Genomic DNA, 57,671 nt, shown 5'->3' on the forward strand with positions numbered 1-57,671 from the left:
TGCGCTGGCGCGGTTCACCTGCACCGACGTGGGTGCAATGGCGTTCGGCGGCAATGATTGGTTTTCTGCTGTTGGCGTGTGGCAATGGCGGCGTGACCCTGGCCGAGCATTCGGGCGTTGCCTCGGGGGTCGCGGCACTGGCCGTGGCCACGGTGCCGCTATTTACCTTGTTGTTCGGTTACTTCTGGGGCGCGCGTAACACGCGTCTGGAATGGGCGGGCATCCTGCTCGGCTTGATCGGCATCGGCATGCTCAACCTTGGCTCCAATCTGCAAGCCAGCCCAGTGGGCGCGGCGATGATCCTGTTTGCGGCGGCGGCCTGGGCTTTTGGTTCGGTGTGGAGCCGACACCTGCCGTTGCCAGCAGGGCCGATGGCCAGTGCGGCCGAAATGCTCACCGCCGGGGTCGTGCTGTTGGCCGGTAGCCTGTTGAGCGGTGAGCGCATGACGCACATGCCCACCGCCGCGGGTTGGGGCGCCTTACTCTATCTGGTGTTCTTTGGCTCGATCATCGCCTTCAGCGCCTACATGTACTTGCTCAAAAACGTACGTCCGGCAGCGGCCACCAGTTATGCCTACGTCAACCCGGCCGTGGCGGTGATGCTGGGCATCGCGTTTGCGGGTGAGACCATTGGCGTGGAGGAGTGCCTGGCGATGGCGGTCATTATCAGTGCCGTGGTGTTGATCGGTTTGCCGCAGTGGCGTAAGCAGAAACCCGTCTGAATTAGGGTAAACTGCGCGCCATTGCAACCTATGCACCCACGCGCTGACCTTTTTCGACGGTATCCCCATGACATTCGCCACCCTTGGCCTGATCGAACCCTTGCTGCGCGCCCTAGAGACGCTCGGTTACCAGACGCCCACCCCGGTTCAGGCCCAAGCGATCCCCGCAGTGCTGGCGGGCCGCGACCTGATGGCCGCCGCCCAGACCGGCACCGGCAAAACCGGTGGCTTTGCTCTGCCGCTCCTGCAATTGCTGACCATGGAAGGCCCGAAAGTGGCCAGCAACTCTGTGCGCGCCCTGGTGCTGGTGCCCACCCGTGAGCTGGCTGAACAGGTTCACGAAAGCATTCGCCAGTACGCCGAACACCTGCCTTTGAGCACCTACGCGGTGTACGGCGGTGTGAGCATCAACCCGCAGATGATGAAAATGCGCAAAGGCGTCGATGTACTGGTCGCCACGCCGGGTCGTCTGCTCGACCTGTATCGTCAAAAGGCGATCAAGTTCAACCAACTGCAAACCCTGATTCTCGATGAAGCCGATCGCATGCTCGATCTGGGTTTCAGCGAAGAGCTGCGTGACATCTATCGCGCGCTGCCTAAAAAGCGTCAAACCTTGCTGTTCTCGGCCACCTTCTCGGATGCCATTCGCGCGCTGGGCGAGCAAATGCTCGACAACCCGCTGAGCATTGAAGTCAGCCCACGCAACGTCGCGGCCAGCAGCGTTAAACAGTGGGTCATCCCGGTCGACAAAAAGCGCAAACCCGAGCTGTTTCTGCACTTGCTGCGTACCCAGCACTGGAAGCAGGTGCTGGTGTTCGCCAAAACCCGTAATGGCGTCGACGAGCTGGTGGGCAAACTACAGGGCTTGGGCATCAACGCTGACGGCATTCATGGCGACAAGCCACAAGCCACGCGTCAACGTGCGTTGGACCGTTTCAAGGCCAGCGAGGTGCAGATTCTGGTAGCCACTGACGTCGCGGCCCGTGGTCTGGACATCGAAGACTTACCGTTAGTGGTTAACTTTGACCTGCCGATCGTGGCTGAAGACTACATCCACCGTATTGGCCGTACCGGCCGTGCCGGGCAAAAGGGTGAAGCGATTTCGCTGGTATGTGCCGATGAAGTGAACATGCTCTCGGCCATCGAGATGTTGACCCGCCAAACGTTGCCACGCCACGAAGAGCAAGACTTCGAGCCAGAGCACCGTGTGCCTGAAACCGACGCCTCGGGCCAAGTGATCAAAAAACCGAAGAAGCCGAAAAAGCCGAAAACCTCGGGCGGTGGCGGCAAACGCAACTTGGGTAAGTGGGTTGACAGCGGCGAAGCGGCCCCGGCCGAGCCTTCGGTGAAACCTGTGCGTAAAGTGCCCGTTTTCAACACTGGCCCGCGTAAGCGCAAACCTTAAGGGTTGAGCGAATTTAGTAGCAATTTACGAAGGCTGCGTGCGGCGACGCAGCCTTCGTAAAGCCAGAACGCGCGGTCTGCCACCCAGACCCTGCGTTCAGGCATTACGGGGTTAAGGTTTGACTTTCAACCAGCGTAAAACCCCCCACCCGGCGGCACGGCCACTGGCAAAGCAGCCCGTGAGCAAGTAGCCGCCGGTGGGGGCTTCCCAATCCAGCATTTCCCCCGCGCAGAACACGCCGGGCAATTGCTTGAGCATCAAGTGTTCGTCCAGCGCTTCAAACGCCACGCCACCGGCACTGCTGATGGCTTCGTCCAACGGGCGAGCCTTGACCAGTTTCAGCGCTAACGCCTTGATCGCCTCGGCCAATCGCGCCGGGTCATTGAACGCGTCAGCGGGTGCCAACTCGCGTAACAGCGCCGCTTTGACGCCATCCAGACCCAACTGGCTGTGCAAATGTTTGCTCATCGAGCGTGAACCGCGCGGCTTGGCCAGGGCGGTTGCCACTTTATCCACAGGCTTGCCCGGCAACAGGTCAATGACCAGTGTGGCAACCCCGTGTTGGTTGATCGCTTCGCGGATGGGCGCGGACCACGCGTAAATCAAGCTGCCTTCAATCCCGGTGGCCGTGATCACGCATTCGCCCAAGCGCGGGCTGTGATGCTCCAGGGCAATGGCAATGTTCTTGAGTGGGGCGCCAGCAAATTTGCTGCGCAGCACCTCGCTCCAATCCGCTACATCGAAGCCGCAGTTGCTGGCTTGTAACGGCGCCAGCGCCACGCCGCGCTCGGCCAGCCACGGCATCCACGCCCCATCCGAGCCCAGGCGGGCCCAGCTGCCGCCGCCCAAGGCCAGTAATACGGCATCAGGCCTGAGCTGTTTTTCACCTTCCGGGCTGCCGATACGCAATGTGCCATCTGCCTGCCAACCCAGCCAGCGATGGCGGGTGTGGATAACCACACCGCACTCGCGCAAACGCTTGAGCCAGGCGCGCAGCAGGGGGGCTGCTTTCATGTCGGTGGGGAACACTCGGCCTGAGCTGCCGACAAAGGTCTCGATGCCCAGATCATGGATCCATTGACGCAAGGCTTGGGCATCAAATGCCTGTAATAGGGGTGCCATCTGCGGCGAACGCTCAGCGTAGCGCGATAAAAGCGCGGGCCAGGCTTCGGAGTGAGTGATGTTCATGCCGCCCACTCCGGCGAGCAGAAACTTGCGGCCTACAGAGGGCATCGCGTCGTACACATCCACCCGCACGCCAGCCTGACTCAGCACTTCAGCGGCCATCAGCCCGGCCGGGCCACCGCCAATGATGGCGACATGAAAGGGAAGGGGCGTGTTGGCGTCAGTCATGGCGAGCTGCAAATCGGCGAAATAAGCGCTGCATTCTACCTGACCATGCTTCATATCTCCCCTAGCCGCTGGCGCAGGCGGCTACGCCGTGTCAGGTATGAGCTGTACGAAAAACATACAGTGCTCTACACGCCTTGTTTCATATGGCCTGCAACGGCTTTCGCTCAGGTTATCCACAGGCAGTTCCACAGGCATTGTGGGTAACAATCACAGATTAATGACAACCGGATGACTCCCAGACGTGTTGTGCGCTGTGATGCAAAATCCCGTGCCGTCGCGCCAACGCCTTGCGGTCTTTGCTGTAACCGCCGCCAATCACCCCGACCACCGGTATATCGCGGCCCAGACAATGGCGCATCACCGCCACATCGCGCGCGGCGACGCCAGCGTCGGTCAGCTTCAAATAACCCAGCGCGTCATCTTGATGCACGTCGACCCCCGCGTCGTACAGCACCAGGTCTGGTTGATACAGCGGCAACAGATAATTGAGCGCTTCGTCGACCACTTGTAAGTACGCCGCATCACCCATGCCCATCGGCAACCCAATGTCCCAATCACTTTGCGCCTTGCGCGCCGGAAAATTCTTTTCGCAGTGCAGGGAAACGGTAATCGCCTCAGGCGTATGTTCAAGAATTCGGGCGGTGCCATCACCTTGATGCACATCGCAGTCAAAAATCAGTACCCGATTGACGCGCCCGCTTTCCAGCAGGTAACGGCTGATGACCGCTAAATCGTTAAAGATGCAAAAGCCCGCGGGGTGATCGTAATGCGCATGATGAGTACCGCCGGCCAAATGGCAGGCCAACCCATGCTCCAGTGCCTGCTCGGCGGCGAGCAGGGAGCCGCCCACGGCGCGAATCGTCCTGCGCGCCAGGGCTTCGCTCCACGGCAAGCCCAGGCGCCGCTGGTCTTCGTGGGCCAGTTCGCCAGCCATGTAACGCGCGATATACGCCGGATCATGGGCCAGCGCGAGGATATCCACAGGGCATAACGAGGGGCGTAGCAGGTCTGCATCACAGGTCAGCCCGGTTGCAACCAGGTGATCACGTAGCAAGCGGAATTTATCCATCGGGAAGCGATGCTCAGCCGGGAACGGCGGGCTGTAATCATCGTGATAAATCAGCGGTAAAGGCATAGTGATTTCATGTAGGAGCGAGCGCCGGATCTTATCAGCGCGGTACACTGCCCGACAGATGAAAACCCGCGTAACCCATCGGAGGAGCCAGATGGAGCAAATTCAGGAACTCGAAAGCGCTCGTCTGCGTCTGCGTCCCTGGCGTGACACCGATTTGGCGGAGTTCGCTGCCATGTGCGCCGATCCGCAGGTCATGCGCTATTTTCCAAAGTCTCTGAGCCGTCTTGAAAGCGCCTCGGTGATTGGTCGTTTTCGTGGTCATTTTGCCGAACACGGCTATGGGTTTTGGGCGGTGGAACGCAAAGACACGGGTGCGTTTATTGGCTTCACGGGCCTGTCGCAGATCGGTTTCAAAGCGCATTTCGCCCCGGCTGTCGAGATCGGCTGGCGCCTGGACCCCAAACATTGGGGGGTGGGTTACGCCAGTGAGGCGGCGTGGGCGGTATTGCGTTGTGCGTTTGACCGGCTGGCGCTGGATCAAGTGGTTTCATTTACCACTGAGGCCAACGTGCCATCACAGAAAGTGATGCAAGCCATCGGCATGCAGCGTGATATGGCCGGTGATTTTGAACATCCGGGGTTGGAACCGGGTCATCCGTTAAGCAAGCATGTGCTCTATCGGATCAGCCGCGCTCAATGGCTGGAAACACTGCACGGATAAGCAGGCAAATGACTTTCAAGTTGTAGGTTAAGTGGCAAGTGCCAAATTTTTGTTGGCCGTCGCAACGTAGAGTGCGCCGGCATTGCTCTGTGTGAGGAAAATCTGAATGAGCCAAGTGTTGGATGATCTGGTCAACCTGCTGACCCTGGAACCGATTGAAGAGAACCTCTTTCGCGGCCGCAGTCAGGATTTGGGCTTTCGCCAGCTGTTCGGCGGTCAGGTGCTGGGCCAATCGCTGTCCGCCATGAGCCAGACGGTTGAAGACGCGCGGCACGTGCACTCGATGCACGGTTACTTCTTGCGCCCCGGTGATGCGGGACTGGCGGTGGTGTATCAGGTTGACCGTGTGCGCGATGGCGGCAGTTTCAGCACGCGTCGAGTGACGGCGATCCAGAAGGGCCAGCCGATTTTCACCTGTAGCGCCTCGTTTCAGTACGACGAAGGCGGCTTTGAGCACCAAACCACCATGCCCGATGTGGTCGGCCCGGAGAACTTGCCTTCCGAGCTTGAGATCACGTGTCAGCGCGCGCATTTGATCCCCGAAGCCATGCGCGAAAAACTGCTGTGTGCCAAGCCCATCGAGTTTCGTCCGGTGGTCGGTGAAGACCCGTTCAACCCCAAGGTCAGCGATCCGGTCAAATACGTGTGGTTTCGCGCCGATGGCGCATTGGCCGACACGCCAGCGCTGCACAAATACCTGCTGGCCTACGCCTCGGACTTCGGTTTACTGACCACCTCGCTGCTGCCGCACGGCAAAGGCGTATGGCAAAAAGACATGCAAGTGGCCAGCCTCGACCACGCGCTGTGGTTCCATGCGGACCTGCGTGCCGATGACTGGTTGCTCTACGCAATGGACAGCCCGTGGGCGGGCAACTCGCGCGGGTTCTCCCGTGGCAGCGTGTATAACCGGGCTGGCCAGCTGGTTGCGTCAGTGACACAAGAAGGTTTGATTCGCCATCGCAAGGACTGGGCATGACGCTTAAGAACATAAAACACTGGGTATTCGACATGGACGGCACGCTGACGGTGGCTGTGCATGACTTCAAGCTGATTCACCGTGAGCTGTGCATTGCGGACGACGAAGACATCCTCACCCACCTTGCGGGCTTACCGCCTGCTGAGTCGGCCGAGAAGCATGCCTGGCTGCTCGAACACGAGCGTGAACTGGCGCTTGCCTCGACGCCTGCGCCGGGCGCGGTGGAGCTGGTTCTTGATTTGCATGAGCGTGGTGTGCGCTTAGGGGTGTTGACCCGCAATGCCCAAGAGCTGGCGCGCATCACCCTTAAGGCGATTGGCCTGGAGCAATGCTTTGCGGCGCAAGACGTTTTGGGGCGCGACAACGCTGCGCACAAGCCCGATCCGGACGGCTTGCTGCAACTGGCCAACGCGTGGGGCGTAACGCCTGCACAGATGGTGATGGTGGGGGATTTTCGCTTCGATCTTGAGTGTGGTCGTGCAGCGGGAGCCCGGACAGTGCTGGTCAACGTGCCGCAAAACCCGTGGCCCGAACTGACTGACTGGCACGCCAAAGACTGCTTTGAGCTACGGCGCTTATTGGCCTGACAGACTGGGAGCTTTTGATCCTGAAAGCTCACAGCCTGCGGGACTGTCCTACTGCCCAAACAATGCTTTTTGCCCCTCGGGCGAGGTGAACATCTGATCGCCGTTGTGCCCAACCCCCGGCACTTCAACCAAACGCTGGTTCAGCCCCTGCGGATGGCGCTGGGTTAAAGACGCGAAATAATTCTTGCCGCGGACCAGCCTGAAAGCCCCTTGAGCCTCTGCCTCGCAGCTTTTATCCAGCGCAGGGTGATTGGGGTCGATGTCGTTGGCACCCAATAGATAGGTGACGTCCCGCTCAACGTACGACGCTTCCAGCTGATGGTGTTTTTGCCCTTCGGCATAGGCAGGCAAGTCGTTGAGCCCGTACTTCCAGGTATTGAACCCAGGGCAGGTGGCAGCATCGAACGTCGCAACGGGCCGCTGTTTGGTGAGCCAGGCGTAACTTGACGGGTTGGCGATTACGTAGCGCACCTTGATCCCGTCGGCCTGCAACGCCTTGTCCGCCCGGGTGGTCAGCGCATAACGCTGCACCACTTGCGCACCGCCGGAATGCCCCGCAATCACCACCTCGCGCAAGGCCGGGAAACGCGTGCGGTCATTGAGCTGGTTGAGGATCTGATCCAGCGCAGCATACGAACTGATGGGCGCAGGGCTGATGGCGGGCTGCCCGCCCATCCAGTCGTTCCCTTGCCAGCGCAACACCGCGTCCGGCAAGCGATGCCGCGTGTTATCGCGCTCATTTAAAAACTGTGGGGCGATGATCAGCGTGGTGGACAGCACCCCGGCTTGCGCCGCCGCTTGCTGCGCACTGTGCAAATACGTCTGGGCGTTGCGTAAACGTCCGTGAATCACAATCACTGCCCGTTGCACCTCAGGCAGAGGGTGCTGCCAGTCTTGACTTATGCCAATGCTCAACTCGCCGGGGTTGAGCGCAAGGCGCTCAGGGCTAAGCGCTTTCACCCCGTGTTCAGCGGCCTGCGCCGTGGTGCAGGCGGCCAGTAACACGATCCATGACACCAAACCCCGTGCACCCATTTACAACCTCGCTGCCGAAAAGGTGTCGCATTGGTTGATGTTGCCCTGCGCAAAGCCGGTCTTGAACCATTTAACCCGTTGCGCCGAGGTGCCGTGGGTGAACGAGTCCGGCACCACACGGCCTTGCCCTTGTTGCTGCAAGCGATCATCGCCGATGGCGTTGGCCGCATTCAAGGCTGACTCGATATCCCCCGGTTCCAGCCAGTTCAAACGCTTTTGCGCCAAATTGGCCCACACCCCTGCCAGGCAGTCGGCTTGCAGCTCCTGACGTACCAGCAGGCCGCCGTCACCTTCCATGCGTTTACCTTGCTGACGGGCCATCTGCATCTTGGATGACACGCCCAGCAGCGTTTGCACGTGATGGCCCACTTCATGCGCGATCACATACGCCTGCGCGAACTCGCCGGCGGCTTGAAAGCGTTGAGCCATTTCCTGGAAGAAACTCATGTCCAGATAGACCTTTTGGTCGGCCGGGCAATAAAACGGACCGCTGGCCGATGAAGCGAAGCCGCACGCGGAGTTGATCTGGCCGCGAAACAGCACCAGCGTCGGGTCTTTGTAGGTTCGACCGGCCTGTTGAAACACCTGGCGCCAGGTGTCTTCGGTGTCGCCCAGCACGGCGCGCACAAACTCGGCTTGTTGGTCGTTGGCGGGGGGCGCATGCCCGGCTTGCTGAGTGACTTGCGGGGAGGATTGCTCGCCCAGTTGCCCGCTCAGTTGCCCGAGGATTTGCATCGGGTCCTGTCCGGTCAGCAGACCGAAGCCCACGATCACGACGACGGCGATCAAACTCAAGCCCTTGCCACCACCGATGCGCATCCCGCCGCCTCCGGTGCTTTGATCGCGCACGTCTTCCACGTTGTCGCTACGTCGGCCTTTTTTCCAAAGCATGGAGGTTTCCTCTGTAAATCTTGTTGGTAAGTGTTGTTGCTGAGTAGGAGCTGCGCCAGCCCGGTCGTCAGACGTTCTTCCAGTGACCGCAAAGTATGGCACTTAGTGCGCAGCCGTCGCAGAACTGAGTGGGCCTGCCTGCGCACGGGACGCTAATTTCAATTGAAAATCATTCTCGACAAAAAGTAAGATGGCGCCCCCTTCCTTCATGCGTCAGGGAGTCAGTTTGTCGGATATGGACCTCAAGGGTTTGTTCATCAAGCATGCCAGCACCCTGCGCGGGTATTTGGCGCGCAAGGTACGAGACCCGCAACTGGCTGCCGATCTGGTTCAGGAAAGTTTCCTGCGCATGGCCGAGCATGGGCGCAAACACACCATCGACAACTCCCCCGGCTACCTCTACCGCACGGCGCGCAACCTGCTGGTGGATCACATTCGTCAGGAAACCCGACGCAAAACAGACTCAGTGACCCATGAGGCATTGGCTCAAATCGAGGACGAACTGGCAGGGCTGGAGGCCCAGGCGATGGCTGAACAACAGCGCATGGCGTTAAAACAGGCATTGGCGCAGTTGCCTGAACGCACCCGGGAGATATTTAGGCTCAACCGGATCGAAGGCATGACCCACGCGGAAGTGGCGCGCCACCTTGAAATTTCTGACAGCTCAGTGCAAAAGCATCTGTCGAAAGCATTGGCTTATGTCATGCAGCGTTTGCAGTCGCCGGAGTCATAACTTTCCTACATGTCGACGAATGGTTTACTGAGAATCTTCAGGCAAGACGTCACTGCTTATACATAACGAGAAATTGAGATTCACACGTGAATAGCCAAGGCCCCGAACAGCAAACCATTACTGAGGCGGCCGCCGAGTGGGCGGTGCGCTTGCACGCGGGTGCGTTGAGTGAAGAGGCGCAGCTGCACCTGAGCCGCTGGCTGGCGGCCGATGAGCGCCACGCGCCAGCCTTGCACTTCGCACAACAGACGTGGGCCGCATTGGGCGAGTTGGCGCTAGAGCCTGACGGGGAGCAGACCGTGGCTCATCGTTTGCGTCCTGAATCGCCCCGCACGGTGCCTGCCTCAGTGGCTCGACGGCGTCGACCGTTGCGCAAGGTGGGGCGCGCTGTCGCGCTGTCCGTCGTCATCGCTGTAGCGTGGGTCAGTGGCCCGGGCTTGCTGGTGCACATGCAGGCGGACTATCAAACCGGCACCGGCGAGTTGCGCACGGTGCAACTGGATGACGGCAGCTCGGTTGAGCTGGATGCCTCCAGTGCAATCCGCATCGACTATGACACGCAGCAGCGGCGTATCAGCCTGTTGGCGGGGTCCGCCGTGTTTGATGTGGCGCCCATGGGCGAGGCCGAAAACCGGCCCTTTGTCGTGCAAAGCGCAGGAGGTCAAACCCAAGCCCTGGGCACACAGTTTGTAGTGGGGCGCGAGAGCGGCAATCAGGCTTGGGTTGGTGTGTTGCAACACAGTGTGGCAGTCAGCCTGCAAACACCTCCCGCCAACGGAGCAGCGAAATACGTGCTCAAAGAGGGGCAAAGCGCCCGTTACAGCCAAGCCAACGGTGTACAGCCGTTGCCGGAGTTCGACCTGAGTGCTGCTACCGGTTGGCGACGTGGCGTGTTGGTTTTTGACCGCCAGCCGTTGGCGCAAGTGATTGAGCAACTCAACCGCTATCGCCCCGGCCAGATCGTATTGGCCAATCCCTCCTTGGCCAATCGGCAGGTTAGCGGCGTCTTCCGCCTTGAAATGCTCGACAGCGCGCTGCATACGCTCACCCGTGAACTGCACGTAAAACGCGTCGAAGTGGCGGGCCTCAGCCTGATTTATTGATCACCGTGCAGGCTGCGATTTTGTGGTTCTTAAAGGCCGCGGCCTGCCTGTTTCGCCCATTTGAAAATTAATCGCAAAAACCGTTACTGACTTTTCCCCCGTTGTTCGTCTTGCTATTGAGATTCATTCGCAAAGCAAATCGTGCACGCTTGGGGATAACAATAATGGTGTTCAATCAGCGCAAAGGTATCGGGGCCGTAAGCCGGTTAGCCTTTGCAGTTCATGTCGGTGTATTCGCATTGTTAGCCGTGCAAGCGCCGCTACAGGCCGCGCAAACAGTCAGCAGTGCGGTCCGGCAAGCGTTTATAGCCTTCCATATCCCGGCGCAGCCGCTGGACAAAGCGGTACTGCAATTCGCCGAACAGGCGGGTTTGCAGGTGCTGTTCGACACCCAGATGTTGCAAGGCCTGCACGCTCAAGCGCTCAAAGGCGACTTCGGGGTTCAGGAAGGTCTGGCGCGACTGGTGGGCAATAACCCGATTGAATACCGTTTTACCGGTGAGCGCCAAGTCACCCTAACCCGTGTGAGCGGCGACCTAAAAGGCGCGCTGGCACTGGGCACCACGTCAATTTCTGCCAGTGAGGCCGAAGGCAATAGCGCGGATTGGGTGTACCAGACCCCCGAAGCGGTGTCGGTGATTACCAGCGAGCAAATCAACAAGCGCGCGCCACGCCACACGGCTGACATGCTGGAAGAAACCCCGGGCGTGTACACCGCCGTGGACCAGCGTGACCCTGGGCTGTCAGTCAATATTCGCGGATTGCAGGACTATGGCCGGGTCAACATGAACGTGGATGGCATGCGCCAGAACTTCAACGTTAACGGCCACCAGCATCGCAATGGCGTGATGCTGATCGACCCGGAAATGATCTCCAGCATCGAAATCGAAAAGGGCTCTCAGTCCGGGATGGGCGGTGCGGCGGTACTGGGCGGGATCGCCACCTTCAACACCCTCCAAGCCAGCGAGTTCCTCAAAGACGGCAAAGAGTTTGGTGGCCGTATTCGTGCGGGCAGCGGCATTGGTGAAATGGGCAACGGCACCTACTTCAACGGCGGTGGAGTCTTTGCCTTCGGTAACGACATCGGTGACGCCCTGTTTGCCTACAGTGAGCGTCACTTCGGTAACTACCGCAGCGGTCGGCAGAACGCCGATAACCTGGGGCGTGAAATCAGGGTCAAGCAATCACGTCGTGAAGCCTGGAATGACTGGCTGAAAAGTGAAGTGGGGGATGCCGGCAGTGTGACGCGCTCGCAGATGGCCAAGTTCGGGCTCAACCTGGCGAACGATCAGCGCGTGCAATTCACTTACTTGAACACCGACAGCGACAGCAATGACTCGTGGACCTACGCCACCTCTGACCAGAAGGGTTACGACTATGTGCGCCACAGCAAAAACAATTTGGGCACCGTCAACTACGCCGTTGACTACAGCTTTAACCCGGACAACGAGCTGATTGATTTCAAGAGCAAGCTGTATTTCGTCAGCACGGAGCTTGTTCGTGCCAACGCCCGGCATAACGCCACGCCCGATAACGCCTTTGGTGCTTACAAGGATCGGTTTCGTACCGACACCTGGGGCCTGCAAGCCCAGAACACGTCGCTGTTCAACTTCGACACCTTCGGCCAGTTGAACTGGACCTATGGCCTGGAAATGTATCAGGACACCTTCAAGCCCAAGACCGGCAAAGTCGCCGCTAAAAATGAAGTCACCCTGCCTTATATCGAGGGTGCTGACCCTGCGGGCAAGCGGGGCATGGCCAGCCTGTTCAGCAACCTGCAATACGACTATGACGGTTGGCTGACCGTCAGCGGTGGTCTGCGTTATGACCGTTACCGGCTTGAAGGCGAAACGGGCATGACCCAGTACCGCAAAAAAGTCATCCGCCACCAAAACGGCGTAGAAGTGATCGGCAGTGGTCCGGCCGTGCGGACTGAAAACGTCTATGACATAGATCGTACTCAAGGCCAGTTTTCCCCCACCTTCGGCCTGGCAATCAAGCCGGGCGTGGACTGGTTGCAGCTCTACACTCACTGGGGCAAGGGCTGGCGCCCACCCGCCGTGACGGAAGTGTTCATGACCGGTCGCCCCCATGGCGGTAATGCGCCTGAGCGGGTATTCCCCAACCCGTTTCTTAAGCCTGAAGAGTCCCGCGACTGGGAAGTTGGTTTTAATATTTTTAAAGAGTCTTTGTTTTTCAATAATGACCGGTTAGGCATGAAAGTCTCGTACTTCGATAGCCGCGTCAAAAACTTTTCGTTTATGCAATACGGCATCATGCTGCCCGAAGAAACGGCATCGGGTAATTTTGGGGACCTGGCCTACGTTAATAGTTTGAGTGACACAAACTTTCGAGGGGTTGAGTATCAACTCAACTATGACATGGGGCGTGTGTACACCAATCTCAGTTATACGCACATGATCGGGAGTAATGACTTTTGTTCTAAAAACTACTTCATGGGCGGCGCCAAGAAGTTTGGGAAAAGGCTAAAGAGTAGCTATGAACGTTTCCAGTTACCTAATGGACGGTGGAGTTTACGTTCGGTGCATGAAACTGAATGGCTGGATGATGATGACCGCAACAATAAGGTCAGTTGCGGCGGTGTGATGGGGGCTGCTGCCTACATGCCGGCAGACCGTGGTTCATTGACCGTGGGTGCGCGGTTCCTTGAGCGACGTCTGGATACGGGAGTTCGTTTGCGTTACAGCCCCGGTAATGGATCGGATATTAATACCCATAACTATGCCAACCTTGAGCAAGCGACGTGGCCCAAGTACAGCGTGTATGACCTGTATGCCAGCTACTGGGCAACCGATGCCTTGAACCTCACGCTGGTGTTGGAAAACGCCACGGACGAGGCCTATTTCGTGGCCATGGGCGATGCCAATAACTTGAGTTTGGCGCGTGGCCGCACCCTGAGTGGCATGCTGGAATATAAGTTCTAACGTCGCAGACGCTATTTAAAAAGTTTTTGTTCATGTCGAGCAAAAGGCGCACTCGAATGCGCGGTATTACTAACTCTCCAAGGAAAAGGTTTAGGTATGACTATTTCAATTACTTACAATTCTGCATTTGGTGCATTCTCTGTTCAGGATGCTTTGAGTGCATGGTCGACCGGGTTTAATACTGCCGGTCATGGCACGGGTAATACGGGGGGCTTTAATACCGGAGGGCGTGCAATGAGCGGCGAACAATATGCCACCCACGGTGCCAATAGCTCGGACTATGCATTTATTGCCGGCAGCGACACCGATAACGGCCTGAATTATGTATTCAATCCGAAAATCTCCCCTGGCGATAACATGAACCATTATCTGTGGGGTGAGTTGGATACCGTGACTTTGGGCTCGGGTCTAAATGGAGGCAATGGCGCCCATTTTGGTCTGGATGACTTCACGGCTTCCTTCAACGGCCTCGACCTCTCCGCCGCCAGCGACGCAGGCCGTGCAGGCAACGCCGTACAGGACGTGATCTACGGCTTGATGAAAGGCAACGTTGCGGGTCTGGAAGGTGCACTCAACAACCTGCTGAGTGGGTTTGGCCTGTCTACCGAATCCACCTTCGACGATTTGGCAGCGGCTGGCCTGGCTCACGCCGATGCACCGCTGGCGGCCGACATCGGTCTGGTGGGTGTGCAAGACGTGGCCCAAGACTGGGCGTTGGCGGCGTAACACCCGCCTGGTTCTTGTCGTTGCTGCCCAACGCTGAAGGCGCCATACGCTGGAGCGACCTTCGCGCCTGACGCAGCCACTGCAAGAGCACCGTTATGCCGCGCACGCTCCCCCCGGTGTGCGCGGTTTTGTTGGTTCTTCGCTCACGGAATACCTTCATGACCCGGCCCAAAGCCCACGTCGCCAATGAGATGCTGGCTGCCTTGACGGCCTACAAACGTGCATTTTTCAACATCGGGCTGTTTTCGGCCGTGATCAACTTACTGATGCTGGCACCGGCGCTGTACATGTTGCAGGTGTACGACCGGGTGCTGGCGTCGGGCAATCAAATGACCCTGTTGATGCTGACGCTGATGATCCTCGGCCTGTTTGGCCTGATGGGCGCGTTGGAATGGGTGCGTAGCCAGGTGGTGATCCGCCTCGGCACGCAAATGGACATGCGCCTGAATCAACGGGTGTACGACGCGGCCTTTGAAGCGCAGTTACGCACCGGTAGCCCGGCCGCCGGGCAGGCACTGAACGACCTGACGAGCTTGCGCCAGTTTGCCACCGGTCATGCGTTGTTCGCCTTTTTCGATGCGCCGTGGTTCCCGGTGTATCTGTTCGTGATTTTCATGTTTAGCCCCTGGCTCGGGTTATTGGCGCTGGGTGGCGCCGTGGTGCTGATGGCGCTGGCGTGGATCAATCAGCGGGTGTCGCGAGGTCCGTTGAAAGCCGCCAGTGAACTCTCGGTCGAGGCGACGCAGCAGGCCAGCGCGCACCTGCGCAACGCCGAAGCGATAGAGGCGATGGGCATGCTCGACACGTTGCGCGGGCGTTGGCTGGCGCAGCACACCGCGTTTTTGGCGCAGCAGAACCTGGCCAGCGAAAAGACTGCGACCGTCACGGCCTGGTCCAAAGGTGTGCGTTTGGCCCTGCAATCGCTGGTGCTCGGGCTGGGTGCATGGCTGGCGGTGCAAGGGCAAATCACGGCGGGGATGATGATTGCGGGTTCCATCCTCATGGGCCGGGTGCTTGGCCCTATCGACCAATTGATTGGCGTCTGGAAGCAATGGACCTCAGCTCGTCTGGCCTATCAACGCCTCGAAGCCCTGCTGCATGCCCATCCCCCGCGCGCCGCGCGCATGGCGTTGCCTGCGCCACGCGGTGAATTGTCTGTCGAGCACTTGGGGGCCAGTGCGCCGGGTACGCGCCGCGCCACGCTGGCCAACCTGAGCTTTAACCTGCCGGCCGGGCACGTGCTGGGGATCATTGGGCCTTCGGGCTGCGGTAAATCCACGCTGGCGCGGTTGCTGGTGGGTGTCTGGCAACCGCTGAGCGGCAAAGTACGACTGGATGGCGCCGATCTAGCGCAATGGGACAAGCACCAACTCGGGCCGTATCTGGGCTATTTACCCCAGGACATCCAGCTGTTTGCCGGGACCATCGCGCAAAACATCGCCCGCTTCGCAGAGGTGGATGCCGACAAGGTGTTGGCCGCGGCGCAAATGGCCGGGGTGCATGCGCTGATTCTGCAACTGCCCGAAGGGTACGAAACCCGCCTTGGCGAGGGGGGAGCCGGGTTATCGGGGGGGCAGAAACAACGTATCGGTCTGGCACGGGCCCTGTATGGCTTGCCCGCGGTAATCGTGCTCGATGAGCCTAATTCCAACCTGGATGAAGCGGGAGAACAGGCGTTGTTGCAGGCCATTACCCACCTCAAATCCCTTAAGCGAACGTTGATTTTGATTACTCACAAACCCAATGTGCTGACCCTCACGGACCAACTGTTGATCCTGCGCGACGGGCAACTGCAAGCTTTTGGTCCAACAGCCAAGGTGCTCGGTACACCCGCACCGGTCAAAGCCTCGGCGCCGAAACCGGCGATGAATGTGAGTTACCACCTTGGCACGGCGCAGGCGGGTAAAGCATGAGCCGTTCAAACGTAAAACCGGTGGACAGCAACGTATTGCAACTGGACGACACCCGTTATTCGCGCCTGGGCTGGCTGCTGATGCTCGGGGGATTTGTCGGGTTTTTAGGGTGGGCGGCCTTCGCCCCTTTGGACAAAGGCGTCGCCGTGTCAGGCAAAGTCATGGTGTCGGGCCACCGCAAAGTGGTGCAACACCCCACGGGCGGGATCGTTGAACGAATTGATGTGCGCGATGGCGACAAGGTCAAGGCCGGGCAGGTACTGATCCGCCTTAAGGAGACGCCGCTGCTGGGTCAGGCGCAATCGTTGCGCAGCCAGTTTTATGGCGCGCTGGCCAGTGAGGCACGACTCAATGCCGAGGGCGATGGTGCTGCGAATGTGACCTTTCAACCTCAGTTGCTGACGCTCAAGAACGACCCTGAAATTGCGTCAAACCTGGCGTTGCAACGGCAGTTGTTCAGCAGTCGGCGTCAGGCGTTACTGCTCGATCAGCAGGGCATAGGTGAAAGCATTGCGGGTGCCGAGGCGCAATTGCGTGGGGTGCGAGACTCACAGGCCAATAAAGTGCTGCAACGCAGCGCCCTCACCGAGCAATTGGCGGGCCTGCGCGAACTGGCCCGTGATGGCTACATCCCGCGCAACCGCCTGCTAGACAGTGAGCGCGTGTATGCGCAAGTGCTGGGTTCGATCAGCGAAGACTACGGCCGTATCGGGCAATTACAGCGTCAAGTTCAGGAAATGCGTCTTAAAATTCGTCAACTGGCCGAGGAGTACCAGAAAGAGGTGCGCACGCAATTGGCTGAGACCCGTGTACGCACCCAAGACCTGCGTAACCGGCTGGCCTCGGCAGAGTTTGAACTGGCCAACAGCCAACTGCGCGCCCCGGCATCCGGCATCGTTGTGGGGCTGGACGTGTTTACCGAAGGCGGCGTGATCAAACCTGGCCAGGCATTAATGGAAATCGTGCCCCAAGGCGAGCCTTTGCTGGTCGAAGCACGAGTGCCGGTTGAGCTGGCAGACAAGGTTCACGCAGGGTTGCCGGTTGAGCTGATGTTCTCTGCTTTCAGCCAAAGCACCACACCGCGGGTGGCGGGCGAAGTCACGCTGGTGTCGGCGGACCGTCAAGTGGATGAACGCACCGACGAGCCGTATTACACCTTGCGTGCCCAAGTCAGTGAAGCCGGTATGGCGCAACTGGCCGGGTTGCAGATTCGCCCCGGCATGCCGGTAGAAGCCTTTGTCCGTACAGGCGAGCGCTCGATGCTCAATTACTTGTTCAAGCCGTTGCTCGACCGTACGCACATGGCGATGGTGGAGGAATGAGCGCGCGTCGATTGAGTGCTGCCTTGTTGATCGTCTGCGTGATCTCGACGGGATCGGCTCACGCGTTGGGTTTACTGCAAGCGTACGACTTGGCTGTGCATAACGATCCGACCTTTCAGGCCGCGATCCAAGAACGGGCGGCAGGGGAGGAGAACCGCGCTCTCGGTCGTTCCGCGTTGTTGCCTACGTTGACGTGGAACTACACCAACTCGCGTAACGACTCTGAAGTGACCCAGGCCAGCACCCGTACAGACCGCGATTACCGCAGCTACGCTTCGACTCTGACCTTGCAACAACCGCTACTGGACTACGAAGCGTATGCCCGCTTGCGACAAGGTGCGGCGCAGGCATTGTTTGCCGATGAGCGTTTTCGCAGTAAAAGCCAATACCTGTTGGTGCGGGTATTGAGTGCCTACAGCCAGGCGTTGTTGGCGCAGGAGCGCATTGAACTGAGCCGGGCGCAGAAGCGGGCCTTTGCCGAGCGCTTGCAACTCAATCAGCGCTTGCTCAAAGGTGGCGAAGGCACGCGCACCGATGTGCTGGAAACCCAGGCACGCCTGAGCATGGCCGTGGCACAAGAGATCGAGGCGCAAGACGACCAGGACGTTGCCTTGCGTGAGTTGGAGGCGATGCTCGGTGAGCCGTTGCAAGTGGATCAACTTGATCCGTTGGTGGCGCATTTCAATATTCAGCCGCTGGAGCCTCAGCGGTTTGAAAACTGGCGCGAGTTGGCACTGGCCAATAACCCTGAACTGGCGTCGCAGCATCACGCACTGAATTCGGCTGAGTACGAAGTGGAGCGTAAGCGTGCCGGGCATTTTCCTAAACTCAGCCTGTACGCGAGCAGTCGACAGACCAGCTCGGATTCTGAAAGCACCTACAACCAGAAGTACGACACCAACAGCGTGGGCATTCAACTGAGCGTGCCGTTATTTGCGGGCGGCTCGGTATCAGCATCGACGCGTCAGGCGGCGCGGCAATTGTCCCAGGCGCAGTACGAACTGGACGCGCAGACGGCGACAACATTGGTAGACCTGCGCAAGCAGTTCAATCTCAGCAGCAGTGCGGCGGCCAAAGTCCGGGCTTATGAAATGGCAGTGGAGTCAGCCAGTGCGCTCGTGCAAGCAACGTACAAAAGCGTACGCGGTGGTGAGCGGGTCAACCTGGATGTGCTGGATGCCGAGCAGCAGTTGTTCAGTGCCAAACGCGACTTGGCCGAGGCGCGGTACGCCTACTTGCTGGCGCGTGTGCAACTCAGGTACTACGCGGGGTTATTGAACGAAGGAGATTTGCAGCAAATGGCGGGCTATTTTCAACGATCTTGAAGGGTGCAGAGCGCTTGCGTGAAGCAAGCGCGCACCTACAGGATCTGCGTAAAACCCTGCGAGCACGATGTGTCAGATATGCCGCAGTGGTCAGATGAACGACCGCTACGCGCATCGCAGCCTCGTGCCTCGCCAGCGTCTACAAAGCACGCAGCCCCGTCACGTTTGGAAGACAGAAAATGTAGCCGCTGACGAGGCACGAGGCTGCGATCGGGCGCGTAGTGGCCGTAAAGCCATTCTCGATCTGGTGTAACAGGTACACCGCGCTTATCAGCCTCGCGAAGCGTTTACCGGCGAACCAACAACACACCCGATTCCATGTGGTGCGTCCACGGGAATTGGTCAAACACGGCACAACGCTCAATGCGGTGAGTGTCATGCAGTTGAGCGATGTTTTCGGCCAGGGTCAGCGGGTTGCATGAGATGTACAGGATATTGTCGAAGCGACGGGTCAGCTCGCAGGTGTCCGGGTCCATGCCTGCGCGCGGCGGGTCAACAAAGACGCTCCCGAAGTCGTAGCTTTTCAGGTCAATGCCTTGCAAGCGGCGGAACGGACGCACTTCATTCAGGGCTTCGGTCAACTCTTCGGCCGACAAGCGCACCAGGGTGACGTTATCCACAGCGTTGTCGCTAAGGTTGTTCAGTGCGGCATATACCGAGGTCTTGCTGATTTCGGTGGCCAGCACTTTGCGCACGCGGGTGGCCAACGGCAAGGTGAAGTTGCCGTTGCCGCAATACAACTCCAGCAGGTCATCCGCCCGTTCGCCCAAAGCGTCGTACGCCCAATTGAGCATCTTCTGGTTGACCGTGCCATTAGGCTGAGTGAAGGCGCCTTCCGGTTGTTGATAACTGAAGACACGGCCAGCGACTTCGAGCTTTTCTACGACGTGATCGCGACCAATGACGATACGCTTGCCCTTCGAGCGGCCAATGACACTGATGTCGAGGTCTTTGGCCAGTTGCTCGGCGGCCGTTTGCCAGTGCTCGTCCAGCGGGCGGTGATAGCACAAGGTGACCATCGCATCGCCCGCCAGCGTGGTTTGGAACTCGACCTGAAACAGCTTGTGGCTCAGGGCCGAGCTGGCTTTCCAGGCGGCCTTGAGCTGTGGCATCAGTTGATTGATGCGCAGGCTGGCAATCGGGAAGTCTTCGATCAGGATTGGCGTACGTTTATCTTCTGGGGCAAACATCGCGTAGTGACGCTCGCCACCTTCGCGCCACAAGCGGAACTCGGCGCGCAGGCGGAAGTTTTTCAATGGCGAATCGAACACTTGAGGTTCTGGCGCATCGAACGGCGCCAGCAACTCGCGCAGGCGGTTGGCCTTGGCCTCCAGTTCTACGGCGTAAGTAGCAGAATCAAACGGCAAGGCACTCATGCGTTAAACCAACCCAACTTGACCACGAACAGAACCGACAGAATGATCAGCGGCGCGTTCAGCTCGCGTGCGCGGCCCGACAGCAACTTGATCACGGTCCAGGAAATAAAGCCGAAGGCGATGCCGTTGGCAATGGAGTAGGTAAACGGCATTGCCAGTGCGGTGATGACCACCGGCGCGGCGACGGTCACGTCATCCCATTCGATTTCAGCCAGGCCACTCATCATCAATACGGCCACGAACATCAGGGCAGGCGCGGTGGCGAATGCCGGTACGCTGGCTGCCAGTGGCGAGAAGAACAGGGCCAGCAAGAACATGATGCCGACCACGATGGCAGTTAAACCGGTACGGCCACCGGCGCTCACGCCCGCTGCCGACTCGATGTAGCTGGTGGTGGTCGAGGTGCCGAGCAGTGAACCGGCCATGGCCGCCGTGCTGTCAGCGATCAGGGCACGGCCCATTTTCGGCATGTGGCCGTCTTTGCCCATCAGGCCCGCGCGCTTGGCAACCCCGATCAGGGTGCCGGAGTTGTCGAACAGGTCGACGAACAGGAAGGCGAAAATTACGCTGACCAGCCCGATGTCCAGCGCACCCTTGATGTCCAGTTGCAGGAAGGTGGGGGCCAGCGAGGGCGGCATCGACATCACGCCACCGAACTCGGTCACGCCCATGACGATGGAGGCCACGGTCACGCCCAGAATGCCGATCAGCACGGCGCCGCGTACCTTCATGGCTTCAAGTGCCACGATCAGGGCAAAGCCCAGCGAGGCGAGAATGACTTTGGGTTGGGTCAGATCGCCCATGCCGACCAGCGTGGCCTTGTTGGCCACCACGATGCCGGCGTTACCCAGTGCGATCAGCGCCAGGAACAAGCCGATACCGGCTGCAATCGCCGAGCGCAGGGGCAGCGGAATGCTGTTAATGATCCATTCGCGGATGCGGAAGATCGACAACAGAAAGAACAGCACAGCAGAAATGAAGACCGCACCCAGCGCCACTTGCCAGGTGTGGCCCATATGCAGCACCACGGTATAAGTGAAGAAGGCGTTCAGGCCCATGCCCGGTGCCAATGCAATCGGGTAGTTGGCGATGATGCCCATGATTGCTGAGCCGATGGCGGCCGCCAGACAGGTCGCGACAAACACCGCGCCTTTATCCATGCCGGTTTCGCCCAGAATGCTCGGGTTGACGAACAGGATGTAGGCCATTGCCAGAAACGTGGTGATACCCGCAAGAATCTCGGTCCGCACGTTGGTGTTGTGTGCCTTGAGTTGAAACAGCCTTTCCAGCATGCCAGTCCCCGTGGCGCCCCAGGCGCCGTAATTAAATCGTGTTCAACAGCAAAGCACAGACTTTGAACGCCTGAAGATTTTCTGTCTGTCGGAAAAAGCCGCGCATCATACCAGCAGCTTCGACGTATGGCTGCTTTGGTTTTGGTGTGGGCCGATGTTTTGTAACGTGCAGGTGACAGGCATACTGTGTGCCAGTTTTTCGGGGGACATATGACGCGCACATTTAAATTCGTTTTAGCTTGTTTCAGCCTGTTTATGAGTGTGGGTTTAAGCGCTGCGCCAGCGACCCGGCTGGACAGCATTGAAATCCTGCGGGTGACGTCTGTTACGGGCGCTGACGAGGAGGTAGGCAGCAATACGCGTACTGTGCGCGAGCACCACGGTTCAAACGTGCGCGTCTATGTACTGGAGCGCGGCTATGGCAACCCTCAGCCCAATGTGACGTTCAACGGCCAAAGGTTGAGAGGCGAAAGCGCCCCGGTATGCAACCAGGCCGAAGGTTTGGTGGTGTGCAATGGTGCAGGAAGCACCGTTGGTTACCTTCACACCTTCACGTTCAGTAACACCGATGGCGGCAGGTTTGAGTTCAGTAACGTTTCGTTGGTGCCGCCGCATGACCGGCTCAGCGCCAGCCTCGATATACGGTAGTCGCTGCCGCAGGCTGCGAAGCACCGCTTTTTTCCAACACGGCGCGATCTCTTAAAGTCCCCTCAATCCGTCATTAACCCATTGGCAGCCCGCGCATAAGGGGATTACGGATTTTTGTCTTCGACCATCCGGTCGCGATTAGCCAGCCCGGGGAACAGTTTTATCCACAGCCCGGTCACCACCAATGTGCCGATGCCGCCCAGCACCACGGCCGGCACGGTGCCCAACCAGTGGGCGGTGGCCCCTGACTCAAACTCACCGAGCTGATTCGAGGCGCCGATAAACAGGCCATTGACTGCGCTCACGCGGCCACGCATTTCATCCGGGGTTTCGAGCTGCACAAACGAGGCGCGGATCACCATGCTGATCATGTCCGCTGCACCCAGCACTACCAGCACCGCCATTGAAAACCAGAATGAGGTCGACAACCCGAACGCGATGGTTGCGACCCCAAATACACCGACAGCCGTGAACATGATGCGCCCGACCTTGCGCTCCACGGGGAACCGCGCAAGCCACAACGACATTAACAGCGCACCCACGGCAGGGGCTGAGCGCAACATGCCCAGGCCCCAAGGCCCAGTGAGCAGAATGTCTTTGGCAAATACCGGCAACAGCGCCGTTGCCCCGCCCAGTAGCACGGCAAACAAGTCCAGAGAGATGGCGCCGAGCACATCAGGGCGACTGCGGATGAAACGAATCCCACCCAGTAGTGAGTCCAGCGTGGCTTTGCCTTTATTAAGCGCGGCCTGACGGGCTGGCAGGTTGCTCATCAGCAATGGGGCAATCAGGTACAGCGCCACCGAAGGGCCATATACCCACACACTGCCAAAGGCGTACAGCAACCCGCCAAACGCCGGGGCAATAATGGTTGCCGATTGTTGTGCTGCCTGCGCGGCAGCGACCGCCCGTGGAAACAGGCTCACCGGTACGATGGAAGGCAAGAGTGCTTGTGTGCTCGGCATCTCGAATGAACGTGCACTGCCCAGCAAAAACGCCAGGATGAAGATCATTTCCCGCGTGACATGGCCCGTAGCGCTGCTGATGGCCAGCGTCAGCGCAATCATGCCTTGCAGGGTTTGGCATAACGCCGCCACCTTGCGCCGGTCATAGCGATCCGCCACATGCCCGGTGTGCAGCATAAACATGACGCGCGGTGCGAACTCGATCAGCCCGACCCAGCCAAGGTCCATCACATTGCCGGTGAGTTGATAGAGGTTCCAGCCGATGGCCACAGTCAGCATCTGAAATGCACTGGCGGTGAAAATACGCGCAAACCAAAAGGCGATGAACGGTCGGTGATGGCGAAGCAACAAGGGCGGGGAGGTCATCTAAAAGCCGTGAGTGCTGGCAAGGAAGATCGCGAGATTATCATTAATCTGTAACAAGGAATGACGCGGAGAAGGTGTCTGAAAGCTGACAGACGGTACGGCGCAAAGGGCGGGTTATCGATTACCTATCGTTCCTGCAAAGGTCTATTCCGGGGCCTGGGACAACCTGTCACGCGACAACAAACCACATTAGCCGCCTGCCCGGAATGGACTACTCTTTCAGCAATGCTTGATCCAGATCAAAACGTCTCGTGTTTTATCTGGAATGGCCAGCCGGCCAGATCCCCTTTGCGCTGTGGTTAAAAGAGCGAACGCTGATTCGCTGTGGCCAGAGCCTGCGGGACAGTTGGATACAGGCGCCGTGCCCGTGTCCTGAACGACCTGATACCTGATAGAGGAAGGCTTATGTTCGGTTTGGAGGCTTTAGATCTCGCCCGAATTCAGTTCGCGTTTACCGTTTCGTTTCACATCATTTTTCCCGCCATTACCATCGGTCTCGCCAGTTATCTCATGGTGCTCGAAGGGATGTGGCTGAAAACCCGTGACGACACGTACCGCGATCTGTATCACTTTTGGTCGAAAATTTTCGCTGTCAATTTTGGTATGGGCGTGGTTTCCGGTCTGGTCATGGCTTATCAGTTCGGTACCAACTGGTCACAATTTTCCGACTTCGCAGGGGCGGTGACCGGGCCACTGCTGACGTATGAAGTGCTCACGGCCTTCTTCCTTGAAGCCGGTTTTCTGGGCGTCATGCTCTTTGGCTGGAACCGCGTGGGCCGAGGGATGCACTTCTTCTCGACCGCGATGGTGGCCTTGGGCACATTGGTCTCCACGTTCTGGATTCTGGCGTCCAACAGCTGGATGCAGACCCCGCAAGGTTTTGAAATCATCGATGGCCGTGTGATCCCGGTGGATTGGCTGGCGGTGATCTTCAACCCTTCGTTCCCGTACCGTTTGGCGCACATGGCGACCGCTGCGTTTGTTGCGACCGCGTTCTTTGTCGGTGCATCCGGTGCCTGGCACTTGCTGCGAGGTCGTAACACGCCCGCCATTCGTCGTATGTTTTCCATGGCGATGTGGATGGCCCTGGTGGTTGCGCCGGTTCAGGCGTTTATCGGTGATGCTCACGGTCTGAATACTCTTGAGTATCAGCCGGTGAAAATCGCGGCTATTGAAGGCCACTGGGAAAACAAGCCCGGCGAGCCTACGCCGCTGATCCTGTTTGGCATCCCGAACATGAAAACCGAAACCACCGATTACAAGGTTGAAATTCCTTACCTCGGCAGCTTGATCCTGACCCACAGCCTGGACAAACAAATCCCGGCGATGAAGGACTACCCGGCCGCCGACCGTCCCAACTCGACCATCGTGTTCTTTACCTTCCGCATCATGGTTGCGCTGGGCATGATCATGATCTTCATCGGACTGTGGAGTGTGTGGCTGCGCAAGCGTGGCACGTTGTACGAGAACCGTTGGTTCTTGCGCCTGGTGTTGTGGATGGGGCCGTCGGGGCTGATCGCGATTCTGGCGGGCTGGTTCACCACTGAGGTGGGTCGCCAACCGTGGGTGGTGTACGGCTTGATGCGCACCGCAGATGCCTCGTCTAACCACAGCGTGACGCAGATGAGCATCACCTTGATCATGTTTGTGGTGGTGTACTTCTCACTGTTTGGTGTGGGGCTGGGTTACATGATGCGCCTGGTGCGCAAAGGCCCGATCACCCATGAAGGTGATGCACACCCCTCCGGTGGTCCAGGCCAGCAACGCACGCCTGCCCGTCCTTTGTCTGCTGCCCACGAGGGTACAGAAGAAGGCCACAGCGACAGCCTGAATAAGGGGAATTGAGTCATGGGTATTGATCTGCCACTTATCTGGGCAATCATCATCATCTTCGGGATCATGATGTACGTGGTGATGGATGGTTTCGATCTCGGGATCGGCATCCTCTTTCCGTTCATCAAGGGCGAGCAAGATCGCGACGTGATGATGAATACCGTTGCCCCCGTTTGGGACGGTAACGAAACCTGGCTGGTATTGGGGGGCGCGGCGTTGTTTGGCGCCTTCCCACTGGCCTATTCGGTAGTGTTGTCAGCGTTGTATCTGCCATTGATGTTGATGCTGATTGGCTTGATTTTCCGCGGCGTGGCTTTTGAGTTTCGCTTCAAGGCCCGTGCCGAGAAGCGTCATATCTGGGACAAGGCGTTCATCGGCGGCTCGGTGGCGGCGACCTTTTTCCAAGGGGTGGCGCTGGGTGCCTTCATTGACGGCATCCCGGTGGTCAACCGCCAGTATGCCGGCGGTGGACTGGACTGGCTGTCGCCCTTCACTGTGTTTTGCGGGATTGCGCTGATCGTGGCGTACGCTTTGCTGGGCTGCACGTGGCTGATCATGAAAACCGAGGGCCACCTGCAAGCGCGCATGCACAAACTGGGTCGCCCGCTGGCACTGGCTGTGCTGGTATTGATGGGCGTTGTCAGCCTGTGGACACCGTTGGCGCATTCAGACATCGCCGCGCGCTGGTTTACCTTGCCTAACCTGTTCTGGTTCTTGCCGGTGCCGATTCTGGTGTTGGTGACGATGTATGGCCTGCTTAAAGCGATTGCCCGCAATGCCCATTACACGCCGTTTCTGTTGACCCTGGTGTTGATCTTCTTGGGTTACAGCGGTTTGGGCATCAGCTTGTGGCCGAACATCATCCCACCCTCGATTTCAATCTGGGACGCGGCCGCGCCGCCGCAAAGCCAGGGTTTCATGCTGGTGGGGACCTTGTTCATCATCCCGTTCATTCTGGGTTACACCTTCTGGAGCTACTACGTGTTCCGCGGCAAGGTGACCCACGAAGACGGCTACCACTAGACGTGCCTGCTGCGGCCTGAGGGCCGCAGCCATTTCCTTCAGAGGAGTGCCTGAACATGGCTGGAAAAGATTATCTAAACGACGTGCAAGAGTGCGAGAAAAAGCCGCTGTGGCAACGCATTGGCTGGTTGCTGGTGATCTGGACCGCCAGCGTGGCGAGCCTGGCGGTGTTTGCCATGCTGGTCCGTTTGTTCATGTCGGCGGCGGGTATGAAAACCCACTGATCAGGCAGCCACCGACTTCCCATCCCGTTGCCTTGCAGCACGGATTTATAACCCGCTTCGGCGGGTTTTTTTTACCTCGGCTGCCGGCAACGCCGTAGTCGCTGCGCGGGGCAAAGGCTGCGATGGGTCACAACCTTACTTCGCAGCCTTCGTGCGTGGGTTGCCACTAAAGGCATCAGCGTTTATTTGCGCGCTTTCAGAATCACGAACTTGGGCGTGGCGGCCACTTGTTCTACGCCGCGAAACAGCTTGGCCAGCTTGCTGTGGTAGCCCAAATGGCGGTTGCCGACGATATACAGCGCGCCTCCAACCACCAACGCCTCGCGGGCTTGGTGGAACATGCGCCACGCCAGAAAGTCGCCCACCACTTGCTGCTGATGAAACGGCGGGTTGCACAGCACCACGTCCAGAGACTGGGGTTCCTGGCCTGCCAAACCGTCATCAGCCCGCACGATCACGTCGCGATCGCCCAATGCCGCCTGCCAGTTTTCACGGGCCGATTGCACTGCCATAAACGACTCATCGACCAGTGTGTAATGAGCATCCGGGTTGTTCAGTGCGCTGGCGATGGCCAATACGCCATTGCCACAGCCCAAATCGGCCACCCGCGCTGCACCCAGGTTTTTTGGCAGATGCGGGAGGAAGGCGCGAGTGCCGATGTCCAGGCCTTCCCGGCAGAACACGTTGGCATGGTTGAGCAGTTCAATGGCTGGCTCATCCAGGTGATAACGCGTCGGATAAGGCGATATGAAAAGGGGCTTGGCTTGCACCTGCGCGCTCAGCAAGCGCGCTTTTTTTACCGCCAGAGATGCCTGAACCGGACCGATGTAACGCTCCAGAAGATCCCCCGCAGCACGTGGCAAGTGTTTGACCATGGCACCAGCGATCACCGGGGTGCCGGGCACCAATTGACCTTGTAAACGAATCAGTTGCTCTTCAAGCAGTGCGAGTGTCTTGGGGACTTTAATCAACACGCAGTCGAAAGGCCCCACCAGAGGTTCGCTGGCGGGCGTGACCTTGACCGCATCAAATGCGAGGTGATTACGCGTCAGATTTTTTTCCAGGGCTTGAATGGCGAGGCATGAGTCGCTGCTGCTGGTAACGTCCATCGTGCTAACCAGGCTGATAGCCAGTGCACCAAAACTGTCATTGAGCACCAGAACGCGGCTGCCAGAAGGCAGCCCCTGTTCGGCAAGGTGGTTAAGCAAATATTCATCCGCCGCATCAAAAGCCTGTAAAGGCTCATTCTGTTGTTCTGGCTGGCGGATCAACTGGAGTTGGGCGAAAGGGGTTTCGAGCACAGGCATTTGGACAAACTCTGAGGAATCGCAGCGGCGTGTGTGCCGTGGGGCAGGTAGCAACGCTGGAGTCCGTGGGTTTTACAGGTGTGCGCGATTTTACTTTTTTTCGCAGGAGATTACCTGATGCGTTTATCAGGTGAATGCTGGGGAGCGGCAATACGGCCCGTTTATAACAGGCCGGACTTGGTCGCGATGACGACGGCGGAGGTCTTATTGTTCGCCCCCATTTTTCGGATGGCACTGCTGATATGGAAACTCACCGTACGGGTGGTCAGGCTAAGAATCATGCCAATGTCGAAAGCCGTTTTTCCTTCAGCGGTCCATTTCAGTACTTCTGACTCTCGCGCTGAAAGTCGGTGGGGTTGGGCCTGTTCCACGTGGCGTGGCAAGTACCGGGTTGTCATGCAGGTGTGTAATTGGTTGCACAACCACAACACACCGGCTGCCTTGTCTTCAAACTCATCTTCAGTGAGTGGGGTGCAAGACCTGGCCAGGCTCAAAATACTGACCACCCCCCTTTGTGTCATGTACCGACTGCGACCACCCGTAATTCAAACCGTGCGCTTGATTGCCTGCCCAAATTTCGGGTGTGTCACGAAACAGCTCTTCATCCCAAATAATGGGTGAGATAGAGAGTTGGCAGTGAATAACAATAGGGTTTTTCTGCACGTAATGGTTTTTCTCATACAATTCCATAAATCCATTCGGATAGTTTGTAATTATTTTGCTATGCGTTGAGATGTTCCCAAAACGCGGGATTAACCTGAACAAAAAGAAGTTAAAGCCATAGGCTTCTATCTTTTTGAGTGTGTACTCTGCGAGCTGAGCCTCGGATTTTTGAGTAATGCATTGATTTTCATAGAAGATACTGTGAGTTTTCATGAGGAGATCCCTTGCCCCTAATAATGTGATCCAATTTGCATGACGATCTTCATAGTAGTTTAGTTTTGTAGGACATTTCAAAATCATTCAATGTATTTTGAACTTGGTCATGTGCAAAAAAATTGGTGTAATTGCACTAGTATCGATATTCGATAACGGCCAAGTACATGATGGGTGTCATGAAAATAAGGTCAAGGGGGTGCATTTTTTTGACGCCAATGTTACGTGCTTGTAGGCCGGGGTAATAGGTGTAATACCACTTGAAGAGTGGGGTTATATAGGCTCTATCAATAGACTATTGAGCTATTGGAAGGCGCTATTGACTGCGCCGCGCTGTGAACACAATGCCATCACAAACCGTCGGTGTTCCTCACCGCTGCTTTGCGCGACACTAGGCGCACTAGCCAATGGAGTGCACCATGACTGCCAGTGCAGAAAAATTCACCCGTCAAACCCTCCTTGAAGTCACACCGTTGACCCCCAGCCTCTTCACCCTGCGCACTACGCGTGATCAGGGGTTCCGGTTTACGGCCGGTCAATTTGCCCGACTGGGCGTGACCAAGGCCGATGGCAGCACGGTCTGGCGCGCCTACTCAATGGTGTCTTCACCCTATGATGAGTTTCTAAAGTTTTTCTCGATTGTGGTGCCCGGAGGAGAATTTACCAGTGAACTCAGTCGTTTGCAGGTAGGTGATAGCGTGCTGGTTGAGCGTCAGGCCTTCGGTTATTTGACGCTTGACCGATTTGTGGATGGTCGTGATCTGTGGTTGCTATCGACGGGCACGGGTGTCGCGCCGTTTCTGTCGATTCTGCAAGACTTTGAGGTGTGGGAAAAATTTGAGCGCATTATTCTGGTGTACAGCGCCAGGGAACAAAAAGAGTTGGCGTATCAGGATTTGATCCATCAGTTAACGACGCGTGAGTATCTCGCCCAGCATGCGCACAAGTTTACCTATGTGCCGATTGTTACTCGGGAAGTAATACCGGGTGAACTGCATGGCCGAATAACCACGCTTATTGAGAGTGGTGAACTTGAGGCGAGGGTGGGCGCTCAGTTAACTGCAGAACATTCGCGGGTCATGTTGTGTGGTAACCCTCAGATGATTGACGATACGCGTAAGTTGCTGAAAGAACGGGATATGCAACTAAGTTTGACGCGTCGACCCGGGCAAGTCGCAGTTGAGAACTACTGGTAGTTGTTTGTTTATAAAAATAATGAATAAAAAACGGCGCCTGCAGGCGCCGTTTTTTTCATTGATCATTCAGGTCGATTGTTCTGAACTTTAAGCAGATCACGAATCTCGCCCAGCAACTCTTCTTCCTTTGAAGGAAGGGCGGGGGCACTCGGAGCAACGGCTTCTTCGCGTTTTAGACGGTTGATCGCCTTGACACCCATAAAGATAGCAAAGGCAACGATGATGAAATCAATCACGCTCTGGATGAATTTACCGTAAGCCAGCACCACGGCCGGCGCATCGCCTACGGCAGCTTTAAGGGTAATGGCCAGGTCACTGAAATCCACGCCGCCGATCAGCAATCCCAGGGGGGGCATGATGACATCGCCGACGAAGGACGACACGATCTTGCCAAACGCCGCGCCGATGATGATACCCACGGCCATATCGACCACGTTTCCTTTGACCGCGAAGGCCTTGAACTCACTTATCACGCCCATAGGTTATTCCTTGTTACAGATGAGATTGGTAAACGCAGTGTAAATCAGCATTGGGGATATTGCCCGACCGGTTGACTGCCTGTATGCGCAAGTCATCGACCTGCTCAAGCGTCATAAGTTTTCACCCGCTTGCCAAGGGGGCGCTAAATACTCGATTAAATTGCCCTATGCCAGCTTTTTTTCTTAATGGCTGACTTAAGACCTTTCTATTTAGAATTCGCGGCGCGGACCTCTAGCCTTCGCTCAGTGCACGTTGATGCGCACCCAATAATTAGAGGATCTACACATGGCCACCCCCCTTGGCTTCGGAATGCTTTCACAGCGTCGCCTGCTGTGTATTTTGAGCGCAAGCTTGCTGTCGGCGTCTGTTCACGCCGCCACATTGACGCGCGACAACGGCGCGGCTGTTGGTGATAACCAAAACTCTCAAACGGCTGGAGCCAACGGTCCAGTGCTGCTGCAAGACGTGCAATTGTTGCAAAAATTGCAACGTTTTGACCGCGAGCGTATTCCTGAGCGCGTTGTACATGCTCGCGGTACGGGCGCTCACGGCACGTTCACCGTGACCCATGGTTTGAGCGATCTGACCAAAGCCAAGGTATTTGCAGCGGGTGAAGTCACGCCGGTATTTGTGCGTTTCTCGGCCGTGGTACATGGCAACCATTCGCCTGAAACCCTGCGTGACCCGCGTGGTTTTGCTACCAAGTTCTATACCGCAGAGGGTAACTGGGACCTGGTAGGTAACAACTTCCCCACTTTCTTTATTCGTGACGCGATCAAGTTCCCGGACATGGTTCACGCCTTCAAGCCCGATCCGCGCACCAATCTGGACGATGACTCACGCCGCTTCGACTTTTTCTCCCACGTTCCAGAAGCGACCCGCACGCTGACCGAGCTGTACTCCAACGCGGGGACGCCCGCCAGCTACCGTGAAATGGACGGCAACGGTGTGCACGCCTACAAATTGGTTAACGCCAAGGGCGACGTGCGCTACGTCAAGTTTCACTGGAAAAGCCTGCAAGGCCTGAAGAACCTTGATCCGAAACAAGTGACTGAGGTTCAAGGCAAAGACTACAGCCACATGAGCAACGATCTGGTCACTCACATCAAAAACGGCGACTTCCCCAAGTGGGACTTGTACGTGCAGGTGCTCAAGCCTGAAGACCTGAAGACTTTTGATTTTGACCCGTTGGACGCGACCAAAATCTGGCCGAATGTGCCTGAGCGTAAAGTCGGCCAGATGGTGCTTAACCGCAACCCGGCGAATGTATTCCAGGAGACCGAGCAGGTCGCGATGGCTCCGGCCAACCTGGTACCGGGTATCGAACCGTCGGAAGACCGTTTGCTGCAAGGGCGTGTCTTCTCGTACGCCGACACCCAGATGTACCGTTTGGGCGCTAACGCAATGCAGCTGCCGATCAACGCGCCACGGGTTTCGGTGAACAATGGCAATCAGGACGGCGCGATGAACCTGGGTCACACCAGCAGTGGTGTGAACTATCAGCCTAGCCGTCTGGAGCCGCGCGCAGAACCACAGTCCGCGCGTTACAGCGAAATGACGCTGTCGGGTACGACCCAGCAAGCGAAGATCACGCGTGAGCAAAACTTCAAACAGGCCGGTGATTTGTACCGCTCATTCAACAAGAAAGAGCGTAACGATCTGATTGAAAGCTTCGGCGGGTCGCTGGCCACAACAGATGATGAAAGCAAGCACATCATCTTGTCGTTCCTCTACAAAGCTGATCCTGAGTACGGCACAGGTGTGACAAAAGTGGCCAAAGGTGACTTGGCACGGGTCAAGGCTCTGGCAGCCAAACTGGTGGATTAACCGCTAGACCTCACCCCACCCTTCTCTCCCTGTGAGAGGGTGGGGTGAGGGGCTTTTGATTCAAACGCGTCATTGCAGGTTACTCACTATGCGAATTTTTATTTCCCTGGCCTTGCTGCTTGTCAGCGGCATTTGCGCCGCCGCAGAACCCGATGTGCGCGTTCAGCTTCAGGACTATTACTTTGATGCCGCACGCCGCGGTGATGTGGCGATGCTCGACACCTTCATCGAGTCTGGTTATTCGCTCGACACGCAAGACAGCAAAGGCTACAGCGCGTTGATTCTGGCCGCGTATCACGGCCAGTCCGAAGCCGTGGAGCACTTGCTCGCCGCGGGCGCCAATGCGTGTGTGCAAGACAAACGCGGTAACACAGCCCTGATGGGCGCGATTTTCAAAGGCGAACTCAAGATCGCTCGCAGGCTTTTGGCCACCGACTGCAATCCTGACCAGCGCAACGGCGCAGGCCAGACCGCCGCGATGTACGCGGGCCTGTTCAAACGGGTTGAACTGCTCAACGACTTATCGGGTAAAGGGGCCGATCTGAACGCCGAAGACCCCTTGGGCAACAGTGCCGCTCGGCTGGCCAACGGTGAAATCCGCATGCCGGTGTCGCACTGATCCGGGCCGGGTGGGCTATCATCGCGGTTTTTCCGTGGAGTTCAGATGGCTAAGCCCAAGCGCATTTTCGGCTGCACCGAGTGTGGTGCAACCTTTCCCAAGTGGTCAGGGCAGTGCGCCGAGTGCGGTGTGTGGAACACCTTGGTCGAAACCATCGTTGAAAGTGGCGCAGCGGCTCCGCCCAGCGGTCGCAGCGGCTGGACGGGTCAACAAGCTCAGCTCAAAACCCTGGCCGAAGTCAGCATCGAAGAAATCCCGCGTTTCTCTACGGCTTCCGGTGAGTTGGACCGGGTGCTTGGCGGCGGTCTGGTAGATGGCTCCGTGGTGTTGATCGGTGGCGACCCCGGCATCGGCAAGTCCACCATCCTGCTGCAAACCTTGTGTCACATGGCGACGCGCATGCCCGCGCTGTATGTGACCGGCGAAGAGTCCCAGCAGCAAGTGGCCATGCGCGCACGTCGGCTGGGCTTGCCGCAGGATCAACTGAAGGTGATGACCGAGACCTGTATCGAAAACATCATCGCCACTGCCAAGCTCGAAAAACCCAAGGTGATGGTGATCGACTCGATCCAGACCATCTTCACTGAGCAGTTGCAGTCGGCGCCAGGCGGAGTGTCGCAGGTGCGCGAGAGTGCTGCGTTGTTGGTGCGCTATGCAAAATCCAGCGGCACGGCGATCTTCCTCGTTGGCCACGTGACCAAAGAGGGCGCGTTGGCAGGCCCGCGTGTGCTGGAACACATGGTCGACACCGTGTTGTATTTCGAGGGTGAGTCCGACGGGCGTCTGCGGTTACTGCGTGCAGTAAAAAACCGTTTCGGTGCGGTCAACGAACTGGGTGTATTCGGCATGACCGACAAGGGCTTGAAAGAAGTCTCCAACCCTTCGGCGATTTTCCTGACGCGAGCACAAGAAGAAGTCCCCGGTAGCGTGGTCATGGCGACATGGGAGGGCACGCGGCCGATGCTGGTCGAAGTGCAAGCGCTGGTGGATGACAGCCATATGTCCAACCCGCGCCGTGTAACGCTGGGGCTGGATCAAAACCGACTGGCGATGCTGCTCGCGGTGTTGCACCGTCATGGCGGCATTCCAACCCACGATCAGGACGTATTTCTCAACGTGGTGGGTGGGGTCAAAGTGCTGGAGACCGCATCCGACCTCGCATTGATGGCGGCCGTGATGTCCAGCCTGCGTAATCGTCCGCTGCCCCACGATCTGCTGGTGTTTGGCGAAGTTGGTTTATCAGGTGAAGTACGACCAGTGCCCAGTGGTCAGGAGCGGCTGAAAGAGGCCGCCAAACATGGTTTCAAACGCGCCATCGTGCCCAAGGGCAATGCCCCTAAAGAATCGCCACCGGGATTGCAGATTATCGGCGTGACCCGTCTGGAGCAGGCGCTGGATGCTTTATTCGAGGAATAAGTTACTGCGTGCTGATCAGCGCCCCTAACTCTCGCTCCAGTAATTGCTCATCGCCCATATTCAATTCGACCAGCCGCCGCAGGTGGCTGATCGAGTCCAGGCCGATGTGTGTGCACTCAAAACCCAAGTGTTGCGCATCCTCATGGGCTAAACGTACCTCCATGATGACGTGGGTCTCATCGCTGAGATGGATATTGGCGGTAAATGTCTGCCCTGGAGCGAGGCACCCACTCTGCGGTTTTTCGACCAGCAACCCTTTAAGTGACACATCCAGCAGTTTGACCGACCAATGACGTGGCCCCTGACTGATTTTTGTTTGGGCATCGAAGGGGATACGGGTAAAACGCCGACGTTCTGCGGGGTGCTGGTGCATGTTCAAACCCTCTGGTTATGCCTGAACTATAGACGCACAACGGCAAACGCCAGTCGTGCAAAAAAACTTGAAAGAAGGCTCTAGGCCAACGTCAGGGGCTGGTCTTTAGTGCTGGGGACGCTAAACTCCGGGGGCAGTCCTTCTTGTCCAACTGGCCGGAATATAAAAATGAATAATAAAAATAGCCTGCTACGCCACATTCCGTGGTTAGTGCTGGCGATTGTAGGAGCCTGCGCCTTGGGCGTAGTGGCCTTGCGCCGAGGCGAGGCGATCAACGCCTTGTGGATCGTAGTGGCAGCCGTTGCCATCTATCTGGTCGCTTATCGTTATTACAGTTTGTTTATCGCCACCAAGGTGATGCAGCTGGACCCATTGCGCGCCACGCCCGCAGTGGTCAACAACGATGGTCTGGACTATGTGCCGACCAACAAACACATTCTTTTCGGTCACCACTTTGCTGCCATTGCCGGTGCCGGACCTTTGGTCGGCCCGGTACTGGCTGCGCAGATGGGTTACCTGCCGGGCACGCTTTGGCTGATTGCCGGTGTGGTGCTGGCCGGTGCGGTGCAGGACTTCATGGTCCTGTTCATGTCAACCCGCCGCAACGGTCGCTCCCTGGGCGACATGGTGCGCGAGGAGATGGGCAAAATACCGGGCACCATCGCGCTGTTTGGCTGCTTCCTGATCATGATCATCATCCTCGCGGTGCTGGCGCTGATCGTGGTCAAAGCCTTGGCCGAGAGCCCGTGGGGCATGTTTACGGTGATGGCCACCATCCCGATTGCGATGTTCATGGGCATTTACATGCGCTACATCCGCCCGGGACGCATCGGTGAAATCTCCGTGATGGGTGTGCTGTTGTTGCTGGGTTCCATTTGGCTGGGGGGCCAGATTGCGGCAAGCCCTGAGTGGGCGCCGGTGTTCACCTTCACCGGTACGCAAATCACCTGGATGCTGATCGGTTACGGCTTTGTCGCGGCGGTCTTGCCAGTGTGGCTGGTACTGGCACCGCGTGATTACCTGTCGACGTTCCTTAAAATCGGCACCATCGTCGCGCTGGCCATCGGGATTCTGGTCACCATGCCCGAGCTGAAAATGCCGGCGGTCACTCAGTTCATCGACGGTAACGGTCCGGTCTGGAAGGGCGGCCTGTTCCCATTCTTGTTCATCACCATTGCGTGCGGCGCGGTATCGGGTTTCCACGCACTGATTGCCTCGGGTACTACCCCCAAACTGCTGGATAACGAAAGCAACGCCCGTTACATCGGCTACGGCGGCATGTTGATGGAGTCGTTCGTCGCCATCATGGCAATGGTTGCCGCTTCGGTGATCGAGCCTGGTGTGTACTTTGCCATGAACAGCCCGGCAGCGATTGTGGGCGGCGATGTGGTGAGCGTGGCGCAAACCGTAAGCAGTTGGGGCTTTGCAATTACCCCTGACGCCCTGACAGCGCTGGCCCATGACATCGGGGAAACCACCGTTCTGGCCCGTGCTGGCGGCGCGCCTACGCTGGCGGTCGGTATCGCACAGATCCTGCACAACGTGTTGCCGGGCGAAAACACTATGGCGTTCTGGTATCACTTTGCCATTTTGTTTGAAGCCTTGTTCATTTTGACCGCGGTAGATGCCGGTACCCGTGCTGGCCGCTTCATGCTGCAAGACTTGCTTGGCAGCTTCGTACCCGCGCTCAAACGCACCGAGTCGTGGGGTGCCAACTTGCTGGCCACTGGCCTGTGTGTGGCGATGTGGGGCTACCTGCTGTACCAGGGCGTGATCGACCCGCTGGGCGGGATCAACACCTTGTGGCCGCTGTTCGGTATCTCTAACCAGATGCTGGCGGGTATCGCGCTGATGCTGGCCACCGTCGTACTGATCAAAATGAAACGTCAGCGTTACATTTGGGTGACCATGCTTCCAGCCGTGTGGTTGCTGATTTGCACCACCACTGCGGGCTTCATCAAGTTGTTCGATGCCAACCCGGCTGTCGGTTTCCTGGCCCTGGCCAACAAATACAGCACGGCGCTGGACGCGGGCCAAGTGATTGCACCGGCCAAAAACATCGATCAGATGCAGCACGTAATTATCAACGCCTACACCAATGCCGGTTTGACCGTGCTGTTCCTGTTCGTGGTGTTCAGCATCCTGTTCTTTGCGATCAAAGTGGGCATCGCGGCTTGGGGTTCTAAAGAACGTACGGATAAAGAGTCGCCGTACCACTCCGTTCCTGACGCCTGATAGAGGGTTGCACGCATGTTCAATGACCTGAGTCGCCTCGGTAAATACCTCGGTCAGGCCGCGCGCCTGATGGTCGGCATGCCCGACTACGACAACTACGTCGAGCATATGCAAACCAAGCACCCGGACAAACCGGTAATGAGCTACGAGGCGTTCTTTCGTGAACGCCAAGAGGCCCGTTATGGCGGCAAGGGCGGCCCCAAGTGCTGCTGACCCGCTAACGCCTGTGTAGGCGCGAGCGCGCTTGCGAAGGCTTTATGTCAGTCAACGATGTTGTTGAGTGGCCTGATGCTTTCGCCAGTGCGTTCGCGCCTGCATTTTTTTGCGGCCTCAATTTTTCAGGAGACTGTTCATGTCCTCTCCCATCCCCGTCACCATCCTCAGCGGCTTTTTAGGGGCCGGCAAAACCACTTTGCTGCGTTACTTGCTCAAGGCCGAGCACGGGCTGAAAATCGCCGTGATCGAAAACGAATTCAGCGACGCCGGGATCGACACCCAACTGTTGGGTGAGGAGCCGGTGCAAGTGATGACCCTGGCCAACGGTTGCGTGTGCTGCACCATCCACACCGACCTGACCAAAGCGCTGTACTTGCTGCTTGAGCGGCTGGACAGTGGCGAAATTGCCTTCGATCGACTGGTGATCGAATGCACCGGGCTGGCCGATCCGGCACCTGTGGCGCAAACCTTTTTTATCGACGAAGAGCTGCGTGAGCGTTATCTGCTGGACGGCATCATTACCTTGGTCGATGCCGCTCACGCCGATGTCCACCTGGCACAAACCATCGCCCAGGCACAGATCGGCTTTGCTGACCGGCTGCTGGTGAGCAAGCGCGACCTGGTGGACGATGCCACCTTCGATGCGCTGTGCGAGCGCCTGACCCGCATTAACCGCCGTGCGCCGGTCCGTGTGGTCGAGCATGGCCAAATCGACCTGGCCGAGCTGCTCGATATGCGTGGCTTTAACCTCAATGCCGACCTGGGTGGCGGCCTGAGCCTGCGTCCGGTACAGCCAGCGGCCACGGTTGATCGCATCTCAAGCCTGGTACTGCGCACAGACAAACCGCTGGATATCGACAGCCTGAGCACGTTCATGAACCAACTGCTCGAAGACCACGGCAAGCAATTGCTGCGTTACAAAGGCGTGTTAAACATTGCGGGTGAAGACCGGCGCTTAGTGTTTCAGGGCGTACTGAAACTGTATGGTTTTGACTGGGACACCGAATGGCGCGCTGACGAAGCGCGTGAAAGCGTGATGGTGTTTATTGCCGATGACTTACCCGAGGCCAAGATCCGCGAGGGATTTGCCCACCTCACCTGACCTCTTCCTGTAGGCGCTGCCAAAGGCTGCGGTCGTCTAAAAGATCAAACGCGTGCAGTGTTCGCCAGCGCCTGCGCAAGGATTCACAGCCACAAAAAAGCCCGGCTCAAGAGCCGGGCTTTTGTTCAACTATTGACACTCAGTTGCCGTAAACCGGCAGCTTCTTGCAAACGGCTTTTACTTTCTCGCGTACTGCATCAATCACGGCTTCGTTAGTGATGTCGTCCAGGATGTCGCAAATCCAGGTCGCCAGCTCACGGCATTCTTCAACTTTGAAACCGCGCGTGGTAACGGCGGGTGTACCGAAACGCAGACCCGAGGTCACGAACGGGGAACGCGGGTCGTTAGGTACGGAGTTTTTGTTCACGGTGATGAAGGCTTTGCCCAAAGCGGCGTCAGCATCTTTACCCGAGATGTCTTGCTTGATCAGCGACAGCAGGAACAAGTGGTTTTCAGTACCGCCCGATACCACGTCAAAACCGCGCTCGATGAACACCGAAGCCATCGCTTGGGCGTTTTTCACCACTTGCTGCTGGTAAACCTTGAACTCAGGTTGCAGCGCTTCTTTAAAGCAAACGGCCTTGCCTGCGATCACGTGTTCCAGTGGGCCGCCTTGCGAACCCGGGAAAACAGCCGAGTTCAGCTTTTTCTCGATGTCGGCGTTGGCTTTGGCCAGGATCAGGCCGCCACGTGGGCCACGCAGGGTTTTGTGCGTGGTGGTGGTTACCACGTCAGCAAACGGAACCGGGTTCGGGTAAACGCCCGCAGCCACCAGACCGGCTACGTGAGCCATGTCGACGAACAGGTACGCGCCAACTTTGTCTGCGATTTCGCGAAAACGTGGGAAGTCGAGGATCTGCGAGTAGGCAGAGAAACCGGCCACGATCATTTTTGGCTTGTGTTCAACCGCCAGGCGTTCAACTTCGTCGTAGTCGATCAGGCCGTTGGCGTCGATGCCGTACTGCACAGCGTTGTACAGCTTGCCCGAGGACGAAACGCTGGCGCCGTGGGTCAAGTGACCGCCGTGGGCCAGGCTCATGCCCAGAATGGTGTCGCCGGCCGACAGCAGGGCCAGGTAAACCGCGCTGTTGGCTTGCGAGCCTGCGTGCGGCTGAACGTTGGCGTAATCGGCGCCGAACAGTTCTTTTGCACGGTCGATTGCCAGTTGCTCAACCACGTCGACGTATTCGCAACCGCCGTAGTAACGCTTGCCCGGGTAACCTTCGGCGTATTTGTTGGTGAGTACCGAGCCTTGAGCTTCCATCACCGCTGGGCTGGTGTAGTTTTCCGAAGCGATCAGCTCAATGTGTTCTTCCTGGCGCTGAGCTTCTTGCTCCATGGCGGCAAAAAGGTCGGCGTCGAACTTGGCAAGTGTCAAATCACGGCTGAACATGGCGGTCCTCAAGGATCGGGGGCAGAAAAGAAGCGCATTCTAACTCAATGGGTTTTATCTGGCATATGAAAGGCAATCATGTGGCAGACAAGTGGCTTTCAGGTGATGTCTTTTTGATAGCCTTTAGGCGCTTATTCAAAGACCGGCAGGGATTCGGGGCTGAACCGTGCTTCAAATTGTCGCGCAGGCATCGGGCGGCCGAACAGGTAGCCCTGCACTTCATCGCAGCCGTGCTCGCGCAGAAAGTCCAGTTGCTCGTGGGTCTCGACGCCTTCGGCGATCACGGCCAGATTCAGGCTATGCGCCATCGCAATAATTGCACGGGCAATTTGCGCATCTTGTTCGCCTTCCGGCAGACCGTCGACAAAGGTGCGGTCAATTTTCAGCACGTCGATGGGGAATTGCTTGAGGTAGTTGAGCGATGAGTACCCCGTGCCAAAGTCATCCACGGCAATGCTCAGACCGAGGTTCTTCAAACTGGCGAGAATTTGCAGGGCTTCGCTGACTTCACGCATCAGGATGCTTTCGGTCAGTTCCAGCTCAAGGCACGCGGGTGGCAAGCCGGTTTCTTTGAGGATAGTGGCGATACGCGTGCCCAATTGGCCATCAGAGAACTGACGCGCCGAGATGTTGACCGAGACTTTGGGGACCCGCACTTTGGCCTGATGCCAGTGTTTGAGCTGGCGGCACGACTCGGCCAGCACCCAGTCGCCCACGTCCACCACCAAACCGAGTTCTTCGAGCACCGGGATAAAGTCCCCCGGCGGCACTAACCCGCGGCGCGGGTGGTTCCAGCGCAACAGGGCTTCGGCCCCTGTCAGGCGTTTGCCGTCGCCACTGAATTGCGGCTGGTAATAGAGGATGAATTCTTGTTGTTCCAATGCGTGGCGCAGGTCGCTTTCGAGTTCGAGACGCTCCAGGGCGCTGGCGTTCATGTCCGCCTGATAGAACTGGAAGTTGTTTTTGCCGCGCTCCTTGGCGTGATACATCGCCGTGTCGGCGTTTTTCATCAACTGGCTGAGTTCATTGCCGTCTTGGGGGCTCAAGGCGATGCCGATACTGGCGGTCACGAAAAACTCGCGGCTTTCGAGCACAAACGGTTGCACCAGGCTGGCGAGGATCTGTTCAGCCACGCTGATTGCGCGGTTGAGCGCCATGTCACGGGTGGCTCGCGGTTGCAGCAGCAGGGTGAATTCGTCACCGCCCATGCGCGCCACGGTGTCGTCATTGTCCACACAGGCCAGCAGGCGGATGGCCATGTCTTTGAGCATGCGGTCGCCTGCGGCGTGGCCCAATGAGTCATTTATCGGTTTGAAGCGGTCGAGGTCGAGGAACATCAGCACCACCCACGACTTGTTGCGCTCGGCCTGTTGCAACGCGGTGTGCAGGCGGTCCTGGAACAGGGTGCGGTTGGGCAGGTGGGTCAGGGCGTCGTAATAGGCCAGGCGGTGAATCCGCTGCTCACTGGCCTTGCGCTCGCTGATGTCGCTGAAGAAGCACACGTAACTGGCGAGGTCGCCTTCATCGTCAAACACCGCCGTGATGCCGACCCATGCCGGGTAATGCTCGCCATTGAGACGCTTGAGCCACACTTCACCTTCCCAGGTGTTGTGCTGGTGCAATTGCTTGAGCACGTATTGCAGGTGCGCTTGCTGCTGTTCATCGACGGTGAGCATGCTCGGCAATTGATCGAGCACCTGTGACACCGCGTAGCCACTGACCCGGCTGAACGCTTCGTTGGCCTGCACGATGTAGCCCGCAGGGTCAGTGATGAGGATGGCTGAGGTGGAATGCTCAAACACCGTAGCGGCCATGCGCAGGTCTTTTTCAGCACGCCGTTGCTGACTGATATCACGGCCCACACCGAGGATGCCTTCAAAGGCGTCGTTTTCATCCCACACCAACACCAGACGCAGCTCGATAGGGATTTTGCGCCCGTCGGCGCGCAGGCAATCGAACAGAAACAGTTGGGTGTCCAGTTGGGTGCGCAGGGCCGACAGTTGCTCGGGTTTGTCGAGGGCGTTGCTGACCCGCTCCATCAGGCTGTAAACGCCAGCCAACTGCTGCGGGTTGGCAATGGTCGATTGCCAGCCGTTCTTGAACACCCATTCGGCATCAAAGCCCAATACGCTTTGTACCGAGGGGCTGACGTAGTTCAGTTGCAAGGTATTGTTGGTGGAGAAAATCACGTCGCTGATGCTTTCTGCCAGCATCCGATAGCGCTGCTCACTGTCGCGCAGTGACTCGCTGGCTTCGATCTGATCGGTGATGTCTTTGGCCACCCCGACAATGCGCGTGACTTGATCATAGGCATCGCGAGCCAGGGCTTGCTCGCGAATATCAAAGCGGCGCCACACGCCATTGCTGTGACGGAAGCGCAGTTGGCATTGCAGTAATTGCACATAGCCGCCATGGCGCTGTTGCTGACGCGACCGGTGATACTGCTCGGCGTCTTCAGGGTGAAGCAGCAGTTCCCAGAAGTAAGCGCCCATTTGTTGCAGTTCGGTGGCGTTGTACCCCAGGGTGTGCCCCAGGTGGTGGTTGCTGAAAATCATCCGCTGGCTGATCACATCCTGCACATACAGGTGGTCAGGCACGGTGCGCACCACATCGGACCAGAAGCTTTCGCGCTCTTGCAGCGACAACTCAATCAGCTTGCGGCTGGTGATGTCACTGATGCTCAAAATGACGGCGTGATATTCGCTGCGGTCATCGGGCAGGCGCAGCACCAACCATAAGTGCTGATCCTGGCCATCGGCATCCACCAGGGTGATTTCCAGCTCAAGCTGCTGCTGGTGGTTGAGGACGGCTTCGATCACTTGATAGCTGATAGCCGAGGTGTTGGTCGGGCAGCCGCTGATCAGCTTCATCCACGCGCCAGCGCCTGAATCCACGTCCAGCAAGTGCAACGCCACCTGATTGACTTCAGTGATGCGTAACTGCTCGCACAGCTGGCGACGCTGTTCGGGGTTGTGATGCATCCATTGCTTGAGCGCGTTGCTGTCATAAAGCTGTTCGCGCTCCAAAAACGCTGGCAGGCCGGACAGGTCCATCACACACAGCGCCACGCCGGTGCCTTCAAAAATGTCGTAATAGCGGCGACGGCCTTCATGCACCTGGCGTTGGCGACGGCGCATGTTGACCAGTGCGACCACTGGCAACAGGGCAAACAGCAGCCCCAGCAGGCATTTGCCGATCAGTCCGGGCAGCAGTTGGGCCACGACTTCATCGGCATCGAACAGGCCGCGCAATTGCCAGTCACTGTGGCTCAACGGGGCGAGCAGCACGGTGTTGGCCTCGTCTTGCGGGCTGAGGGGAGCCGCCGAGGCCATCGCAGCTGCGCTGTGGCTCAGCACGGTGTGGGTCTGGGTGTTTTCGATCCGCCATTGTGGGCGGTCGGCAAGGGTGTTTTGACGCGTCAGGTTGTGCAGCAGGTCCGGGCTCATGCGCAGCAGCCAGTAACCCTGCGGGTCGTTGCCCAGTTTGTTCAGCAACAGGTACGCCGTGCCGGCATCGCTGCTATTGCTGAAGTAGTAACCGTCAGTGCGTTTGCGTGCGCGGCTGTGTTTGATCCAGTCACGCAGGTAGGCCGCGTCCGGGCTGATACCGCCGCTGTCGATCAACACTTCGCCATTTGGGTTGAGCAAGGCCACGCTTTGCAGCGAAGGCAGTGACTGGCGCATTTGATGGACCAGCGCTTGCAACTGTTGCCGGTGAGCGAGGGGGGCATGAACGGGCAACAGATTGAGCGCCACTTCGGCGCGCAGGGCCATGCTCAGGCTGATGTGATCGGCCAGATCGGCACTGTAATTGACGCTGTATTGGCGTTTATGCGCGAGGGTTTCGCGAAACTGTTCAATCAACAACCAGAACAGCATCGCCAACAACAGCAAGACCAGCGTCGCCAATGCGCCTTTTAACGTGCCGCGCACAGGTGTGCCAAGCCATTGGCCTGGAGCGCTCGCGGAGTTGGGCGGTGTGACATTGGGCAAGCTGTGATCCTGCGATTTGGCTGCTAAGGTGCGAGGCGCACTATAAGCGGGACGCCCAAAGGGCGGCTAGCATGCCTTGGACTGTGGCAAAGTGCCAGCCCTCTGCTCTGCGCTGGTTTGCCCTGCACTGCGCATTCAGGTAGCTTTGCCGGTTACGCGGGGGCATAAGAGCTCCTACACTCAGGCTTTTTACATGAGCAGGCATTGACCCAGATCAATCCCTGACCGTCTGCTATGGCCTGAGCCGTGCATTGCTCGCGCCTTATTCATCAGTCACTGACGCTAGGTTCACCATGGCTCAATACGTTTTCACCATGCATCGGCTGAGCAAAGTTGTTCCGCCGAAGCGGGAAATCCTGAAAAACATCTCCCTGTCGTTTTTCCCGGGCGCCAAGATCGGCGTACTCGGTTTGAACGGTTCGGGTAAATCCACCCTGTTGAAAATCATGGCTGGCGTCGACCCCGAGTTCGACGGCGAAGCCCGTCCAATGCCGGACTTGAACATCGGCTACCTGCCGCAAGAGCCGCAACTGGACCCGACCAAAACCGTTCGCGAAGTGGTTGAAGAAGCCGTCAGCGTGATCAAGGACGCTCAGGCGCGTCTGGATCAGGTTTACGCCGAATACGCCGAGCCGGATGCCGACTTCGACAAACTGGCGGCCGAACAGGCCAAGCTCGAAGCCATCTTGCAAGCGGGCGACGGCCACAACCTTGAGCGCCAGCTTGAAGTCGCGGCCGATGCACTGCGTCTGCCGGCCTGGGATGCCAAAATCGAACACCTGTCGGGTGGTGAAAAGCGCCGTGTGGCCCTGTGCCGCCTGCTGCTCTCAGCCCCGGACATGCTGCTGCTCGACGAACCTACCAACCACTTGGACGCCGACTCGGTGGCCTGGCTGGAGCACTTCCTGCACGACTTCCCGGGTACCGTGGTTGCGATTACGCACGACCGTTACTTCCTGGACAACGTGGCGGGCTGGATTCTGGAACTCGACCGCGGCGCCGGTATCCCTTACGAGGGCAACTACTCGGGTTGGCTTGAAGCCAAGTCCGACCGTCTGGCGGCCGAATCCAAACAGCAGTCGGCCCATGAAAAGGCCATGAAAGACGAGCTGGAATGGGTGCGTAAAGGCGCCAAGGCGCGTCAGTCCAAATCCAAGGCCCGTCTGCAACGCTTCGAAGAACTGCAATCGCAGGAATTCCAGAAGCGCAGCGAGACCAACGAAATCTACATCCCGGCCGGTCCGCGCCTGGGTGACAAAGTGATCGAGTTCAAAAACGTCTCCAAAGGCTACGGCGATCGCGTACTGATCGACAACTTGTCGTTCGCCATGCCTAAAGGCGCCATCGTGGGCGTGATCGGCGGTAACGGTGCCGGTAAATCGACCCTGTTCCGCATGCTGATGGGCAAAGAGCAGCCGGATTCGGGCAGCATCGAAATCGGTGACACCGTGCAGTTGGCGTGTGTTGACCAGAGCCGTGACGACCTGGATGGCAGCAAAACGGTGTTCCAGGCCATTTCTGACGGTTCCGATGTGATCCGCATCGGCAACTACGAAATCCCGTCGCGTACCTACGTGGGGCGTTTCAACTTCAAGGGTGGCGATCAGCAGAAATTCGTCAAGGACCTGTCCGGTGGTGAGCGTGGTCGCTTGCATCTGGCCCTGACCTTGAAAGAGGGCGCCAACGTGCTGCTGCTCGACGAACCGTCCAACGACCTTGACGTCGAGACCCTGCGTTCGCTCGAAGAAGCGTTGCTGGACTTCCCTGGCGCCGCCATTGTGATCTCTCACGACCGGTGGTTCCTTGACCGCGTCGCGACGCACATTCTGGCGTACGAAGACGACTCGCAAGCGGTCTTCTTTGAAGGCAACTACACCGAGTACGAAGCTGACCGTAAAAAGCGCCTCGGCGAAGCGGCCACCCAGCCGCACCGTGTGCGTCACAAAAAACTGGCCCAATAAAAAGGGCAGTTTGCTGCAATACAACGGCGCCTTCGGGCGCCGTTTTTTTTGCAGGCTGCACGGCACCTCTCTGCCAAGGGGGCTTTTTATTGGGGCAAAAGTGGGTACAGGTTTCACTTTTTTGGTGCGCAAAGCGCCGCAAAATCAGCGTTATTTATATAAAAGCACCATTTAAATTCAAAACTGCGACATTTTGCGCTGTCGCGGTGCGACATGAATTGATAAAGTTCTGGCCAATCTCCGTTTAACGACAATAAATTTGCCGAGACTTATCCATGATCGAATCCGTCGACCACTTCCTTGCCCGCCTGAAAAAACGTGACCCGGACCAACCAGAATTCCACCAGGCTGTGGAAGAAGTCCTGCGCAGTCTGTGGCCCTTTCTAGAAGCTAATCCGCATTACCTGACCTCCGGAATTCTTGAACGCATTTGCGAACCTGAGCGTGCGATTGTGTTCCGCGTGTCGTGGGTCGATGACGAAGGCAAAGTGCGGGTTAACCGTGGTTTCCGTATTCAGATGAACAGCGCCATTGGCCCGTACAAAGGCGGCCTGCGCTTCCACCCTTCGGTGAACCTGGGTGTACTCAAGTTCCTGGCCTTTGAACAAACCTTCAAAAACTCCCTGACCTCACTGCCGATGGGCGGCGGCAAGGGCGGTTCGGACTTCAATCCCAAGGGCAAGAGCGATGCAGAAGTGATGCGCTTTTGTCAGGCCTTTATGAGCGAGCTGTACCGGCATATCGGTTCGGACGTGGATGTGCCAGCGGGGGATATCGGCGTTGGCGCACGCGAAATCGGTTTCCTGTTTGGCCAGTACAAACGCCTGAGCAACCAGTTCACCTCCGTACTGACCGGCAAAGGCATGAGCTACGGCGGCAGCTTGATTCGCCCGGAAGCTACAGGCTTTGGCTGCGTTTACTTTGCCCAGGAAATGCTCAAGCGCAGCGGCCAGCGCATCGACGGCAAACGTGTTGCGATCTCCGGTTCTGGCAACGTGGCGCAATACGCCGCGCGTAAGGTCATGGACCTGGGCGGCAAGGTCATTTCTCTGTCGGACTCCGAAGGCACGCTGTACTGCGAAGCCGGACTGGACGAAGCGCAGTGGGAAGCCTTGATGGAACTGAAAAACGTCAAGCGTGGGCGTATCAGCGAAATGGCGACACAGTTTGGTCTGGAGTTTTTGGCCGGTCAGCATCCTTGGCAGCTGGCGTGTGACATTGCCCTGCCGTGCGCGACGCAGAACGAGCTGGACGCAGACGCTGCACGTACGTTGCTGAGCAATGGCTGCGTGTGCGTGGCCGAAGGCGCCAACATGCCGACCACGCTGGACGCCGTGGACGTGTTTATCGAGGCTGGCATTCTGTTCGCACCGGGCAAGGCTTCCAACGCTGGTGGCGTGGCGGTGAGCGGGCTGGAAATGTCGCAAAACGCCATGCGCTTGCTGTGGACGGCAGGTGAGGTGGACAGCAAGTTGCACAACATCATGCAGTCGATCCACCACGCGTGTGTTCACTACGGCGAAGAAAACGGGCGTATCAACTACGTCAAAGGCGCCAACATCGCAGGCTTCGTCAAAATCGCCGATGCCATGCTGGCGCAGGGCGTGGTTTAAGCCGGTTTTATGGCGATGATTTCGACCTGCAAATCCCCGGCAGGTCGAAGCCACAGCACTTCATCGCCCACCCGTGCGCCCAACAGCGCACGGCCCAGCGGCGATCCCCAATTGATCAAGCCCTGAGCGGCATCGGCCTGGTCCTCACCGACCAACTGCACCCGTTGTTCATTGCCGTGTTCATCGGTAAATGTCACCCAACTGCCGATTCGCACCTTATCTGACGAGGTTGCCGGGGCGGCGACCTGCGCACTCAGCAAACGCTGATTGAAATAGCGCAAGTCTCGCTCAAGGTCGGCCAAGCGCTGTTTGTCGGCGTCATCGCCCTGTGCGCTCTCTTGACTGTGCTGCGCCTGAAGCTCGCTGACTTTGGCGTGCAACAAGGCATGACCTTCGGCGGTCACGTAATTGGGCTGGTTGCTGACGTGCCGCTCAATAGGGGTATTGGCGTGGTTGGCGGCGCTGTCTTCGTTTACAAATGCGCGGCTCATGGCGGGTGTCCTTTGTGGCTATAGGCTTGAGAGCCTGCGGGTAGGCCAGGGTTCAAATTATTGCGAGCGATAGGCGCGGGCGGCGTCTACATCCTTTTCGTGCTGCCAGTCGCGTTCGCGCTGATCCCAATGCCGCTCCTGGTACTCCTCGCGGTCCTGACTTTCGCGCATGGCCTGACACTGGCGAAAGCCATCGTCCCAGCCTTGGGCGTAGGTCGAATCTTTCAGGTAGCGCGCAACGTCTTTCTTGTACTCGCCAGTGATAACCCCTGCGGCTTGTCGGCCACTGCTACAGCCCTCAGCAAAACCGTCCGCAAAGGCGGGCGGATAACCCTTCGCCAACAGCTCATCGTGGGTGGTTTGACACCCGCTCAGCACTGCACTCAACAGCCCGATACACACCGCGCTGCGCCACATAATTCACCTCAATGCACCGATCAACGGCCGATGAGGTGGAGTGTAGGCCGGGATCTGTGATTGGGCTGTGAAGCGTGTGTCAACGTGATGTCAGCTAGCAGCGGGTGTTTGCAGCGCCTGCACGCACGCGAACAACTGGCCAGTGCTGGCATCGGGGTACAGCTCATGTAACGCCCTGGCCTGCGCGCTTTGCTTGAGTAATTCGGCGCTAGGCTTGGCCCATTGCTCGGGCGGCAAGGATTCGGACCAGTCGATCAGGGCTTGGGGCAACACTTTGGGTTTGTTGAGTTTGAGCTGGCGCACGTCGTATTCGGTGATACGGTGCGCTAGCGTCCACAGGGTCATGACGTGGTACAGGTACCAGCCCATGACATAAAACACGCCGACTTCGCGCTCCCTGAACTGACGCTTCATTTCGGCCTTGGCGTTGTAGAACGTATGCAGGCCTTCGTGGGGCGGATCGTCGGGGTTGTGCAAACCGTCTTGTGGGTCGATATCACTGAGTGTGTGAACTTCGTACTCCATGTAAGCGCGAATCGCTTCCCACTTGCTGGTGGCTATAGTCAGGCTGGCGCAGGGGCATTCCAGCGCAAGACGCTGCGCACTGGGCGCATGGTAAAACCCGAACCCCATCGAGAAATACCGCAGGGTACTGCCATGCTGCCTGTGGCGCGCTTCGCTAACCCAGGCGGTTAATGACTCCCAGGGGACGAAGATCGGTTCATCTATGTCTTCGACGATGAAACATACTTCGCGGCGTTGACGGTTGAAGCGTGGGGGGATGGTTTCTTCGAGGGCTAATAAAGCTTTGTTTCGAGCATATAAAGCGCACAAAAATGCCAGTGCTCCAATCACATAAACTTCACCTCCGGGCATGTAAAAAAAGAAAAAGCCCAACGCACGACTCAGTGACTCTCCCCCTATATAAATATTTATTACGATTGATAAAGGAAAAAGAATTAGGGTAATTGCAAACCATGTTAGCGGCATTCCAAAGGCATATTGCATGACAAAGGCACTTGGCCATCCACCACCAAAATCTGCATACGTTTCTGTCATTTTACCGATGGTCTTTCCATAATCTTTGGCTGGGCGTAGCGTCGGGAAAGGCAGTGGAGCAAGGTAGGTTACATCACCGGAGAAAGTATTCTCTTGGTCGCCTGCTAGGGGGGCCGTGAGTTTATTTTTATCGTGCGCCATTAAATGTACTTTCCTCTATCGCCCGTATTAGAACCCACGCGAACAATTGCTCAACACTGGCGTCGGGGTTTGCCGCGTGCAATGTCTTGACTTGTCCACTTTGCTTCAGCCTATCGGCGCTGGGTTTGGACCACTCGATCAGGGCTTGGGGCAACACGTTAGGCTTGTTGAATTTGCGTTGGCGTACGTCGTATTCGGGGATGCGGTGCGCCAGCGTCCACAGGGCCATGACATAAAACACGCCGACTTTGCGGTAGATCATATAGGTGTGATTCAGCTCTTCTATAAATGCGCTATTGTTTTTTGCAGGCGGCAGCGTGGGTGAACGCAGGGGCGCGAGGCAGATAGCCGTTGAGCGGGGCTTTTTCGTTATGTCTCCAGCGACGAGCGTTGAGGCGCTGTGGATCATGATTGATGACTGGCGACTAACAGCAAAGGGTCGAGATATTGCAGTTCGTCTCGTTGGGTTTTGTACGGGATCGCAATGGGTTGATAAGTGCCTTCGGATTCGAGATCGACCCACAGGTTATATTCTTGCAGTTCGTACTCTCCTTCGATTTTAGGCTTTTCAAGTAGCGTCAAAATTTGAACGACTAATACCATTGCTTGTTTTTCAAACCCGGTGGCTTGCCCCACCCTGACGGGTAGTACACGCAATGACAGGGGATAAGGTGAGATGAGTTCAACTCTGTCGCAGATACGTTCACTGACAGCCGTCCATGTTTCCAATGGGTGGCCTTTATCCTGGATGCGTGAGCGGATATCAAAAGCACCTATTCGCACGACGTGGCTTGCATAAGCTGCCGCAGGGGGGATCAAGAGGTCGAGGGTAATGGCAGGTAGAATGAGCATTATTTCTTTGGTTTTGTGAGTGTGGACCACGATAGCAAACGGCGTTTGAGCGATATGCTGCAAAGAGGATTGATAGCTTTTGAGCGCCAGTGACTGTCGTCTTGTTGTGTCAAGACGCCCAAGGCGTAGTTAGTAACCATTCATCATGGGGCGTTGTGTTAAATCGGTTGTATAACCAAGTTCCAATCCATTCAATAGCCGTAAATAAAGTGCCGACAATGGTCGTACGGCCAAAAGCTTTGTAAAGGGCTGGGCCGTTTTTTATTAGCACTGATTTGATTTTTTCAGGATCGCCGAATTTTATAATCGAATCGATAAGCACCGTTGATGTCATCACGCCCCCGTAGAGGCTAGCTCCAAGTTGACCTGTAGACCCTAGAAGGCTCAGGCGGGCGGCCATCAAGGCGTTAAGATTTTTTCCAAGTAAGGAGTGCGCAACGTTCTTTTTGTTAATTGAATAACCCATGCTCGAAGCCCAGATTCCGAAAAGATATCCTAGCCCTCCAAGGGTTAAATTCAATTTGCTCATTGTTATGTAAATATTATTTATCGCGCCATTTTGAGCAATGCCCTTTAGCTGTCGTGCTCGATTGTTCAGGCCGTTATTGGTAATCGATTGTGCTATGGAAAAACCTGCATAGCTTGTTGCGGCGAAGGAACTATATAAACGCTCTTTTTCTTTGGGGTCTCCCGGCACATTACGAATCTCCTCATTCACCTGCCACAAATTAACCAACTGCACAAAAAACACCAGCAATCCCAATCCGTCCCCCAGTTTTCCCAGTGTCGAGGTCCCTTCGTATCCTGCCCGCAGGGAGTGCATCATTTTTTCAGCTTCCAGCTGCTGGGCCTTTGGCAGGTTAATACGCAACCCTGATCGGGACACGGTTTCGTCGGTGCGGCGCATCACCGGTTCGTTGGGGTGTTCGCCAAACGGTGACAGGGCTTGGGCAAAGCGGGCGCTGTAGAGGCTGAGGTCTTGGCGCAATGCGGTGGTGCGTTGCTGGTATTCGCCCGCTTTGATGTGACGTTCGCCGTTAGGGTAGGTGTACTGGCGGCGCAGGTTGTTCAAGCGTTTCAGGTTTTCCAGCCCCTGCACGTAGTTACCCATTTCATGGCGCAGGGCGTTGAGTTCTTTGGCGGTGGCCAGTATGAAGGTCACGTGGTTGTGGTACGCGGCCTCCACCAGTTTCAGGTACATGGCTTTGGGCATGTGCCGCAGCAACACTTCGTGGATGGGCAGCGGCAGGTTTTTGCTGGCCTGGCTCAGGGTTTCAACCGCGCGATTGAGGCCCAGCGCTAATGCGCTGTCGAACAGGTAGCTGACGCTTCTGGCCAGCCCTTGGGTGTTTTCAGGCAGGGTGTCGAGGTTGGGTAAAAGCCCTTCTTCAATCCCCTGCAGTTGTTTGATCGCCTCGGGCACGTTGTAGAGAAAGCCATACGCTGCGTTGCCGAAGGTGGAGTATTGCGCGATGAGTGAGGTTTGCTGGCTCAACGCCAGGGTTTCAAACAGGGGCCGACTGTAGTGTGGGTTGCTTTGCAGCCATTCATGCACCGCGGCGTCGGCATATTCGGTGCGGCAGATATCCTTCAGGCATGCGTAGTGATTGGCGAAGGCCGCGATGCATTGCTGTTCGTCGCTGGCGTCGTAATACCACGCGGCTTTGTGAAAGTGGTCGCGGGTCAACAGGTGCACGCGGTCGGCGGTGATCTGGTCGAGCAAATCGTTCCAGCGTTTGAGGTGCGCGCTGTGGCTGGCAAGGTCGGCGTCCATGGCGTCGCGGTCGATCAGTTCATTGATGCCACGCTGGCCAAAGTTGGCGCCGTAGAGTTGTTGTTGCAAGCGCAAGGTCTGTTCGGTTTTTAGCGCCCAGATGGCGTGGGTGTGGGTGTCAAAAAATTCAGCGGTGATGCGCTGCAACCCAGGGTACAGGCTGAGCAGCGTCTGACGCTGAAGGGTCAGGATAGGTTCGGTCTGAGGGTGGTGGCGGATTTCACTGATCTGCTCTTGAAGTCTGACGCGCGCTTGCTGGAAGTCGGGTGTGGCCACCATCCGCTGAGGATCGTTGATCACATCGCTCAATGCCTGACGGATGCGTTCGCGCTCAGCGTCGGGGCGTTGCGCGAGCGCTTCGGCCATTGTCTTGATGCTCGGGTCCAAGGCATTTTGCAGCACGTTGTCCAGCTCCCCCAAGGCGATGTGGGTCAGCGCTTGAATGTAGGAGGCCAACACATAATCGCGCTGGTTGGCGCCTTCGCGTTCCCCGCTCTTGGCCCAGTCATCCATCCACTCCAGAACCCGATCCTGATAATGGGCGAGGTCTTGCATCACCCCCAGGTCATCGTGCACGGCCATGAAGAAGGTGTTGTCTATGTACTGATCGTGTATCTGGCCGATGAATTCGCCGATATGGGTGTCGCGAAAGAGTGGGCTGCTTTCCCAGAGGTAAGGCCGGGTTTCAGGTTCGGGCAGCGGGGCGTCCTGTGGGTCGTGCTGCTTTGGCTTGCGGGCGTAGCGGGGCGTGGCGTAGTGCGCGACCTCCGGCAGCCACGCTTCAACCTGATTGCGGGTGTAGAGATGATCGCCACCCACTAAAAATTTCGCTGCGCCAAGATCGATACGTTGCATGAAGTGCAGGCGGTCGGCGGGGGAGGCAGTGACCTGTGCGCATTTTTTCAGGCTCCACTGGGTCTGGGAATAATTGACGTACAGCACAGCGTTGCGCGCAAACAGCATGGGGTGCTCGTCATCAATCGAGCCTTCTTCCATTTTGTATTCGTGCAGTTGATGGGTGGCGTGATTCAGCACGTACAAGTAGCCATTACGCATCAGGCGCAAGCCCACAGGACGAGTTTTGAGCGAGTAGGGGGCGGGTGCGTTGTCGGTAGCTGCGCCGGGTTCGATCAGGCCATAACGCAGCGCCAGGCGCTGGACCTTTGCGGTTGGAATGGCGCAATAGCCCATTGAGCATTTGATGTCAGTGCGCGACATGGCCATGGCGGCTTTATTGGCGATGTGCTGTTGGTGAGGCGTGATGCGGGTCATGGCCGATCGTCCCGAGCGCCTGAAAAGCGCGGAAGATCGCATGGGCTGGAGGGTGGAAATAGTCAGCGGGAACAGTTTCGGAAATGTCTAGCGGTGATAGGGAAAGAGCCTACGTTTGCAGGCGTTAGTTTGCGCAGTCGTTGTCGCAGGTGGGGTCTGGCGATTGGGACAGGTCTTGCAGGTTAAGATCGCTGCGCAGTTGATCGCAACCTGCGCCAGCGACTTCACGGCTCAGCCGTTCAGGAAAGCGCCGAGTGTTCAGCCAGCTCTTGCTGGATAAACGCCGCGATCATGGCGCGGTACACCTGTTCGGTGACGTGCGGGTTGGCACCCAGCTCGTCGGCCAAGGCCCTGACCTTGGCGAACACTTGCTCAACCCGCTGCGGCGACTTGACGGCATGGCTGTCTTTTTTAAAACGCGCAGCCTGCGACACATAGCGCCCGCGCTGTGCAATAAGGCCGACGATCTGGCGATCCAGTTGGTCAATGTGTTCGCGGACTTCGTCCAGGGTTTGGCAGTGGGCAGCCATGTCGTGTAACTCCATTCAGTAGTGATACCACTTCACTTCCAGCATCACTTCGTTGACCGGCGAGCTCAGGTGGCTGAACGCTCGTTGGGCGGTCAGGCGCAGGCCGAGGTTGCGGGATATTTCCCACTGCTGGTTCAGGCTTAGCGTGCGGCGGATTTCACCGTTGGTGAAGTAATCCCCCTTGGCTTCCAGGCTCAGATTGCCCAGCGGATTACGCCACAGCAACCCGGTGTTGTAGCCCGCAGCCGGGGCGATGAAGGCGGCGAAGTCGTTGTTGTGTTCCACGCGCACCGTGCCGAGGGCGAAACCCAGCAGGCCGTCGGCCAGTTGCCAGGTGCCGCCTGCGCCGCCATTGACGTGGCTGACGAGGTTTTCGTCGCCATGCTTGCCCAGCACGCGCTCAAGGCCGCCGCCCACTTGCCAGGACCACGGCTGGAGCAGGTCATTGCGCGGTGTCAGCGAGCGGATGTTGGCCAGATCAAGTTGCTGGATTTGCCAGTGGTTGCCTTCGTACTGGCGCAATTTGAGTTGCAGGATTTCAATCTGCGCCCCCAGCGGAAAGCCCGGCGCGTTGTCGTTCAGGTCGTGGTAAGCCATGCGCAGGCCGTACTCGGCAAAGGCCTTGTCGTCGCGGCTGCCCGCGCCCAATTGCCAGGTGCGCGACTCGTGGCCGTTCTCCGGCAGTTCGGGTTTTTCGACGTGCAGCGCCGGTGCCGGGTTTTGGTTGATTGCGCGCAGCAGTTCAAAGCTGCGTTGCGAGCGCTCGGTATCACGCTCCAGGCCGTTGGCACGGTAGCGTTCAAGGCGATAGGCGGCGTCGATGATCAACGCTTGCCGGGCTTTGGGCAGGGCTTTGAATTCAGGGTTTTGCAGTTGCTGTTGATTGGCGCTGACCTGTAGCACCCATTGCTGCTCTTCGGGGTCGAGGACCTTGGCGCGGTCCAGCAACTCGCGCTCGCGTGACGGGCGGTATTCGATGCTTTCGACCAGACCGGCTTCTTTGACCGCTTTTACAGTGTCGGTGGGGATCGCGGTCAACGGGAATTGGGTGGTCAGCTTCAAGCCCGGACGGGCCACTTGCAGCAGTTCAAGCAGACGATACGAGCAGTTTTCGTCGAAGAAGAAGTAGTCGAACTGGATCTGTTTCAGCTCCCACACATGCTCAACCATCCGTTGGGTTTCTTCGGGCGTCAGGTTGAGGCGGTATTCCCACAGGTCGCGGTTTTCGAGGCTGCGATACTCCGAGAGTTTTTCCTGGTAGGGCACCAGTGCGAACAGGCCGGGATAACCGCCAGCCAGGCCTTTCCACGCATACAGAATGCTGTTGTCGGAACCTTCGATGTAGGCGCCGAAGTTGATCGCGTAGCTGAGCAGCGCGGTCTTGTTGCTTTGCACGTCAGCCTGGTCGATGCGCAGTAAGGTGTGACCAAACATCGAGGACGGGCTGTTGAGGTATGCCGCCGGGAAAATCATCACCGTGCTGTGCGGGGCCACGTCTGTGAACCATTGCGTGAACTCGGCGCACGGCGCCTGGGGCAAGTCGTTCAGATTCAGTTGCGCCTTGAGCCAGCGGGTGCGGGCCGGGTACACGCATTGCGGGTGTTTGTCGCCCAGGCTTAAGGGCGAATACAGCGCCTCGACGGTGGCGCGCAATTCAGCGTCCGGGTGGTGAGCGCCGTCGGGGGCGATGAAGAATTTGTCGTCGCTGACATAACTGCGCCAGCCGCCGAGCTTGCGGGCTTCGTAATGTCCCAGGGAGAGCCAGAACGGGTCGTTGGCCAACTGCTGCACACGTTGATTGTCGACAGAGGGCGCGGCATATAACGGGGCGCAGGCACAGAGCGCCAAATAGGCAAGGCGTTTGAGCATGGTCGGCAACTGTTGTCAGACGAATAGAAATGAAGCAGAAGAATACCCGCTCCGAAAGGAGCGGGCAGGTCTCATTTACGCAGCGGTTGCGTACTTGGACAGGCGAGCGTCACTTTTCAGGACGGCCAGGGTGTTGGTGTGAACATCATCAGCAGTCACGTCAGCCTTGCTGAAGATTTGCTGGAAGTGTTCGTGGGTGACCGCTGCAAAGTGATCACGGTCTTCAGGGGCGACACCCAGTACCACCGCGTAGGTGGTCAGCGCTTCGCCATTGCCTTTAGCCATGTCTTCGGACAGCTCGTTCATCATGCCATTCATGGCAATCCACGATTTGCCGCCGTAGGTCAGCGCGTCTTTGGTGGTGCAACCGTTGGTACCGGAAGTCATACCGAAGGTGGCGTTGCCGGATGTGCCGTTGGTGGTGGAGGCCAGGAAGTGGGCCGGAGTGCCGCGCTGGCCTTCAAACAGCATGTTGCCCCAACCGCAGTTCGGGCCGCCTGGTGCTTGAGCCATAGCATTGAGGGAAACAACAGTGAAGAGAGTACCGAGAAGAATCCGTTTCATAGCTTTGTTCTCTATGTGTGTGCAACCAATGGACAAGGGTGTCTGGCCCCGAAGCGCCAGTACGGGCCAGTTATGCCTTCCGGCCGCGTAACATCTTGGAGTCTAGGCATGATCTGTGGGTTCCGTTATTTTTTGTAAAACAATCATTGATCGAGCACAGTTTTAACCCGCAAATGCAGGGCCGCGGGATTTCGCGCATCGTGCGCCTTGCCAGTGGCGTACGGCCAGCGCCAGAATGCGGGCATCTGCCCCGCCCGATGTAAGGAAGCCCGATGCCTGATCCTGTTGCTGCCAGCTTGCGTCTCGCGCCTGACGCGCTGACCCGTCCGTTTTCCGCTGAACAGTTCAGCTTCTCTACCACCAATGATCTGGAGCCTTTTCGCGGCATTCTCGGCCAGGAACGTGCGGTCGAAGCCTTGCAATTTGGCGTGGCCATGCCACGTCCGGGTTACAACGTATTTGTGATGGGCGAACCCGGTACCGGGCGTTTTTCGTTCGTCAAACGCTACCTCAAAGCCGAAGGCAAGCGCCTGAAGTCGCCGAGTGACTGGGTGTATGTCAATAACTTCGATGACCCGCGCGAGCCCCGGGCGCTGGAGCTGCCCGCCAGCAGCGCCTCGGCGTTCATCGCTGACATCAATGGTTTGATCGACAACCTGCTGGCGACCTTTCCGGCGGTGTTTGAGCACCCGACCTATCAACAGCGTAAAAGCGCCATCGACCGGGGCTTTAATCAACGGTATGACCGCGCGCTGGATGTGATCGAGCGTTTGGCGCTGGAAAAAGGCGTGGCCTTGTACCGCGACAGCAGCAACGTCGCCTTTACGCCGATGAGCGACGGCAAGGCACTGGATGAAGCCGAGTTTTCGCAATTGCCCGAAGAGGAGCGCGAGCGTTTTCACGAGGATATTTCGCAGCTCGAAGAGCGTCTCAACGAAGAGCTGGCGAGCCTGCCGCAGTGGAAGCGCGAGTCCAATAACCAACTGCGTCATTTGAACGAAGAAACCATTACCCTGGCGCTGCAACCGTTGCTGGCGCCGCTGTCGCAAAAGTACGCCGAGAACGGCGCTGTGTGCGGCTACTTGCAGGCGGTGCAGGTGTACTTGCTCAAGACCGTGGTCGAGCAACTGGTCGACGACAGCAAGACCGATGCCCAGGCGCGCAAGTTGCTCGAAGAGCAGTACCTGCCCAGCCTGGTGGTCGGCCAACCCATGAGCGGCGGCGCACCGGTGGTGTTTGAACCGCATCCCACCTACGACAACCTGTTTGGCCGTATTGAGTACAGCACCGATCAGGGGGCGCTCTACACCACCTATCGTCAGTTGCGTGCGGGCGCTTTGCACCGCGCCAACGGCGGCTTTTTGATTCTCGAAGCCGAGAAAATGCTCAGCGAGCCGTTTGTATGGGACGCGCTCAAACGCGCACTGCAATCGCGCAAATTGAAAATGGAGTCGCCACTGGGCGAGATGGGGCGCTTGGCGACCGTGACCCTCAGTCCGCAAGTGATCCCGTTGCAGGTCAAAGTCATCATCATTGG

At 57.7% G+C, this 57,671-nt stretch carries 49 protein-coding genes (2 of these 49 cut by a window edge); 26 read left to right on the plus strand and 23 right to left on the minus strand.

Going from position 1 to position 57,671, the window contains the following annotated elements:
- Positions 1-722 carry the 3' portion of a drug/metabolite exporter YedA gene (gene yedA / locus ACP7A4_RS00860; RefSeq protein ID WP_059763891.1) on the plus strand. It extends 169 nt beyond the left edge of the window, so 722 of the gene's 891 nt are visible here — the last part of the coding sequence; the start codon falls outside the window, past its left edge; its stop codon occupies positions 720-722.
- A gap of 67 nt (positions 723-789) precedes the next feature.
- Positions 790-2,127, plus strand: coding sequence for a DEAD/DEAH box helicase (locus tag ACP7A4_RS00865; protein ID WP_059763893.1), 1,338 nt, complete (start codon positions 790-792; stop codon positions 2,125-2,127).
- Positions 2,128-2,238: 111 nt separating this feature from the next.
- Here ACP7A4_RS00865 and ACP7A4_RS00870 read toward each other — a convergent pair whose 3' ends face one another.
- Both ACP7A4_RS00870 and ACP7A4_RS00875 read right to left on the minus strand, forming a co-directional pair.
- Positions 2,239-3,480 (minus strand): TIGR03862 family flavoprotein, encoded by a 1,242-nt coding sequence (locus ACP7A4_RS00870; protein ID WP_426245871.1) that lies wholly within the window; start codon positions 3,478-3,480, stop codon positions 2,239-2,241.
- A gap of 214 nt (positions 3,481-3,694) precedes the next feature.
- On the minus strand, positions 3,695-4,615 hold the full coding sequence (locus ACP7A4_RS00875; protein ID WP_203302217.1) for a histone deacetylase family protein: 921 nt from the start codon (positions 4,613-4,615) through the stop codon (positions 3,695-3,697).
- A gap of 91 nt (positions 4,616-4,706) precedes the next feature.
- Here ACP7A4_RS00875 and ACP7A4_RS00880 point away from each other — a divergent pair, with 91 nt between their 5' ends.
- The 3 genes from ACP7A4_RS00880 to ACP7A4_RS00890 all read left to right on the plus strand — a co-directional run bounded on the left by ACP7A4_RS00880 (position 4,707) and on the right by ACP7A4_RS00890 (position 6,839).
- Entirely contained in the window at positions 4,707-5,276 is a 570-nt protein-coding gene (locus ACP7A4_RS00880) for a GNAT family N-acetyltransferase (protein WP_059763903.1), read from the plus strand.
- A 106-nt stretch (positions 5,277-5,382) separates the two neighbouring features.
- A complete protein-coding gene (gene tesB, locus ACP7A4_RS00885) occupies positions 5,383-6,252 on the plus strand; it encodes an acyl-CoA thioesterase II (protein ID WP_426245152.1) in 870 nt (289 codons plus the stop codon).
- Positions 6,249-6,839: an HAD family hydrolase gene (locus ACP7A4_RS00890; RefSeq protein ID WP_059763905.1), complete on the plus strand. Its 591-nt coding sequence runs from the start codon at positions 6,249-6,251 to the stop codon at positions 6,837-6,839. The genes tesB and ACP7A4_RS00890 overlap by 4 nt, the downstream gene beginning before the upstream one ends.
- Before the next feature lie 48 nt (positions 6,840-6,887).
- Here the strand turns inward: ACP7A4_RS00890 and ACP7A4_RS00895 are convergent, their stop codons facing one another.
- Together ACP7A4_RS00895 and ypfJ are read right to left on the minus strand one after the other, a co-directional pair.
- Positions 6,888-7,874, minus strand: a complete 987-nt coding sequence (locus tag ACP7A4_RS00895; RefSeq protein ID WP_426245154.1) for an alpha/beta hydrolase — start codon at positions 7,872-7,874, stop codon at positions 6,888-6,890.
- Entirely contained in the window at positions 7,875-8,765 is an 891-nt protein-coding gene (gene ypfJ, locus ACP7A4_RS00900; protein ID WP_048401413.1) for a KPN_02809 family neutral zinc metallopeptidase, read from the minus strand. It lies immediately after the preceding gene.
- Positions 8,766-8,991: 226 nt separating this feature from the next.
- Between ypfJ and ACP7A4_RS00905 the strand changes: the two genes are divergently transcribed.
- The 7 genes from ACP7A4_RS00905 to ACP7A4_RS00935 all read left to right on the plus strand — a co-directional run bounded on the left by ACP7A4_RS00905 (position 8,992) and on the right by ACP7A4_RS00935 (position 18,832).
- A complete protein-coding gene (locus ACP7A4_RS00905; RefSeq protein ID WP_059764036.1) occupies positions 8,992-9,498 on the plus strand; it encodes an RNA polymerase sigma factor in 507 nt (168 codons plus the stop codon).
- Between the two features lie 86 nt (positions 9,499-9,584).
- Positions 9,585-10,601, plus strand: a complete 1,017-nt coding sequence (locus ACP7A4_RS00910) for a FecR family protein (protein WP_426245156.1) — start codon at positions 9,585-9,587, stop codon at positions 10,599-10,601.
- 164 nt (positions 10,602-10,765) lie between these two features.
- Positions 10,766-13,546: a TonB-dependent hemoglobin/transferrin/lactoferrin family receptor gene (locus ACP7A4_RS00915; RefSeq protein ID WP_426245158.1), complete on the plus strand. Its 2,781-nt coding sequence runs from the start codon at positions 10,766-10,768 to the stop codon at positions 13,544-13,546.
- A gap of 96 nt (positions 13,547-13,642) precedes the next feature.
- On the plus strand, positions 13,643-14,272 hold the full coding sequence (locus ACP7A4_RS00920; protein WP_426245160.1) for a heme acquisition protein HasA: 630 nt from the start codon (positions 13,643-13,645) through the stop codon (positions 14,270-14,272).
- Between the two features lie 158 nt (positions 14,273-14,430).
- Complete coding sequence (locus ACP7A4_RS00925; protein ID WP_426245162.1) at positions 14,431-16,185, plus strand: type I secretion system permease/ATPase; 1,755 nt, start codon at positions 14,431-14,433, stop codon at positions 16,183-16,185.
- Positions 16,182-17,507, plus strand: a complete 1,326-nt coding sequence (locus tag ACP7A4_RS00930) for an HlyD family type I secretion periplasmic adaptor subunit (RefSeq protein ID WP_426245164.1) — start codon at positions 16,182-16,184, stop codon at positions 17,505-17,507. The genes ACP7A4_RS00925 and ACP7A4_RS00930 overlap by 4 nt, the downstream gene beginning before the upstream one ends.
- Positions 17,504-18,832, plus strand: a complete 1,329-nt coding sequence (locus ACP7A4_RS00935; RefSeq protein WP_059763919.1) for a TolC family outer membrane protein — start codon at positions 17,504-17,506, stop codon at positions 18,830-18,832. Before ACP7A4_RS00930 ends, ACP7A4_RS00935 begins: the two co-directional genes overlap by 4 nt.
- A gap of 287 nt (positions 18,833-19,119) precedes the next feature.
- Here ACP7A4_RS00935 and trmA read toward each other — a convergent pair whose 3' ends face one another.
- Positions 19,120-20,208 carry a tRNA (uridine(54)-C5)-methyltransferase TrmA gene (gene trmA, locus ACP7A4_RS00940; protein ID WP_048401407.1) on the minus strand — a complete coding sequence of 363 codons (1,089 nt, stop codon included), beginning with the start codon at positions 20,206-20,208 and terminating at the stop codon, positions 19,120-19,122.
- Entirely contained in the window at positions 20,205-21,500 is a 1,296-nt protein-coding gene (locus tag ACP7A4_RS00945) for an NCS2 family permease (protein ID WP_059763924.1), read from the minus strand. Before ACP7A4_RS00945 ends, trmA begins: the two co-directional genes overlap by 4 nt.
- A gap of 210 nt (positions 21,501-21,710) precedes the next feature.
- On the opposite strand from ACP7A4_RS00945, the gene ACP7A4_RS00950 reads away from it, so the two are divergent.
- Positions 21,711-22,148 (plus strand): DUF4879 domain-containing protein, encoded by a 438-nt coding sequence (locus ACP7A4_RS00950; RefSeq protein ID WP_426245167.1) that lies wholly within the window; start codon positions 21,711-21,713, stop codon positions 22,146-22,148.
- Between the two features lie 104 nt (positions 22,149-22,252).
- Here ACP7A4_RS00950 and ACP7A4_RS00955 read toward each other — a convergent pair whose 3' ends face one another.
- A complete protein-coding gene (locus ACP7A4_RS00955) occupies positions 22,253-23,479 on the minus strand; it encodes an MFS transporter (protein ID WP_426245169.1) in 1,227 nt (408 codons plus the stop codon).
- A gap of 405 nt (positions 23,480-23,884) precedes the next feature.
- Here ACP7A4_RS00955 and ACP7A4_RS00960 point away from each other — a divergent pair, with 405 nt between their 5' ends.
- The 3 genes from ACP7A4_RS00960 to ACP7A4_RS00970 are packed head-to-tail and all read left to right on the plus strand — an operon-like array spanning position 23,885 to position 26,559.
- On the plus strand, positions 23,885-25,324 hold the full coding sequence (locus ACP7A4_RS00960) for a cytochrome ubiquinol oxidase subunit I (protein WP_059763931.1): 1,440 nt from the start codon (positions 23,885-23,887) through the stop codon (positions 25,322-25,324).
- A gap of 3 nt (positions 25,325-25,327) precedes the next feature.
- Positions 25,328-26,335, plus strand: a complete 1,008-nt coding sequence (gene cydB, locus ACP7A4_RS00965; RefSeq protein WP_048362427.1) for a cytochrome d ubiquinol oxidase subunit II — start codon at positions 25,328-25,330, stop codon at positions 26,333-26,335.
- A gap of 56 nt (positions 26,336-26,391) precedes the next feature.
- On the plus strand, positions 26,392-26,559 hold the full coding sequence (locus ACP7A4_RS00970; RefSeq protein ID WP_048362428.1) for a DUF2474 domain-containing protein: 168 nt from the start codon (positions 26,392-26,394) through the stop codon (positions 26,557-26,559).
- Positions 26,560-26,741: 182 nt separating this feature from the next.
- On the opposite strand, the gene ACP7A4_RS00975 is transcribed toward ACP7A4_RS00970, so the two are convergent.
- From ACP7A4_RS00975 to ACP7A4_RS00985, 3 genes are all read right to left on the minus strand, one after another.
- Positions 26,742-27,866 (minus strand): methyltransferase, encoded by a 1,125-nt coding sequence (locus ACP7A4_RS00975; protein ID WP_059763933.1) that lies wholly within the window; start codon positions 27,864-27,866, stop codon positions 26,742-26,744.
- A gap of 161 nt (positions 27,867-28,027) precedes the next feature.
- Entirely contained in the window at positions 28,028-28,387 is a 360-nt protein-coding gene (locus ACP7A4_RS00980) for a helix-turn-helix domain-containing protein (RefSeq protein WP_426245172.1), read from the minus strand.
- Positions 28,326-28,742 (minus strand): autoinducer binding domain-containing protein, encoded by a 417-nt coding sequence (locus ACP7A4_RS00985; protein WP_426245174.1) that lies wholly within the window; start codon positions 28,740-28,742, stop codon positions 28,326-28,328. Before ACP7A4_RS00985 ends, ACP7A4_RS00980 begins: the two co-directional genes overlap by 62 nt.
- A gap of 419 nt (positions 28,743-29,161) precedes the next feature.
- Between ACP7A4_RS00985 and ACP7A4_RS00990 the strand changes: the two genes are divergently transcribed.
- Complete coding sequence (locus ACP7A4_RS00990) at positions 29,162-29,938, plus strand: ferredoxin--NADP reductase (protein ID WP_426245176.1); 777 nt, start codon at positions 29,162-29,164, stop codon at positions 29,936-29,938.
- A 62-nt stretch (positions 29,939-30,000) separates the two neighbouring features.
- On the opposite strand, the gene mscL is transcribed toward ACP7A4_RS00990, so the two are convergent.
- On the minus strand, positions 30,001-30,417 hold the full coding sequence (mscL, locus tag ACP7A4_RS00995) for a large-conductance mechanosensitive channel protein MscL (protein ID WP_059763938.1): 417 nt from the start codon (positions 30,415-30,417) through the stop codon (positions 30,001-30,003).
- Between the two features lie 310 nt (positions 30,418-30,727).
- On the opposite strand from mscL, the gene katB reads away from it, so the two are divergent.
- The 3 genes from katB to radA all read left to right on the plus strand — a co-directional run bounded on the left by katB (position 30,728) and on the right by radA (position 34,280).
- Positions 30,728-32,245 (plus strand): catalase KatB, encoded by a 1,518-nt coding sequence (gene katB, locus ACP7A4_RS01000; RefSeq protein WP_371260634.1) that lies wholly within the window; start codon positions 30,728-30,730, stop codon positions 32,243-32,245.
- An 88-nt stretch (positions 32,246-32,333) separates the two neighbouring features.
- Positions 32,334-32,864, plus strand: a complete 531-nt coding sequence (locus ACP7A4_RS01005) for an ankyrin repeat domain-containing protein (protein WP_059763943.1) — start codon at positions 32,334-32,336, stop codon at positions 32,862-32,864.
- Between the two features lie 45 nt (positions 32,865-32,909).
- Positions 32,910-34,280: a DNA repair protein RadA gene (gene radA / locus ACP7A4_RS01010; RefSeq protein WP_048362434.1), complete on the plus strand. Its 1,371-nt coding sequence runs from the start codon at positions 32,910-32,912 to the stop codon at positions 34,278-34,280.
- A gap of 1 nt (position 34,281) precedes the next feature.
- On the opposite strand, the gene ACP7A4_RS01015 is transcribed toward radA, so the two are convergent.
- On the minus strand, positions 34,282-34,653 hold the full coding sequence (locus ACP7A4_RS01015) for a PilZ domain-containing protein (RefSeq protein WP_203302232.1): 372 nt from the start codon (positions 34,651-34,653) through the stop codon (positions 34,282-34,284).
- Between the two features lie 168 nt (positions 34,654-34,821).
- On the opposite strand from ACP7A4_RS01015, the gene ACP7A4_RS01020 reads away from it, so the two are divergent.
- The 3 genes from ACP7A4_RS01020 (at position 34,822) to yjiA (ending at position 38,206) form a co-directional block, all read left to right on the plus strand.
- A complete protein-coding gene (locus ACP7A4_RS01020; RefSeq protein WP_048362436.1) occupies positions 34,822-36,888 on the plus strand; it encodes a carbon starvation CstA family protein in 2,067 nt (688 codons plus the stop codon).
- Positions 36,889-36,903: 15 nt separating this feature from the next.
- Complete coding sequence (locus tag ACP7A4_RS01025) at positions 36,904-37,101, plus strand: YbdD/YjiX family protein (RefSeq protein ID WP_007937254.1); 198 nt, start codon at positions 36,904-36,906, stop codon at positions 37,099-37,101.
- A 139-nt stretch (positions 37,102-37,240) separates the two neighbouring features.
- Positions 37,241-38,206 carry a GTPase gene (gene yjiA, locus ACP7A4_RS01030; protein ID WP_426245180.1) on the plus strand — a complete coding sequence of 322 codons (966 nt, stop codon included), beginning with the start codon at positions 37,241-37,243 and terminating at the stop codon, positions 38,204-38,206.
- A gap of 139 nt (positions 38,207-38,345) precedes the next feature.
- Here the strand turns inward: yjiA and glyA are convergent, their stop codons facing one another.
- Together glyA and ACP7A4_RS01040 are read right to left on the minus strand one after the other, a co-directional pair.
- On the minus strand, positions 38,346-39,599 hold the full coding sequence (glyA, locus tag ACP7A4_RS01035) for a serine hydroxymethyltransferase (RefSeq protein ID WP_059763949.1): 1,254 nt from the start codon (positions 39,597-39,599) through the stop codon (positions 38,346-38,348).
- 131 nt (positions 39,600-39,730) lie between these two features.
- Positions 39,731-43,591 carry a bifunctional diguanylate cyclase/phosphodiesterase gene (locus ACP7A4_RS01040; protein WP_426245183.1) on the minus strand — a complete coding sequence of 1,287 codons (3,861 nt, stop codon included), beginning with the start codon at positions 43,589-43,591 and terminating at the stop codon, positions 39,731-39,733.
- Between the two features lie 293 nt (positions 43,592-43,884).
- Between ACP7A4_RS01040 and ettA the strand changes: the two genes are divergently transcribed.
- Together ettA and gdhA are read left to right on the plus strand one after the other, a co-directional pair.
- The gene (ettA, locus tag ACP7A4_RS01045) at positions 43,885-45,552 is read left to right on the plus strand and encodes an energy-dependent translational throttle protein EttA (RefSeq protein ID WP_048362440.1); all 1,668 of its coding nucleotides are present in this window, start codon (positions 43,885-43,887) and stop codon (positions 45,550-45,552) included.
- 275 nt (positions 45,553-45,827) lie between these two features.
- Positions 45,828-47,165 carry an NADP-specific glutamate dehydrogenase gene (gene gdhA / locus ACP7A4_RS01050; protein WP_203302235.1) on the plus strand — a complete coding sequence of 446 codons (1,338 nt, stop codon included), beginning with the start codon at positions 45,828-45,830 and terminating at the stop codon, positions 47,163-47,165.
- Here the strand turns inward: gdhA and ACP7A4_RS01055 are convergent.
- The 9 genes from ACP7A4_RS01055 to ACP7A4_RS01095 form a co-directional block, all read right to left on the minus strand.
- Positions 47,162-47,656 carry a GreA/GreB family elongation factor gene (locus ACP7A4_RS01055; protein WP_426245186.1) on the minus strand — a complete coding sequence of 165 codons (495 nt, stop codon included), beginning with the start codon at positions 47,654-47,656 and terminating at the stop codon, positions 47,162-47,164. The two genes, gdhA and ACP7A4_RS01055, sit on opposite strands and share 4 nt — an antisense overlap.
- Positions 47,657-47,713: 57 nt before the next feature.
- Positions 47,714-48,073 (minus strand): hypothetical protein, encoded by a 360-nt coding sequence (locus ACP7A4_RS01060; protein ID WP_059763956.1) that lies wholly within the window; start codon positions 48,071-48,073, stop codon positions 47,714-47,716.
- Positions 48,074-48,163: 90 nt separating this feature from the next.
- Entirely contained in the window at positions 48,164-48,928 is a 765-nt protein-coding gene (locus ACP7A4_RS01065; RefSeq protein WP_426245188.1) for a hypothetical protein, read from the minus strand.
- Positions 48,929-49,259: 331 nt separating this feature from the next.
- A complete protein-coding gene (locus ACP7A4_RS01070; protein ID WP_426245190.1) occupies positions 49,260-49,682 on the minus strand; it encodes a hypothetical protein in 423 nt (140 codons plus the stop codon).
- A complete protein-coding gene (locus ACP7A4_RS01075; RefSeq protein WP_426245192.1) occupies positions 49,679-50,188 on the minus strand; it encodes a hypothetical protein in 510 nt (169 codons plus the stop codon). The genes ACP7A4_RS01070 and ACP7A4_RS01075 overlap by 4 nt, the downstream gene beginning before the upstream one ends.
- A gap of 46 nt (positions 50,189-50,234) precedes the next feature.
- On the minus strand, positions 50,235-53,171 hold the full coding sequence (locus ACP7A4_RS01080; protein ID WP_426245194.1) for a toxin VasX: 2,937 nt from the start codon (positions 53,169-53,171) through the stop codon (positions 50,235-50,237).
- 239 nt (positions 53,172-53,410) lie between these two features.
- The gene (locus tag ACP7A4_RS01085; RefSeq protein ID WP_203302239.1) at positions 53,411-53,701 is read right to left on the minus strand and encodes a chorismate mutase; all 291 of its coding nucleotides are present in this window, start codon (positions 53,699-53,701) and stop codon (positions 53,411-53,413) included.
- A gap of 15 nt (positions 53,702-53,716) precedes the next feature.
- Positions 53,717-55,570, minus strand: coding sequence for a DUF4105 domain-containing protein (locus tag ACP7A4_RS01090; RefSeq protein WP_426245196.1), 1,854 nt, complete (start codon positions 55,568-55,570; stop codon positions 53,717-53,719).
- Positions 55,571-55,645: 75 nt separating this feature from the next.
- Complete coding sequence (locus ACP7A4_RS01095) at positions 55,646-56,134, minus strand: DUF3015 domain-containing protein (RefSeq protein ID WP_059763964.1); 489 nt, start codon at positions 56,132-56,134, stop codon at positions 55,646-55,648.
- 272 nt (positions 56,135-56,406) lie between these two features.
- Between ACP7A4_RS01095 and ACP7A4_RS01100 the strand changes: the two genes are divergently transcribed.
- Positions 56,407-57,671, plus strand: the 5' portion of a protein-coding gene (locus ACP7A4_RS01100) for a Lon protease family protein (protein ID WP_059763973.1). It continues 1,174 nt past the right edge of the window; 1,265 of the gene's 2,439 nt are visible here — the first part of the coding sequence; the start codon lies at positions 56,407-56,409; its stop codon lies beyond the right edge, outside the window.

The organism is Pseudomonas sp. TWR3-1-1 (genome assembly GCF_049896545.1).
Taxonomy (GTDB): Bacteria; Pseudomonadota; Gammaproteobacteria; order Pseudomonadales; family Pseudomonadaceae; genus Aquipseudomonas; species Aquipseudomonas weihenstephanensis.

What these genes read in the sequence shown, in the direction of transcription:
- ACP7A4_RS01020 (WP_048362436.1), top strand. Translation starts at nt 34,822, where the DNA reads ATGAATAATAAAAATAGCCTGCTACGCCACATTCCGTGGTTAGTGCTG.
- ACP7A4_RS01085 (WP_203302239.1), bottom strand. Translation starts at nt 53,701, where the DNA reads ATGGCTGCCCACTGCCAAACCCTGGACGAAGTCCGCGAACACATTGAC.
- ACP7A4_RS01090 (WP_426245196.1), bottom strand. Translation starts at nt 55,570, where the DNA reads ATGCTCAAACGCCTTGCCTATTTGGCGCTCTGTGCCTGCGCCCCGTTA.
- mscL (WP_059763938.1), bottom strand. Translation starts at nt 30,417, where the DNA reads ATGGGCGTGATAAGTGAGTTCAAGGCCTTCGCGGTCAAAGGAAACGTG.
- ACP7A4_RS01015 (WP_203302232.1), bottom strand. Translation starts at nt 34,653, where the DNA reads ATGCACCAGCACCCCGCAGAACGTCGGCGTTTTACCCGTATCCCCTTC.
- ypfJ (WP_048401413.1), bottom strand. Translation starts at nt 8,765, where the DNA reads ATGCTTTGGAAAAAAGGCCGACGTAGCGACAACGTGGAAGACGTGCGC.
- ACP7A4_RS00960 (WP_059763931.1), top strand. Translation starts at nt 23,885, where the DNA reads ATGTTCGGTTTGGAGGCTTTAGATCTCGCCCGAATTCAGTTCGCGTTT.
- ACP7A4_RS00955 (WP_426245169.1), bottom strand. Translation starts at nt 23,479, where the DNA reads ATGACCTCCCCGCCCTTGTTGCTTCGCCATCACCGACCGTTCATCGCC.
- ACP7A4_RS00985 (WP_426245174.1), bottom strand. Translation starts at nt 28,742, where the DNA reads ATGAAAACTCACAGTATCTTCTATGAAAATCAATGCATTACTCAAAAA.
- radA (WP_048362434.1), top strand. Translation starts at nt 32,910, where the DNA reads ATGGCTAAGCCCAAGCGCATTTTCGGCTGCACCGAGTGTGGTGCAACC.
- ACP7A4_RS00890 (WP_059763905.1), top strand. Translation starts at nt 6,249, where the DNA reads ATGACGCTTAAGAACATAAAACACTGGGTATTCGACATGGACGGCACG.
- ACP7A4_RS00915 (WP_426245158.1), top strand. Translation starts at nt 10,766, where the DNA reads ATGGTGTTCAATCAGCGCAAAGGTATCGGGGCCGTAAGCCGGTTAGCC.
- ACP7A4_RS01070 (WP_426245190.1), bottom strand. Translation starts at nt 49,682, where the DNA reads ATGATCCACAGCGCCTCAACGCTCGTCGCTGGAGACATAACGAAAAAG.
- ACP7A4_RS00875 (WP_203302217.1), bottom strand. Translation starts at nt 4,615, where the DNA reads ATGCCTTTACCGCTGATTTATCACGATGATTACAGCCCGCCGTTCCCG.
- ACP7A4_RS00945 (WP_059763924.1), bottom strand. Translation starts at nt 21,500, where the DNA reads ATGCTGGAAAGGCTGTTTCAACTCAAGGCACACAACACCAACGTGCGG.
- ACP7A4_RS00870 (WP_426245871.1), bottom strand. Translation starts at nt 3,480, where the DNA reads ATGACTGACGCCAACACGCCCCTTCCCTTTCATGTCGCCATCATTGGC.
- ACP7A4_RS01055 (WP_426245186.1), bottom strand. Translation starts at nt 47,656, where the DNA reads ATGAGCCGCGCATTTGTAAACGAAGACAGCGCCGCCAACCACGCCAAT.
- ACP7A4_RS01005 (WP_059763943.1), top strand. Translation starts at nt 32,334, where the DNA reads ATGCGAATTTTTATTTCCCTGGCCTTGCTGCTTGTCAGCGGCATTTGC.
- ettA (WP_048362440.1), top strand. Translation starts at nt 43,885, where the DNA reads ATGGCTCAATACGTTTTCACCATGCATCGGCTGAGCAAAGTTGTTCCG.
- glyA (WP_059763949.1), bottom strand. Translation starts at nt 39,599, where the DNA reads ATGTTCAGCCGTGATTTGACACTTGCCAAGTTCGACGCCGACCTTTTT.
- ACP7A4_RS01095 (WP_059763964.1), bottom strand. Translation starts at nt 56,134, where the DNA reads ATGAAACGGATTCTTCTCGGTACTCTCTTCACTGTTGTTTCCCTCAAT.
- ACP7A4_RS00880 (WP_059763903.1), top strand. Translation starts at nt 4,707, where the DNA reads ATGGAGCAAATTCAGGAACTCGAAAGCGCTCGTCTGCGTCTGCGTCCC.
- tesB (WP_426245152.1), top strand. Translation starts at nt 5,383, where the DNA reads ATGAGCCAAGTGTTGGATGATCTGGTCAACCTGCTGACCCTGGAACCG.
- ACP7A4_RS00980 (WP_426245172.1), bottom strand. Translation starts at nt 28,387, where the DNA reads ATGACACAAAGGGGGGTGGTCAGTATTTTGAGCCTGGCCAGGTCTTGC.
- ACP7A4_RS00990 (WP_426245176.1), top strand. Translation starts at nt 29,162, where the DNA reads ATGACTGCCAGTGCAGAAAAATTCACCCGTCAAACCCTCCTTGAAGTC.
- ACP7A4_RS00895 (WP_426245154.1), bottom strand. Translation starts at nt 7,874, where the DNA reads ATGGGTGCACGGGGTTTGGTGTCATGGATCGTGTTACTGGCCGCCTGC.
- ACP7A4_RS00975 (WP_059763933.1), bottom strand. Translation starts at nt 27,866, where the DNA reads ATGCCTGTGCTCGAAACCCCTTTCGCCCAACTCCAGTTGATCCGCCAG.
- ACP7A4_RS01025 (WP_007937254.1), top strand. Translation starts at nt 36,904, where the DNA reads ATGTTCAATGACCTGAGTCGCCTCGGTAAATACCTCGGTCAGGCCGCG.
- ACP7A4_RS00950 (WP_426245167.1), top strand. Translation starts at nt 21,711, where the DNA reads ATGACGCGCACATTTAAATTCGTTTTAGCTTGTTTCAGCCTGTTTATG.
- ACP7A4_RS00935 (WP_059763919.1), top strand. Translation starts at nt 17,504, where the DNA reads ATGAGCGCGCGTCGATTGAGTGCTGCCTTGTTGATCGTCTGCGTGATC.
- katB (WP_371260634.1), top strand. Translation starts at nt 30,728, where the DNA reads ATGCTTTCACAGCGTCGCCTGCTGTGTATTTTGAGCGCAAGCTTGCTG.
- ACP7A4_RS00925 (WP_426245162.1), top strand. Translation starts at nt 14,431, where the DNA reads ATGACCCGGCCCAAAGCCCACGTCGCCAATGAGATGCTGGCTGCCTTG.
- ACP7A4_RS00920 (WP_426245160.1), top strand. Translation starts at nt 13,643, where the DNA reads ATGACTATTTCAATTACTTACAATTCTGCATTTGGTGCATTCTCTGTT.
- yjiA (WP_426245180.1), top strand. Translation starts at nt 37,241, where the DNA reads ATGTCCTCTCCCATCCCCGTCACCATCCTCAGCGGCTTTTTAGGGGCC.
- ACP7A4_RS00930 (WP_426245164.1), top strand. Translation starts at nt 16,182, where the DNA reads ATGAGCCGTTCAAACGTAAAACCGGTGGACAGCAACGTATTGCAACTG.
- gdhA (WP_203302235.1), top strand. Translation starts at nt 45,828, where the DNA reads ATGATCGAATCCGTCGACCACTTCCTTGCCCGCCTGAAAAAACGTGAC.
- ACP7A4_RS00970 (WP_048362428.1), top strand. Translation starts at nt 26,392, where the DNA reads ATGGCTGGAAAAGATTATCTAAACGACGTGCAAGAGTGCGAGAAAAAG.
- ACP7A4_RS01060 (WP_059763956.1), bottom strand. Translation starts at nt 48,073, where the DNA reads ATGTGGCGCAGCGCGGTGTGTATCGGGCTGTTGAGTGCAGTGCTGAGC.
- trmA (WP_048401407.1), bottom strand. Translation starts at nt 20,208, where the DNA reads ATGAGTGCCTTGCCGTTTGATTCTGCTACTTACGCCGTAGAACTGGAG.
- ACP7A4_RS00865 (WP_059763893.1), top strand. Translation starts at nt 790, where the DNA reads ATGACATTCGCCACCCTTGGCCTGATCGAACCCTTGCTGCGCGCCCTA.
- cydB (WP_048362427.1), top strand. Translation starts at nt 25,328, where the DNA reads ATGGGTATTGATCTGCCACTTATCTGGGCAATCATCATCATCTTCGGG.
- ACP7A4_RS01080 (WP_426245194.1), bottom strand. Translation starts at nt 53,171, where the DNA reads ATGACCCGCATCACGCCTCACCAACAGCACATCGCCAATAAAGCCGCC.